We start from the raw sequence: 55,968 nt of genomic DNA, 5'->3' as shown, positions 1-55,968 counted from the left end.
CTCGACGACTTCGTCATCACCTTCTTCACCTCGGGCCCCGACACCGTGACCTTCCCGGTCAAGGTCTACTCCATGGTCCGCTTCTCGGTGACGCCCGAGATCAACGCGGCCTCGACCGTCCTGATCCTGATCACCCTGATCCTCACCGCCGTTGCCATGCGGTTCCAAACCTTCGGAGACGAGAGAACGTGACCGATACACCGATCATCTCGATCAGAAACGTGACCAAGCGGTTCGGGTCCTTCGTGGCGCTCGAGGATATTTCCATCGACATCCGCCCGGGAGAGATCTTTGCGCTCCTCGGCCCGTCTGGCTGCGGGAAGTCCACGCTTCTGCGGATCATCGCGGGGTTCGAGACACCCACCGAAGGCGATATCCTGATCGACGGGCAGGACGTGACGGACGTGCCGCCCAACAAGCGGCCCGTGAACATGGTGTTCCAGTCCTACGCGGTATTCCCGCATATGACGGTCGAACAGAACGTGGCCTACGGGCTCAAGATGGACAGGCTGCCGTCGTCAGAAATCGCGCCCAAGGTGGCCGAGGCGCTGGCCCAGGTTCATCTCGACAAGTTCGCCACCCGCATGCCCGATCAGCTTTCGGGCGGGCAGCGGCAGCGCGTGGCACTCGCACGCGCACTTGTGAAGCGACCCCGGGTGCTTCTCCTCGACGAACCCCTCTCGGCCCTCGACGCGAAGCTGCGCGATGCCATGCGGCTCGAGCTTGTGAAGCTGCAGGAAACCGTGGGCGTCAGCTTCGTCATGGTCACGCACGACCAGTCCGAAGCGCTCGCCATGGCCGACCGGGTGGCGGTTCTCAGCAATGGCCGCCTGCGCCAGTTGGCCGATCCGATGACGCTCTACCAGAAACCGGCCGACGCCTTCGTTGCCGATTTCATCGGGCGGGTGAACCTCTTCGACGTCACCGCCCGGAACGGCGCCCATGTCACCGCGGCCTCCATCGGCCAGGTTCCGGTCGATGCGACAGCGCTGCCGGCGGGCGAGGATCTCGTCGTCGCCGTCCGCCCCGAATTCATCACCCTCTCCCCCGGCGCACCGGCGGATGGCTCAGGCAAGCTCAAGGGCGCGCTGGGCGACGTGGCCTATCAGGGCGACAATTCGGTGGTCGAGGTCACGCTGGCGGATGGCCGCTCCGTGCAGGTGCTCGTTACCAGCGGCGAAACCGCGGGTCTTCTGGGGCTCGGCCTCGGCGCGCCGGTCTCGCTTGCGATCGACATGGGGCAGGTCTCTGTCCTGCGCAGGTCAGACCTCTAGCCCTTGAACCCTGCCAGCGCAGGAAGCCAGGTCGCAAGCGGCGGGAACAGGAACACGATCATCAGCCCCAGCAGCATCAGCGCGGCATAGGGCATCGAGCCCCGTATGACCTCCGCCAGCGGCGCCTTGGCGATCCCCTTGATCACGAACAGGTTCATTCCCACCGGCGGCGTGATCAGCGCAAGCTCCAGGTTGATCATCAGAAGGATCCCGTACCAGATCGGGTCGATCCCGAGCGCCAGCATCACCGGAAACACGATGGGCGTCGTGATCAGGATGATCGAAATCGTCTCGAGGAACATGCCGAGGACGAGGATCAGAAGCATCACGACCACGACGAACATCGCGGGCGTCAGCCCCGCCGCCGTCACCTGTTCGACGATCTCGATGGGCAGGCGGATGATCGTGACGGCATGGCCGAACAGCGCCGCGGCCGCGAGGATCATGAACAGCATCGCCGTCGTCCGCACCGTCTCGAAGGCGGTGATCCAAAGGTCCTTAAACCCGAAATTCCGGTAGACCAGCACGCTGATCAGAAGCGCGTAAAGGCACCCGATCGACGCTGCTTCGGTCGCCGTGAAGATGCCGAGGTAGATCCCGCCCAGCACCACCGGCGGCATCAGAAGCGCCCAGATCGATTGCCGCACCCGCGCCCAGACCGCGCCCATCCCCGCGAAGGGCTGGCGCACCACCGTGCCGCCGAAGCCCGCGCTGATCATCGCCCAGACGGCGAAGATCGTGGCCATCATCACGCCGGGGATCAGGCCCGCAAGAAACAGCGCCCCGATCGAGGCCTCTGTCACGATCGCGTAAAGGATCAGGGGCCCCGATGGCGGGATCAGGATGCCCAGCGTTCCCCCGGCCGCGATCACCCCGTAGGAATAGCTGGGGCGATAATTGAACCGCCGCATCTGCGGAATGGCCGTCGACCCGATGGTCAGCGCGGTGGCGACGGAAGATCCCGAAATCGCGGCGAAGATCGTGCACGACAGGATCGTCGCAACTCCAAGCCCCCCGCGCATATGCCCCACCATCGCATTCGCGGCGTCGTAAAGATCCTTCACCACGCCCGCGCGGATCATCACATGGGCCATGAAGGCGAACATCGGGATCGCCGTCAGAAGCCCGTTGTTCAGCTTCGCGAACACCGTGTCGGCGGCGCTGTTCACGTTGCCCTCGGTCAGCATCATGATGATCAGCGACGTCAGGCCAAGGCCCGCGAAAATCGGCATCCCCGTCAGCAGGATGACGATCAGCCCTGCGAGGATCAGGAAGGTCATCATGGGCGGCGCACGCTCAGAAGCGTCACCATCCGCGCCAGGGCGGCCAGGATCAGGATGACCATGCCGATCAGCAGAAACCCTTGCGGAATCCACATCTGCACGCCCAGGTAGCCGTAGGAATAAACCTCGAAATCATAGGAAAACCGCACCATCAGAACGGCGCTGTAAAGAATGGCGCCGGCCACCAACACGACGCCCACCATCCCCCAGATCTCGACAAGCCACTTCGCCCTGGGCCCGGCCCGCTCGGTCAGCAGGTCGACCCCGAAATGCTCGTTCCGAAGTAGAACCTCACCCGCCCCAAGCGCCACCATCGCAACCACGATGAACCCGTTCAACTCGTCGGAAAACGTGATCGGCGTGCCAAGCACATAGCGCATGAACACGCTGTAACTCACCACTCCGAAGACGATCAGCACAAGAAGCGCGGCCACACCGGCGCCCGCAAGCGTCAGCCAGCGCACCCAGCGCTCCACCCCCGAGGTCGGCAGGGTCTCGGGGGTGTCCGTGTCGTCTCCGATCTTCACCTCAGTTGGAGATCTGGTTGACGAGGTCCAGAAGCTTCACGCCGTCTTCCCCGGTCGCATCGCCGAAGGATTTGTCGAAGGCGGGCGCCATCAGGGCCTTCCAGGTGGCCTCTTCCTCGGGCGTCTGGAAATGCACCTTCATCCCGTTATCGGCAAGCTGTTGCGGGGCCGATGCCGCGGCCTCCTCCGACGCGTCGACAGCCCAGGCGGCGGCCTTCGCACCCGCCTCGTCGATCGCGGCCTTCTGCGCGTCGGTCAGCCCGTCATACCAGGCGGGGTTCAGATACCCGTGGAAGAACACGCTGAAGAGCGGCACCACCGTCACGTGATCCTGCACCTCGTAGTATTTCCGCGAATAGGCCGCGGCGATATCGGTCATGCCCGCGTCGATCACCCCTGTCGACAACGCCTCGTAGACCTTGGAGCCCGACATGGCCGAGGGCGCCGCCCCCATCGCCACCAGCCCGGCATCGGCCACCGGGTTCAGGCCGCGGATCTTCACGCCCTCGAAATCCTCAGGCGTGATCAGTGGTGCGCCTTGCGAGGTCATCGCCGTCATCCGCGTGGTGAACAGCCAAACCGCGTTCTTCACACCCTTCTCCAGAAGCTTCTCGTCCAGGAAGGCCGCGGCCTCGCTTCCGGGCCAGGCGGCCAGCGTTTCCAGATCGGTCACCGCATAGGGCTTCAGCGTCACGTTCATCAGGGGCAGGGTGCGGCCCCATTGCGGGTTGATCGAAAAGGCGCATTCGATGTTCCCCTTGGCAACCGAGGCGATGTTCTCGCCGGCCCCCACAAGGCTGTTCGCGCCGAAAACCTGCACGTCGATCTCGTTGTTCGACAGCGTTTCGATCTCGGCCGCCCAGCGGTCGATCACCTGCGCGATGTGATGCGCGGGGGGCAACTGGTGGCTGCACCGCATTTCGGTCGCGGCCTGCGCCACGCTGCCAGTTGCGGCAAGGCCCAGGGCCAGGCTCGCGGAAAGTGCCAGATGTTTCATTGTATCTCCTCCCAGGGATTGGTGTTTTCGTCGTTTCGTATCGTCAGGCCGGCGCGGCCTCCAGCTTCGGTGGCCCCGCCCGCGCAAGCGCGCCATGCAGGGTCTCACCCGGCATCGCCGTGGCCAGGATCTCGCGCACCCCGATCAGGGCGTCGAGGTCGATGCCCGTCTCGACCCCCTTTGTGGCGGCAAGAAAGGCCAGGTCCTCCATCACCACGTTGCCGGTGGCCCCCGGCGCGAAGGGGCAACCGCCAAGCCCGCCCAAAGCGCCATCGAGCACACGGGCGCCCGCGTCCATCGCGGCGGCGGCATTGGCAAGGCCAAGCCCGCGCGTGTCGTGAAGGTGAATGCAGATCGGCACATCGCCCGCCAGCGCGCGCGCGTCGCGGGTCAGGGCGGCCACCGCGTCGGGCCCGCCATAGCCCACTGTGTCCGCAAGGCCGATCAGGTCCACCCCGGCCTCCAGAAGCGCCTCGCAGATCTTCAGAACCTCCGCCTGCGGCACCGCCCCCGATATCGAACAGCCAAACGCCATCGAGATCCCGACGCCGATCAGCGGGCCCCTCTCGGGCCGCTCCTCCACCGCCATCCGCACCAGATCCAGGGCCTCCGCGCGGCTCCGGTTCTGGTTCGCCCGCGAATGGGCCTCGGTCGCCGAAATCACCAGCCCGACCTCGCCCACCGGCGCGTCCAGCGCATCGCGCACCCCCCGCTCATTCAGCGCCAACGCAATCCCGTGAACGCCCTCCACCGCAGCAACGCGCGCCAGATCCGGCACATCGGCGAATTGCGGAAAGCGCGTTGCGGGCAGGAACGATCCGATCTCGAAATGCCGCACCCCGGCGGCATGCTCCCGCCGGATCCAATCTTCCTTCGCCGCCGTATCGGGCCAGGTCTTCACCATCTGCAACCCGTCGCGCAGCCCGACCTCGCGCAGGGTAAGCCGGTCCGCCGGATAGATCTCCGCTGCCCGGCTCATGCCGCCGCCTCCGCCGGCCCGCGCGAGGCCGCGATATCCTCTGCTGAGAGGCCCAATGCCCCAAGCACCGCCTCGGTATCTTCGCCCACGGCCCGCACATCCCCCGCAGGCGCACCCGATAGGTGATCGACCTCGAAGGGCAGGGTGGGCGCGCGAAACGCCTGCCCGTCGGGCATGTGTGAGGTCATCAGCCCGCCGGGGCGCAGCACGTGGGGGTCCTCGAACATGTCGCCGGGCCGCGCGATCGGCGAGAACGGGATGCCATGGGGCTCGAACATCGCGATCAGCTCCTCGGCGGTGAACCTCGCGATTGCCTCGGCAAAGATCGGCACCGTCCAGCTGCGCGCCGCGATCTGCGCCTCGCGTCCCTGAAGGCGCGGGTCGTCGCGGAGGTGCTCAAGGCCCAGAAGCCCGGTGATCGTGTGCCACTGCCCATCCGTCACCGCGCCGATGAACAACTGCCGGTCGGAAGCCGTGTCGAATACGTCATAGACCGGCCAGGCGAAATCCCGCGCCGGCATCGGCGGCGGGTTCACGCCGTCCAGATCGAACTGCACCATGTGCTGCGCGACAAGCAGCAGGCAGTTCTCGAAAAGCCCCACGCGGATCGTCCGCCCTTCGCCGCTCTCCTGGCGTTCTAGCAGGGCGGCAAGCACCGCAAACGCTCCGAAAAGCCCGCCCATGATGTCGTTCGCCGACGAACCCACGCGCAAGGGCCGGCCCGGCGGCCCGGTCATATAGGCCAGCCCGGTCATCATCTGCACCACTTCGTCCAGCGCGGTGCGGTTCTGGTAGGGGCCTTCGAGAAACCCCTTGCAGCCGCTCAGGATCAGCCGGGGATACCGCGCCCGCAGCGCCTCGGGATCAAGCCCCATGCCGTGAAGCGCACTGTCCCTGAAATTCTCCACCAGTACATCGGCACTGCCGAGCAGGCGGTGCAGCGCGTTCTGCCCGGCCTCGGATTTCAGGTCGAGGCAGACGGATTTCTTGCCCCGGTTGAACAGGGGGTGCATCGGCCGCCCCATGCCCTGAAGGTAACGCGTCTTGTCGCCCCCCGGCGGTTCCACCTTGATCACCTCCGCGCCCAGAAGCGACAGAAACATGCCGCAGGCGGGGCCCATGATCATGTGGCTCATCTCGACCACACGAATGTCTTTCAGGGGCGTGAAGGCAGGTTCGGTCACGGCAATCCTCTGGCAGGCGACAAAAGTGATAACTTGTCTTCTGATGCCAAGAAATGACAATGTTTAGAGGATTAGGTTCTAAAATATCGAAAACACGAAGCGCCCACCTTTGAACACCCGTCACCTGACCTGCTTCCTCGCGATCTATGACGAACGCACCATCTCGGCAGCGGCGGAAAAGCTGCGCCTCTCGGTCTCGGCCCTCAGCCACCACCTCAGCAACCTCGAACAGGATCTCGGCGTTCAGCTCTTCACCCGCCAGCGCCGGGGGATGGAGCCGACGGCGGACGGCGAACGCTTCCGCGCCCATGCCCACGCGATCCTCGCCGCCATGAAGGCCGCTGAAAAGGACATGCGCGCCAATCGCGACCGGGTGACAGGTTCTGTCTCGATCTCGATGGCAACCTCCGTGATCCGCGTCGTCGGCTTCGATCTGGTCGACCGGATCAGCCGCGACCATCCCGATCTCAACCTCACCGTGAACGAAAGCCTCTCAAGCACGGTCCTGGGCGATATCGCGTCGGGCCGCGCCGATCTCGGCGTCGCCTTCAACCCGCAGGCCTCCGATCAGCTTCGCGTCACGCCGGTGCTGACGGAAGACATGGTGCTCGTGGGCCAGCCCGCCCTTGTCGGCGACACCGAAGATCCGATCCCCTTCGACGAGGTGCTGACCAATCGCCTGATCCTCCTCGCCCAGGGCCTTTCCGCACAGGCGCTCACCCGCAACAAGCGGCTTCTGAAACGGCTGGAAGACCGTGCCACCCTGCAGGTCAATTCCGTGCAGACGATGAACACCTGCCTCCTCGCCGGGCTCGGCGTCACCGTGGGCACCTACCAGATCTTCTCAGAAGGTATTGCCAAAGGCGCACTTCAGGCCCGGCCCATCGTGGCCCCCCGGCTCGACCGCGAAATGTGCCTCGTGGAACCACGCAACCGCATTCCAAGCTACGCGGTGGAACACACCCGCAACCTCTTGATGGATCTGATCCGGAACAGCGTGCGCGACGGCCGCTGGCGTGCGGATCTGACCGCAGTCGGCTAGTCCCCGGGGCTCTCTTCGTCCTCTGCCGCCTCTTCGTCTTCGGGAAGAAGCGGCAACAGCGCCTTCCGCGCCTCCTGCAGTTTCTGAAGCGCGGTGTGTCGCGCGTTGCAGCTCTTGCAGGCCTCCGCCTCGGCCTCCACGTCCGGCTCTCCCGGCGTCTCCGCCCCGGCTGCGGTGCTAAGAACAAGCGCTATGACAAGGGCCACCCGCATCGCTCAGGCCCGCGCCTCGGGCCGGTCTTCGAGATAGGCACGCAGCGGCGCGGTGCTGTCGCCTTGCCGCTCCGCCTCGCGCGCCAGAAACTCCACCGCCGCCATTTCGTGCTGCGTGAGAAAGGCCAGCACGGCCTTGTCTTCCGCAGGCCCCATAGCCTCGAGCCGCCGGAACGCGTCCACGAATTTCGGATAACTCACTTCCATCTCCGCCAGAAGCGCGGGCCAGTCCTTTCGCTCCATCAGCGCCTCCCGGATCCCGGATTTCTCGAGATCGAGCGCCGGGCGCGGGCTCAGCCCGTATTTCTCGATCAGGGGCTTCGCGGCCTCGGCGGCATGGCCCTCGACGGCGGCCAGAAGGGTAAGCTTCGTCTTCCGGTCGGCATCGTCCGCACGCCGTGCCAGTTCGGCGAAATACGCCTCTCCCTCCACCTCCTCCTCGTAGTAGAGAAGCAGGGTTTCGAGGTATTCCGGTGTCGGGCTCATATTCACTCCGCCGCCGGTCTCAACCCGCCGGGCGCATCACGCCCAACATCCACCCGGTCGTGGCGCAGCGGCACGTCGATATCCACCTCGCGCTCAAGCTCCTGGGCATAGCGGTGGCCGGCATAGACGGCGGCGGCGATGATCGCCGGGGCGTCGCAATCGCCGATCCGGGTTAGCGTGAAGGGCAGGGCCCCGCTCTCGCCCCGCGCCTTGAGATCGCGATACAGCGTGTCGTTCGGCCGCCGCGCCGTCACCATCACCACGTTCTCCACAGCATGTGTCGTGTCCTCACCGTCATACATACAGGTCAGCACCGCGTTCGCGCCGTCGAACCGCGCGAGGCTCCGGGCCGTTTCCATGCGAACGCCAAGTCGCAGCAAATGGTTCCGCACCCGCCAGCGTTCCGATGTGTTCCCCGCCCAGCGCGATACGCTGTCTTCCGGGGTCACATAGATCACCTCGCGCCCATCGGCGCACAGCCGCTCGGCGATCACGCCCGCCATGTAATAGCCATCGCCATCGAAGACGAGCGTCGGGCCCTCGGGCAGCCTGCCGTCCATGATGTCATCGGGGGTGAAAAGCTTCGCCGCCGCGTCGCCGCTTGCGACCGCTCGGAACACCTCGCCATCGAACAGATCGGTCCGCCAGCGCGCGCCCGTGGCGATCGCCACATGTCCGGGCGCGACGGCGAGCACATCCTCCACGCCCATCCGGCTTTCGCGGAAGATCTCTACATTCGTCATCTCCGCCAACTGCTGGATGCGGTAATCGCGCACCCGGATATATTCGCTTATACCCGGCAGTGCGGCCTCGCGCGTCACGCGCCCGCCCAGCTCGCGCGTGGCCTCGGCCACCATCACCGAATAGCCCCGCGCGCCCAGCGCCCGCGCGGCCTCCAGCCCCGCAGGCCCCGCGCCCACGATCAGCACGGATGTGTCCGAGGTCTTTTCGGGCATCACTTCCGGGTGCCAGCCCCGCCGCCATTCCTCTCCCATCGTCGGGTTCTGGGTGCAGCGGATCGGCACGCTCAGGCTGTCGCCCGCGTAGCAGATGTTGCAGCCGATGCATTCGCGGATCGCGCCCAGCCGGCCCTCCTCGATCTTCTTCGGCAGGAACGGGTCCGCGATCGAGGGCCGCGCCGCGCCGATGAAATCGGTGATCCCGCGTCTGATCTGGCTCACCATCGTGTCGGGCGAGGTGAAGCGGCCCACGGTGACCACCGGCTTGTCCGTCACCGACTTCACCCAGGCCATGTAAGGCTCAAGCGGTGCCTCCTTGATGAAGCGCGACACCCCCATCTCCACCGAATAATCGGCGATGTTGATATCCCAGAGGTCGGGCAAGTCGGCGAGCATCTCGAACATCTCGCGCCGTTCGCCCAGGATCGGCTCGCCATCCGCGCCGATCTTCTCGTCGGCGGAAAACCTCACGGCGACGGCGCAGCGGTCGCCCACCGCCTCCTTCGTCTCCTCGATCAGTTCGCGCACAAGCCGCACGCGGTTCTCCAGACTTCCGCCATATTCGTCGCCCCGTGTGTTCATCCGCGGGTTCAGGAAGTTCGAGATCACGTAGCCATGGGTCGCGTAGACATAGACGATGTCGAACCCTGCCTCCTTCGCCCTCAGCGCGGCGCGGCGGTGCCAGCGGCGGAAAGTGCGGATATCCGCCTTGTCCATCGCCCGGGTCTGATAGGGGTGGCCCACGAGGTTCGGAAAACTGTCGAGATCCATCGAGGTCAGCCGCGTCATCAGGTTGGCCGTCCGCGCCCCCCCGTACCAGAGTTCCGCACCCGCGAGGCTGCCATGCGCGTGCACCGCATCGGTCATCAGGCTGTGGGCCCGCACGTCGCTGTCATCCCAAAGCGCGGCGGACGGATGCGGCAGGTCGTCCGAACTTGGATGGATCGAATTGTACTCGGTGCAGACGACGGCCCAGCCGCCCTCCGCCTTCGTCCCCCGCATCGCGGCCAGCATGCGCGGCCGCTGCCAGCCCATGCCGGTGCAATGCGGCACCTGATAGAACCGGTTCCTTGCGGTCACCGGGCCGATCCTCACCGGCTCGAAGAGAATGTCGTAACGGGGATCCCGGCTCATGCCTGCGCCATACTCACGCGAACTCCGGCATCTCGAAATGCTTCGGATAGGTCATCGCCAGAAAGGCCCCGATATGGGCCTGCGCCTTCTCGCGTGTGTAGGTCTCGGGATAGGTCAGAAGCTCCAGCCAGACACCGTCGTAAAGCGCTTCGAGGATGTTCACCACCTGCCGGGGCGGGGGGGCCCTGTCATAACCGCCTTCCGTCGCGATTTTCTCGCACAGCTCCACCTCGCGGGCGACGCGTTCGTAATCGATATCCTCGATCAGCTTGCGATAGGTCTTCCGCCGGCCGACCTCGCCATAGAAGGCATACCAGACGGCCAGCTTCTTGCGCGAACTGATGCTCGGGTGAAAATGCGTATCCACGATTGCCAGAAGCTTGTCCTTCGCCGACAGCCCGGCATCCCGGTAGGCCTTCAGCCAATGATCGTGATGCTCCCGCGCGAGGTAAAGAAGTGTTTCCTCGAACAGCCGCTGCTTGCTTTCGAAATGGAAATTCACGATCCCGACCGACAGCCCGGCATCCTCGGTCACGGTCGACATGGTCGTGCCGCCGATTCCGAATTTCGAGATCGAATTGATCGTCGCGTCGATCAGTTGCTGGCGCCGCACGCGCTTGGATTCGGTGCGCCGCGACGCCTTCTTGACCGAATCCTTTTCTCTCAGAGCTTTGTTCACTGTCTTCTCCGAGCCCCGTTCCGGCAGGGGCTCATCCTTGCCATGTTATGCGTCGTCGAGGATCACCACCGAGTCGGGCGACCAGCTCAGCCAGACGGGGGCCTCCGAACTGGTCGATCCGCCACCATCCGCCCGCTGGAAATTCTGAGTGGAGACCGCGACAGGCTCCTCCTTGCCGGGAATGCGGATGTAATGGTGGCTGCGCTCGCCCAGATAGGCGGAATTCGTGATCGTGCCCTCGATCGCCATGCCCGCTTCGGGCTTCGTGCCCGACAGGGTGAATTTCTCTGGCCGCAGCGCCACCTGCACCGTGGTGCCGTCGGGCTTGGTCAGTTGGTCGAGTGCGACGGGGATGGTGCCAAGCCCTTCGGTTTCTACCGCGCCGGTGGCCGCCCCGTTCCGCCGCACGGTGCCCCGGAAGAAGTTCATGTTGCCGATGAAACTCGCAACCTCCCGGGTGCGCGGCGTCTCGTAAAGCCCTGCGGGCGTGTCGACCTGAAGCACCTTGCCCCCCTGCATCACCGCGATCCGGTCCGACAGGGTCAGCGCCTCTTCCTGGTCATGGGTCACGAAGACGAAGGTGATCCCCACCTGCCGCTGCAGGGCCCGAAGCTCAAGCTGCATCTGTTCCCGCAACTGCTTGTCGAGCGCGCCCAGGGGTTCGTCCAGCAACAGAACCTTCGGCCGCAGGATCAGCGCGCGGGCCAGCGCGATCCGCTGCCGCTGCCCGCCCGACAGCTCGTTCGCCTTCCGTTGCCCGTAACCCGGCAGCTTGATGAGGTTGAGCATCTCGTCAACCATCTCCATCCGCTTCGCTTTGGGCAGCTTCTGCTTGCGCAGTCCATAGGCGATGTTGTCGGCCACGTTCAGGTGCGGAAAGATCGCGTAAGACTGGAACACCATGTTCACCGGGCGGTGATGCGGCGGCACGTCCGACATCGGCTGCCCGTCGATGAAGATCTCGCCCGACGTCGTGCTTTCGAACCCCGCCAGCATCCGCAGAAGCGTCGTCTTCCCACAGCCTGACGCGCCGAGAAGCGAAAAGAACTCGCCCTGCGCGATCTCCATCGAAACACTGTCGATCGCCTGGAAGCTGCCGAAATACTTATCCACCTCGCGGATCGAGATAAACGCGTTGGATCTTGTCATTACGCCGCCTCCAGCGGGTCTCTGTTCAGCCCGACCCGCCCGATCCGCTGCGCGGTGAAGACCAGCACGAAGGATACGATCAGGATCAGCGACGACAGGGCCAGGATCGACGGGAATTCCTGCGGAAACCTCAGCTGTCCCCAGATGTACATGGGCAATGTCGGGTCTGTTCCGGTCAGGAAGAACGCCATGATGAACTCGTCGAACGAGATGGTGAAGGTCAGAAGAAGGCTCGCGATCACGCCGGGAAGGACCATCGGGAAGGTCACGCGCCAGAACGTCCACCACCCGTTCTCGCCAAGGTCGGCAGAGGCCTCTTCCATCGACGGGTCGAACCCTTCGAACCGGGGCAGAAGCGTCGCCACGGCGAAGGGCATGCAGACGATCAGGTGCCCGAGGCTCACGGTGTAAAGCGACAGGGGCACACCGAGCCGACTCATCAGCACCAGAAGCGCCACGCCGAAGATGATCCCCGGAATGACCAGCGGCATCATGATGAACGTCACCAGCGCCGATTTCCCGGGCATCCGGTAACGCGTGATCGCCCGCGCCGTGATCACCCCCAGGATGGTCGAGATCACCGAAACCACCGCCCCGACCTTCACGCTGTTCCACAGCGCGTTCCAGACGGACGGCCGCTCCCAAAGCTCGTAATACCATTGCAGGGTGAACCCCTGCAGCGGGAACCGCACATAAAGGGAATCGTTTAGGCTGAAGAGCGGGATGAACAGGACCGGCACGTAAAGTACGATCAGGAAGATCACCGCATAGATCTGCAGCGGCCGGTTCGGGCGCCGGATATAGGTGCCGCTCATGCGATCTTCTCCTGCACCTTGCGGGTGACGAACAGGAAGACAAGCGCGATCGCCGCGATCCACAGCATCAGCATGATCGACAGCGTCGCCCCCATCGGCCAGTTGTTCACCGCCCCGAACTGGATCTGAATGAAGTTGCCGATCATCTTCCCGTCCGGCCCGCCAAGAAGGGCGGGAGTGATGTAATCACCCGTTGTCGGGATGAAAATCAGGAAGGTCGCCGCGATCACGCCGGGCATCGACAGGGGCAGGGTGATGCGGAAGAACCGCGCCATCGGCCCGTCGCCCAGGTCCGTCGCGGCTTCGAGAAGCGATTTGTCGATCTTCTCGAGGCTCACGTAAAGCGGCAGAATCGCGAAGGCGGCCCAGGCATGGGCCAGCGTGATGATGACGGCGGTCTGGGAATAGAGCAGGAATTCAAGCGGCGCCTCGATCCACCCGATCGCCATGAAGCCCGAGTTGATGACGCCTTCATACCCGAGGATCACCTTCCACGCGAAGACCCGCAGAAGATAGCTCGTCCAGAACGGCAGCGTCATCAGGATGATCCAGAGGATCTTGTTCCGGTGCACGTGGAAGGCCACGTAATAGGCCATCGGGTAGCACAGAACGACCGTCGCCACCGTCGCTACCCCCGAGATCCAGAACGACCGCTGCAGAAGCGCGCCGAAGATCGGCTCGGTCCAGATCCGTTCGTAATTCGCCGTGGTCATGGTGGTGTCGAAGCCGAACCCGTCCCGGGTCCAGAAACTCATCACCACGAGGATCGCGAGGGGGATGATGATGCCGATGGTCAGGATCACCAGCGTGGGCGACATCAGCGTATAGCCGCGCAGCGTCTCGTTCCGGTAGAACAGCGCCGCAAGCCCGCGTCGCGGCGCGGGGTCGCCGTCGCTTTCGATCTGTCCGGATGACAGGGATGTCTCGGCCATCGGCCCCTCGCGCCAGATAAGGGTCGAACCGGCCCGCTGCCTTTTGGCGCGCGGGCCGGAAGGATCAGATCAGAAGCCGGCTTTGATCTGTTCGAAGAGCTCGTTCATCCGGGTCTCCCACTCCTGCGACATCGGTCGCTGGAAGTGGCCGGCCTGAAGGATCTCGATCGGGTTCTTGCTCAGCCCGAGGCTGGCAAGCGTCGCTTCGTCGAACTGGTCGAAGGATTTCGCGTTCGAGTGGCCATAGCCATAGTCGCTGATCATGAACTTGCCCGACTCCACGCTCAGAAGGGAATCGATCACGTCATAGGCCCGGTCGATATTCGGCGCGTCCTTGTGGATCATCAGGCCGCACACCCAGGTCAGCGCGCCTTCCTTGGGCTTGGCGAACGCCACCGGCACGCCCTCTGCCTGCAGAAGCGTGGCAGAGCTGTTCCAGGTCATCGCCGCAACCATCTCGCCCGAGGCAAGCGCCTGTTCCAGCGTCGTGGTGTCGTCGGTATAGGTCCGGATCAGCGGGCGCTGCTCGCGCATCACGGCGGCGATCTTCTCGAACGCCTCGTCGGTGTCGAGATCGTCGAAATCGACCCCGGCCTTGATCGCGCCGCACCACCAGGCATCCCCGCCCGAGGCCAGCGACCCAAGCCGCCCGGCATAGCGCTGATCCCACAGCATGTCCCAGCTTTCCTCGCCCTCGACCTCGAACAGGTCGGTGCGGTAGGTGACCGAGGTCTGCCCCCAGTCGAACGGCGCCAGCCACACACCGCCATCGGTCTGGTTGCCCGGCAGGTCGACAAGTGCGGGCATCACATCGGCCCAGTTCGACAGGCGCGAGGTGTCGATCGGCTGGAACAGGCCGGACTGGATCCAGCGCGTCAGGCCCGCGTTGCAGGGATGCGAGACATCGACGACGAACCCGCCGCGCATCTTCGTCAGCGCTTCTTCCGAGCCGCCGAAAATCGAGAAGTTGGGCAGAACGCCGTGCTTTTCCTGGTAGGGCACGAAGAGCTCGGGAATGTCGTATCCGCCCCAGGTGAAGTACGTGGCCTCGCCATCGGCCGCCATCGCGCGCTTCGTGGCTGCCGGCATCGTCGCCATACCCACGCCCGCGGCGAGAAGCCCTTTCGTGAACTTGCGCCGGCTGAGTTTCCCCTCGCGCACGGCACCCAGTTGATCGAGAACATCCATGTGAGTTCAGTCTCCCTGTTACAATTGGCCCCACGTTCACGCGCGGCGCCGTTTTTCGGCCTGCCTCCCTTTTCGCCTCCGTCAGCTGGTCGGCTGAGCGCTTGACATCGTGTCGGGCGGCCGCCATTCCACTGAATGATCATTCAATCATTGATCTGGGCCACAGAGTGAGTCAAGCATTTTACCGGCCCGGCGCCCGCTCCGCCGGCAGCCGCTCAATATTCGGGCAGGGCCTTGGCGCAGTTGGAAAAGGAGACGCGTGGTGACCGCCATTTCAGGCATCATCCGCTTCGAGACGGACGGCCCCGACGGGCTGCAACCGATAGAGCTCGACCCGGACGATTTCGAAACCATGCCCGAGGCCCAGAACCTCCATGTCTATTTCGAAGATCCCGATCTCGGCATGAGCGTCGGCGTCTGGGATACGACGCCCATGCAGGAACGCTTCGGGCCCTACCCGGGCGACGAATTCATCCTCGTCCTCGATGGCAGTTTCGACATGATGGATACGGTCGACGGAAGCGGCGTGAACGTGCCCTGCCGCAAGGGTCAAAGCGTGATCTTCCGCAACGGAGTCCCCGTCAGTTGGAAGCAGCACGACTATCTTAGGAAGTTATACATCACCTACACCGATCCCCGGGCCGAGATGCCGGCAGGGCTCACCGCCGAAGGCGGCATTCAGGCGCTCGATCCCGATATGACGCTCACCGATGCCGACCGCACGTGCGAACCTGGCGCCATCCAGCGCGACCGCATCCTCTTCCGCAACGATCACGGCAATTTCGAAGTCGGCCTCTGGGATACTGAGCCGATCGACACCGAGTTGAGCCCCTTCCCCTGGCACGAATTCTGCCAGGTTCTCGACGGCGAGGTAACGATCACCGAAGCGGGCGGCCGCGCGCAGACCTTCACGACGGGCGATGTCTTCTTCGTTCCGGCGGGCACCGTCTGTGCCTGGAAGGTGCCGCGCTACCTGCGCAAGTACTACGCCGCGCTCAACCCTGCGATCCGGCCGGGAGGCTGACCGATTGGGCCCCGCCTCACCCGCCGCACCGTCCTCGCCGGCATGACCGTCTCGGGAGGCGCGCCGGTACTGGCCGCCGATCTGCCGGCCAATCCCGACGTGGTGATCGTCGGGGCAGGGGCCGCGGGCCTCGCGGCCGGGCGCGAACTGCGCCGGCGCGGGGTCTCCTTCGTGATCGTCGAGGCCGCAAACCGCGTGGGCGGCCGCGCCTGGACGGAAAGCGAAAGCTTCGGGGCGCCGGTCGACCACGGCTGCTCCTGGATCTCGGGCTCCGACAAGAACGTTTTCACCGCCTTCGGCCGCGAGGCGGGCTTCACACTGGTCGACCACTCCAATGCCGACGTCGATCTCTTCGATCTGGACGGTGCGCGGGCGGACGATGCCGATTGGGCCGCGTTCGACCGGGCCTGGGACGCGATCGAACGCGAGTTCGACCGGGCCGGGCGCGCAGGCCGGGATGTGCCTGCCTCCACCATCATGCCCGATGTTCCCTGGGGGGCCACCATCAAGTCCTGGATGGGCGCGATGGATTACGGGGTGAGGTTCGATGAACTCTCGACGGCGGGCCACTGGAACACGATCGACAGCCAGCCAAGCTTCATCGTGCGCGAAGGCCTGGGCGCCCTAGTGGCGACGCTGGCCGACGGCCTGCCCATATCCCTCGGCACCCGTGTCACGTCGGTCGACTGGTCGGGCACGGGCGTCCGTGTCGAAACCACGAAAGGCACGATCGCTGCGAAAGCCTGCCTTCTGACCGTCGCAACCGGCGTACTGAACGCGGACGCCATCGCCTTCACTCCCAAGTTGCCCGACTGGAAACGCGAGGCCGCCGCCAACATCCCCATGGGCCTCCTGATGAAAGTGCCGCTTCTCTTCGACGGCGCCCGTCTCGGGCTCGGCGAAAACAACTGGGTCACCTACCGAATTCCCGAGGATCGCGAGGGCGAGGCCTGCTATTTCGTCGCCTGGCCCTGCGGGCACGACTACCTCTTCGGCAATATCGGCGGCCCATTCGCATGGGAGCTTTATGCCGAAGGGCAGGCGGCTGTTGTCGACTATGCGCTCGAGGCCCTCGTGCGCCTCGTGGGCTCGGACGCGCGGAAGCATTTCGTCAGGGGGTTCACGACCGACTGGGCCGACAACCCGCTGACCTATGGCGCCTATGGCTCCGTCAGGCCGGGCGCCTGGGGCGCGCGCGAGGCGCTGGCAACACCGCTAGCCGACCGGCTGTTCTTCGCGGGCGAGGCGACGGGGGGCGACCGCTGCGCCCTTGTCGACGGCGCCCATGAAAGCGGGCGCAAAACGGCAGTGGCGCTGGCACGCGCCATCTCCTAGCGTTCGGTCCAGAAGGTGAAGACGGGATCATGCACAAGCGCGAAGACGGCACGATGCAACTGGCCCAGCGGCTCGGCCCTGGTTTCGATCGCCTCCCAGGCCGCATCGGCCTGCGCCTGATCGCGAAACGCGATCAGCCCCATCAGGGAATATTCCCGCGCGCTGTCGGTGTCGAAACCGCTTCCGGGTTGCCGCGCCATCAGGGGCCCGCCCGATACGGCAAGATCCTGGGCGAGCAGATGCGCGATGAACGCCTCCCACGCGGCATCGAACCGCGCCCGCGTCACCCCGGGCTTCAGGTCGAACTGGTTCAGAAGCTGCGGCACCGGCAAGGCCCCTCGTTCCCGTGGATCACAGGCCAAGCCTATGCGCGCGGCGGCGAATGGCAAGCGGCAGAGGTCCTCCCATGATCGTCAACGAACGTCCGGTGATCGCCAACAGCCTCTGGACGGCAACGGCGAACCAGCCCGCCCCGCGCCCCGCGGTGGAGGGCGAGGTGCGCGCCGATGTCGCCGTGATCGGTGCGGGCTTCACCGGCCTCTCCGCCGCGCTTCATCTGGCCGAGGCGGGTGTTTCGGTGGCCGCGGCCGATGCCCAGCACCCGGGCTGGGGCGCCTCGGGCCGGAACGGCGGCCAGATCAATGTCGGGCTGAAGGATGGGCCCGCAGGCATCAGGGCGAAGTTCGGCGAAGACTGGGGCGGTCGCATGATCCGCATGGCCGGCGAGGCGGGCGATCTGGTGTTCGATCTGATCGCCCGCCACAATATCGCCTGCGAGGCCACGCGCCCCGGCTGGCTGCGTGCCGCGCACACGCCGAAGACGCTGAAAGGCCTCCACGCCCTCGCGGCCGAATGGGACGATCACGGCGGCGGTATGGATGTGCTCTCGCGCGACAGGATGGCGGCACTCACCGGAACCGACGCCTATCAGGGCGGCGTGATCGACCGGCGGGGCGGGGTGCTTCACCCCCTGAACTACGCCCTTGGCCTCGCCGCGGCGGCAGAGGCCCAGGGCGCCCGGCTCTTCGGCGACAGCCCCGCCACGGCGATCGAGGCCCACGGTACCGGCTACCGCGTCACCACGCCGAACGGCGCAATCCTCGCTGAAAAGGTTCTGATCTGCACCAACGCCTATTCCGGCGATCTCGACCGGCCGCTTGCGAAATCCGTGCTGCCCGTCCGGTCCGTCCAGGTCGCCACCGCGCCCCTGTCCGACAATCTCGCCGCCTCGATCCTGCCCGAGGGCAACGCGCTTTCCGACACAAGGCGGCTTCTGCTTTACTTCCGGAAGGATGCGCAGGGCCGCTTCCTCATGGGCGGGCGCGGCACCTACAACGACGCCTCCACCGAACGCCAGATCGCCCGGCTGAAACGTGTCTCGACCGAACTCTTCCCCCAGCTCGAAGGCGTCGAGTGGCCCTATGCCTGGGGCGGTTTCGTCGCGCTCACGTGCGATCACTACCCGCATCTGCATCAGCTTGCGCCGGGGATCATGACGGGGCTCGGCTACAACGGCCGCGGCGTCGCGATCGCCACTGCGATGGGGCGCGTCCTGGCGCGCTGGGCGGGCGGCGCGGCTCCGGACGATCTCGACTTCCCGGTAACCGCGCTGAAACCCCTGCCGTTCGCCTTTGCCCGCGAACTCGCGGTCGAGGCGGAAATCATCCGTCTCAAGTTCCTCGACCGGCTGGGGCTCTAGGCCAGGTCGGGCAAAAGCCGCTCAAGGCATTGCCGCGTGGCCAGCCGCGCCGCCTCGCGGTCGAACGTGTCGGGCGAGACGTGCAGCCGAAGCCAGTAGCCGTCGGTCAGCGTATCCATCCACTCCGCCATCTGTGCCGCCTCTAACGCGTCGGCCTCGGGCATCAGCCCGCGCCACACTGCCGCCACGGCGTCCGACCGGCGGTCGTCGAAGGCTTCGGCGATCACGGCGTAATCCTCGGTGAACCGAAGCTCCCCCCAGAACGCGAACCAGAGCGGCAGAACATCGGGCCCCGAGGCCTCGACGCTGAAATCTGCATCGACCAGCGCCCAGAGCCGCTTTTTCGGATCAGGCCCGGCGGCGTCGAGGGCCCCGGCCCAATGCACCTCGTAGCTTTCGTAAAGGTCCTGCAAGACGGCAGTCAGAAGCCCGCCCTTCGACTTGAAATAGAAGACTGCGACGCCCTGGCTCAGCCCCGCCTCGGTGGCCACGGTCGCCAGCGTCGTCCGCGCCAGCCCGTTCTTCAGGATCGACCGGCGCGCGGCATCCAGAAGCTGCCTGCGGCGGCGATCGGCGTTTTCCTTGCGTTCCTTGCGTGGGCGCTTCTCTGCCACTTCGGTCATCGGGCCTCTCGCCTGAGCATATCGCGCTCGAAAAAGTTTATTTGAGCGCTCAAATAAATTTACAACGCCTCGCCGACCGTGTAAAGCCGGTTGAAAGGGGAAACTCTCTTGTCCGAGAATCGCAGATATGACGTCATCGTGGCCGGCGCGGGCCATAACGGGCTCACCGCCGCGGCCTATCTTGCGCGGGCGGCGCTCAAGGTGGTCGTCGTCGAGAAGAACGATTGGATCGGCGGCGCGGCGGTCAGCCGCTCGCTCCACGAAGGCTGGACATACTCGAACTGCTCCTATGTCTGCTCGCTTCTCCGGCGCGAGGTCGCCCGCGATCTCGACCTGCCGAAATACGGGCTTCAGGTCATCCCCTACGAAGGCGGCGGAAGCTTCACGCGCGGTGGCGATTACTTCGCCTATTACTCCGATCACAACGCGCTCCGCCGCGAAATGGCGCGGCACTCGCCCCGCGACGCCGACGCCTATCACCGCTATTCCCAGGCGATCATGCGGCAGTGCCGGTTCATCCGGCCCTTCCTCTTGCGCGACGCGCCCGATCCCGCCTCGATCCGGCCCCGCGACCTCGGCGAACTGGGCTATCTCGTCAAGAAGGCCTGGGGCCTCGGCAAGCGCGAACTGGGCGAGACCCTGCGCTTCTGGACAATGTCGATCGGCGACCTCCTCGATGAGCATTTCGAGAACGATCTCATCAAGGCCCACCTCGCCGGATCCGGGATCATCGGCACCGGGCTTGGCGTCTATTCGCCCGGCACGGCCTATGTGCTTCTGCATCACTACATGGGCGATATCGACGGCGGTATCGGCGCCTGGGGATTCGCGCGCGGCGGCATGGGCGCGATCTCGGCGGCCATCGCGGCGGCGCTGAAGGATCACGGCGGCACGATCCACACAGGCTCCGGCGTCTCCGAAATCCTCACCCGCGACGGCCGCGTCACTGGCGTCGCGCTCGAGGACGGAACGGAGTTCCACGCCCCCGTCGTCGCCTCCAACATGGACGTCAAGCGCACCTTCCTGAAACACGTGGCCCCGAACGCGCTGCCCGACGAGTTCCGCCGCGCGGTGGAGCGGTTCAAGATCCGCGGCTCCTCGGCCAAGCTCAACATCGCGCTCGATCGCTTCCCCGCCTTCCCCGCCGCGCCCGACCATGCCAGCTTCATCCGCGGCGACATGCACGTTTCCGAAAGCCTGTGGGAGCTTGAGCGCGCCTATGACGACTGGAAGGTCGGTCGCTGGTCGGAACGGCCCTATATCGACATGCTGATCCCCAGCCAGATCGATCCCACCATGGCGCCCGCCGGGGCGCACATGATGACGGTCTTCGTGCAATACGCGCCCTACGATCTCGAGGTCGGCGGCATCCGCTCCGGCGAAAACTGGACAGAGGATCAACGCAAGGCCATGGCCGAAACCGTCCTCGGCCAGATCGAGGTGGCCTGCCCCGACATCCGCGACCGCATCCTGCACATGGAAGTCCGCTCTCCCCTGGAGCTTGAAAACGAGGTCGGGCTCACGGAAGGCAACATCTTCCAGGGCGAACTCACCTTCGACCAGCTCTTCTTCAACCGCCCGCTGCCGGGGTATTCCCAGTATGACAGCCCGATCCGCGGGCTTTACCTTTGCGGCTCCTCCGCCCATCCGGGCGGGGGCGTGATGGGCGCGCCGGGGGCAAATGCGGCGCGCACGATCCTCCGGCGCGAGGCAAGCGGAAAGAAACTGCGGGGCTACGCCGCATGAGCCGCTTTGATGCCATCGTCATCGGGGCCGGGATCAACGGTCTTGCCGCCGCCGCCACCCTCGCTCGGGCGGGAAAATCCGTCTGCGTGCTGGAACAGGCCGCCGCCCCGGGCGGCATGGCCACGCTCCGCCTCGACGACGGGCCAGAGCTTGCGCCGCTTCTGTGGAACCTCAGCCCCGTGGTCCTGAAAGCCTTCAACATCGATCCCGCGACGCTCGGGCTTGGCGCGCCACTCCCGGCCGTGGCGCTCGATCCCGGGGGCGCGCATATCGTCCTCCGGGGCGGGTGGGCGACCTCCCTTTCGGGCGAAACCCATGCCGATGGCCCCGCCTTCCAGCGCCTCCACGGCCAGCTTGTCACCTACGGCGCGCTTCTCCGCCGCCTGGCCGAGGCCCCGCCCCCGGGCGGCGGCACGCTTCTGTCGCAGCCGGGCCTCGCTCAGCTTCTGCGCCTTTCGCGCCTCGGGCTCGACCTGAAGCGCATGGGCAAGCCCGAGATGCGCCGCTTCCTTCAGGTGCTTCTCTCGAACGCCTACGATCTGATCCTCGACGAGATGCCGGACGGCCCCCTCGCCGGGCTCCTCGCCGCCGACGCGGTGCGGGGCAATGCCACCGGCCCGCGCTCTCCGGGCAGCGTCTTCACGCTCATCTATCGCATGGGCCACGGGGGCGAGGTGCGCCGCCCCGAAGGCGGGATGCCGAACCTCATCCGTCGGCTCGACGAGGCGCTGCAGAAAACCGGCTGCACGATCCGCACCGGAACGCCCGTGGCCCGGATCATTCTGGAGGATGATCGTGTGACCGGCGTCGAAACCAAAGGCGGTGAGATCATCGAGGCCCCCCGCGTCCTCAGCAGCCTCGGCCCGAAATCCGTCCTCGGTCTGACGGGGGCCGAAGCTTTCGATATCGAGGCCGCGCGCCGCATCCGTCATCTGCGCACCCGCGGCACGGTTGCGAAGGTGAACCTCCGCCTGACCGCGCCGCGCGTTCCCGGCCTGCCCGACGATCTGTCCGCCGCGCGCCTCGTCTATGCGCCGTCCGCGGATTACGTCGAGGCCGCCTTCACGCCGTCGAAATACGGAAGCCTGTCCGAGGCCCCGGTGATCGAGGCCACCTGCGTCGCCGCGCCCGATGGCCGCCCCTGGCTTTCGGCCAATGTCCAGTACGCCCCCGCCGATCTCGACGGCGGCTGGGACGATGCGGCCTGCGACCGCCTGCGCCAGATCACGCTCGATACCCTTGCCCGCGCCCTGCCCGACCTTCCGGGCGCGGTGGAAGAGCTTCAGGTCATCCCGCCAACCCGGATCGCGGCGGAAACCGGCGCCGCGGGCGGCCACTGGCACCACGCCGAACTGGCGCTTGATCAGATTTTTGCCCTGCGCCCGGGCAACGGGATGGGCCGTTACGCGATGGGCCCCCGCGGCCTCTATCTCTGCGGCGCCTCCACCCATCCGGGCGGCGACGTGATGGGGCTTGCGGGCCGGAATGCCGCTGCGGCCGTGCTGGAGGGCTGGGTATGAGCATCTTCGCCGATCCGAAACTCGGCCTCGTGCCGGGCCCGGTCCACGACCGGCTTGCCGAACAAAGCCGCGCCATGGCCTGGTACGACTGGGCGGGATACATCGCGCCCTCCGTCCTCGACAGCGTCGAGTTCGAATATTTCGCGCTCCGCAACCAGGCCTCGCTGTTCGATATCTCGCCGATGCACAAGTACCGCGTCACCGGCCCCGGTGCGGTGGCGATGCTGAACCGCATGGTCACCCGCGACATCCGCAAGATCGCGGTGGGCCGGGTGGGCTATACGCTCTGGTGCGACGAGGCGGGCCATGTCATCGACGACGGCACGCTCTTCCGGCTGGGCGAGGATGACTGGCGCCTTTGCTGCCAGGAACCGATGCTCAGCTGGCTCGATGACGCCGCTTGGGGTTTCGACGCGACGATCACCGACGAAAGCCACACCGTCGCCGGCTTCTCCCTGCAAGGCCCCACCTCGTTCGCCATTCTCGAGGCGGCGGGCCTCGCGCTCGCCGATCTCAAACCCTTCGCCTTCGCTACGCCCGAAGACGGGCTTCTCGTCTCGCGCACCGGTTTCACCGGCGATCTGGGCTACGAGCTTTGGTGCGACTGGGACGCGGCCCTCCCGCTCTGGGACAGGATCTGGAAGGCAGGCGCCCATCGGGGCCTCCGCGCCATCGGGTACGAGGCCGTCGATATCGCCCGGCTCGAAGCGGGTTTCCTGACCGCGGGCGTCGATTTCCAGCCGGTTCACGCGACGGAACGCCTGCACCGGGGCCGCACGCCCTTCGAACTGGGGTTCGGCCGCATGGTCGATCTTGGCAAGGGGCATTTCAACGGCCGCCGCGCGCTTCTCGCGGCCCGCGCGGCGCCGCGCAGCCGCCTGCTCCGGCTCGATATCGAAGGCTTCAAGCCTGCCCGCGGCGCGCTGATCTACGACCGGTTCAACCGCGAACTGGGCCACGTCACCTCCGGTGTCTGGTCCCCCACGGCGAAGCGCAACATCGCGCTCGCCCATGTGAAAATGCCCCAGGCCGAGGCGCACCCCGCCCGCCTCTGGGCCGAGATTTACACCCACGAGGAAGGCCGCTGGACGACCCGCATGGCCCGCGCCACACCGATGAAGGCCCCCGCCTTCGCGCCGGCCCGCGCCCGCGCCACGCCGCCCGCCCGTTTCTGATGGAGACAGAGTAATGACCGTCAACGCCAACACCCCCACCGATCAGGAAATCGCCGAATGGGATCGGGATCACCACCTGCACCCGTGGGCCGCGGTCGAAGGGTTCGGAACCGATGAATACATGCGCGTGAACACCGCCGACGGCATCTATCTCTGGGATGCCGAGGGCAAGCGCTACATCGATGGGCCCGGCGGCATGTGGTGCGCCCAGATCGGCTATGGCCGCAAGGAAATGGCCGATGCGATCGCGGCGCAGGTGATGGAAATGCCCTATGCCTCGCCCTGGTCGTTCACGACCGAACCCGCCTCGGTCCTCGCCCGCATGATCGCGGAACGCAGCCCGGGTGACCTGAACACCGTCCATTTCACCACTGGCGGCTCAACCGCCGTCGACACCGCGCTGCGCACGGCCTTCTTCATCAACAACCGCCTCGGGCGGCCGGAAAAGAAGATCGTGATCGGGCGCGAGCGCGGCTACCACGGTTCCACCTTCCTCGCCGCCACCGTCACCGGCAAGGAACGCTTCAAGACGCAGTTCGACAAGGCCGAGGAGCTGGTTCACTTCCTGCCCGACGTGAACCCCTATCACCGCCCCGCGGGCGTCAGCCTCGAGGCGTGGTGCGATGCCAAGGTCGAAGATCTGCAGAAGGCTATCGACGTGATCGGGGCCGACCGGATCGCCGCCTTCATTGCCGAACCGGTTCTCAGTTCCGGTGGTGTGATCGTCCCGCCGCCCGGCTACCACAAGCGCACGCTCGAGATCTGCCGCGCCAACGACATCCTCTACATCTCCGACGAGGTGGTGACGGGCTTCGGCCGCCTCGGCCACTGGTTCGCCTCGGAGGAGGTGTTCGACATCGTGCCCGACATGATCACCTGCGCGAAGGGGCTCACCTCGGGCTACCTGCCGCTCGGCGCCTGCATCATCTCGGACGCGCTCATGCAGCGCGCGGCAGAGGCGGAAGGCGATGACGTGTTCTACAACGGCTACACCTATTCCGGGCATCCGGTCAGCTGTACCGCCGCGATCAAGAATATCGAGATCATGGAACGCGAGGATATCCTGGGCCATGTCCGCAAGGTCACCCCGCTGTTCCAGGGCCGGATGCGCGAGATCAAGGAAAAGTTCGATATCGTGGGCGATGCGCGGGGCGAAGGGCTTCTGGGCTGCATCGAATGCCGCCCGGACCTTGAGAAGGATACCTACAGCGAGAAGCTGAAATTCGGCCAGAAGCTCGACGATGCCTGCGAAAAGATGGGGCTTCTCCTGCGTCCGTTCGGAAACATGGCCGTCTTCTCGCCGCCGCTCATCATCACCGAGGAACAGATCGGCGACATGTTCGACATCATGGAAAAGGGGCTGGAACAGATCAGCCGTGAATATGATGCCTGAGATCGCCCGCCTTTCTGCCGATATCGAAACCGTTGGTGCCCGGCTCATGGCCGATGGCGCGGCGATCGTCGAAAATGCCGTGCCGCCCGATCTGGTCGACGAGGTTCTTGCCGATTTTCGCGGGCCCTTCGATGAACAGGGCCTGAAATTCGCAAATGATTTCAACGGGTACCGCACTAGGCGCCTCGGCGGCATCCTTGCGCTGTCGCGCCGGGCGGCCGATATCCTCGCCCATCCCCTCGTTCTGGGGGTGGCCGACAAGGTGCTTCTGCCCCATTGCGAAAGCTACCGGATCGGCTCGTCCACGGCGATCGAGATCATGCCGGGCGAGGGCGATCAGGTTCTCCACCGCGACGACGATTTCTATCCCGTCCGCGTGCCCGGCATCGAGTGGCAGATCTCGGCCATGGTGGCGCTCACCGAGTTCACGGCGGAAAACGGCGCGACCCGCGTCGTCCCCGGCTCGCAGGACATGCGCGAGATCGAGGGCATCACCGAAGGCGAGGTGGCCCAGGCGGTGATGCCGCGCGGATCGATCCTGTTCTACCTCGGCCGCGCGGTCCACGCGGGCGGGCAGAACAACACCGCCGTGCCCCGCGCGGGGCTGATCACCACCTATTCGCTGGGCTGGCTCCGGCAGGAGGAAAACCAGTACCTGACCGTCCCGCGCGACATCGCCGAAAGCTTTCCCGATCCGGTCCGCCGGCTCATGGGCTACCAGTCCCACGGGTCGTATCTCGGGGTCTACCCGGGCGACCCGGACGGAAACTACTGGAACTCGTGACCGGGCGGGCGCCTATCGCGCGCCGTCCCGGTTCAGCCAGCCCTCCCGCGTGATCCCGAACCAGGCCACATTGTCGCTGGCATAGGCGCGCTTCAGGCCAAGCGGCTTCAGCCCGCATTTCCCGAGCACGGCCTGCGACGCGCTGTTTTCCGGATCGGTCGTGGCGACGACGTCGGTCAGGGCGGTTTCCTCGAACGCAAAGCGCAGGAGCCGCCCGCAGGCCTCGGTCGCAAATCCCTGCCCCCAGGCCTCCGGCACCAGAAGATAGCCGATCTCGATCTGCCCCGGCGGATAGATCCCGGGCCGGACGAGCGACCAGTCGTAATCGTCCTCGTCGATCGGGACCGGCATCAGAAGGCAATCCCCGATCTTCTCGCCGGTATCCCTGCGCCGGATCACCCAGATGCCGATACGGCCCCCCGCGCCCCGCAGGACGGCGTTCGGCATATGCCGGTCGACCTCCGCCACCGTCATCGGCACTTCGGTGATGTAATGCATGACGGCGGGATCACAGAGGACGCGCACCGCGATATCCCGGTCCGCCATCGTGATCGGCGACAGCGTCAGGCGCGGTGTCTCAAGCACCAGATCGCCTGCGCCCAGATGCGGTATCACGCGGGCTTCCGCCCCCGGATGTGATGGGGGCAATGCTCCCCGCTTTCGAGAACGCCCACGAGCTTCGTCCAGATCGCCACCTGGTGATCGATGAACTCCTTCCCGTGCCGATCCGAAAGCGCGGGGCGTTCGGGGCCCTTGAGCCAGGCAAGCTCGCCGGCCGCGACGCCGGCATACCACGGGTTGCGGTTCACGAGTTCCACCTCCTCGAACCCGGCCGCCTTCATCGCCTCGGCATAGGCGCGGGGCGAGGCCATCGCGAATTCCAGCCCCTCTTCGGCGATGTAATCGGCCATCTGGGGCGAGGGCGGGCCGTCGTGGCCGATCAGCCAATCCGACGCCGCGAACCAGCCGCCGGGCTTCAGCACGCGAAACGCATCCGCCGCCATGGCCACCTTGTCGGGGATGTGGATGATCGAATCCTTCGAAAACACGACGTCGAAGGTTTCGTCGTCGAACGGGAAGGGGCCCGGCGTCACCTTCTTGATGGTGATCCGGTCGGCCACGCCTTCGAGTTCGGCCCGGTGCCGCGCGGCCTCGCAGACCGGATCCTCCACATCGATGCCGGTGACATGGGCCGCGCCGTGATCGCGCGTCAGAAGCACCGCGCAGGCCCCCGATCCGCAGCCGATATCCATCACATGCTTGCCCGCGATATCGACGCCTTCGATGACGCGCGCCACCTCTTCCGGGCCGCCGGGAGACAGGAAACCTTCGCCCCAGATATGTTCCAGAAACCCGATGGCCTGCTGGTCGTAAAGTATCTCGTCGGTCATGTCGCGCCCCCTGTTTCACAGGATTGAAACGCGATTCCCGAGGCCGCAACAAGCCCAATCGGTGGGCTGGCGGGGCGAAAGCAGGCGCCTGCCCACTGAATGTGCATTCAATCAATTGATCTGCGCAACGGCACTTGCTACTCGCAGGATACCGCTTCGCAATGGGACAATGCCGATGCCAGATTCGCTGCCAAGACACGCCCAGACCGTCATCATCGGCGGCGGGTCGATCGGAACGAATACCGCCTATCACCTCGCGAAGCTCGGGCACACCGATGTCGTGGTGCTGGAGCAGGGGCAGCTGACTTCGGGCACCACCTGGCACGCGGCGGGGCTGATCGTGGCGGGGCTTCTGAAATCCGAGGCCGAATGCACGATCTACACCCATGGCCGCGATCTTTACGCCAATCTCGAGGCCGAAACGGGGATGCCCACGGGCTTCCGCGAGGTCGGCTATCTTCAGATCGCGACAAACGAGGAACGGGTGCACGAAATGCGGCGCGTGGCGCCCTTCATGCAGCGGTTCGGGATCAACTGCCACGAGGTTTCCGTCAGGGAGGCGCAGGATCTGTTCCCGATCGGCGATTTCTCGAACGTCGTCGGCGCGTTCTACATCCCCGAGGATGGCCGGGCGAACCCGGTCGACGTGACGATGTCGCTTGCCAAGGGCGCGCGGACCCACGGCGTGCGGTTCTTCGAAGGCGTGCGGGTTACCGAGATCACCGCGCAGAACGGCACCGCGACGGGGGTGCGCACCGGCGACGGGCAGGCGATTTCGGCCGAGAACGTGGTGATCTGCGGGGGCATGTGGTCGCGCCAGCTTGGGGAGGCGCATGGCGTGAACCTGCCGCTTCAGGCGGCGGAACATTACTACCTCATTACCGAGGCGATCCCCGGCCTCCCGCGCGATCTTCCGGTGCTCGAGGACCCGTCGACCTATACCTATTACCGCGAGGAGGTGGGTGGGATGATGCTGGGCCTCTTCGAGCCGGGAGCGGCGTCGTGGAAGGTGGACGGCATCCCCGACACCTGGGAATTCGGCGAGATCGACCCGGATTGGGATCGCGTGGGGCCCGATCTTGAAAAGGCCTATTCGCGGGTGCCCGATACGATGAACTACGGGGTGAAGAAGCTGTTCTGCGGGCCGGAAAGCTTCACCCCCGACCTTGCGCCGCTCGTCGGGCCGACGCCCGAGATGCGCAATCTCTGGGTCGCCTGCGGGATGAATTCGCTGGGAATTCTGAATGGTGCGGGGACGGGGATGGTGCTGGCGCACTGGATGGTGGACGGGCTTCCGCCGATCGATGTGACGGGCATCAACGTCAACCGGTTCTCGAAGGAATTCGCGACGCCGGCCTTCCGGCGCGACCGGACGCCGGAGCTTCTGGGCAAGCTGTTCGGCCAGCATTTTCACAACGAAAGCCCCAAGACTGCGCGGAACGTCAAGCGTTCCGTCCTTTACGATCGGCTGAAAGAGGCAGGTGCCTTTTTCAGCGAGGGAAACGGCTGGGAACAGCCTGATTGGTTTGCGCCAACGCCGGATCTGGCGCGGGTCGAGAGCTATTCCTGGTACCGTCAGAACTGGTTCAACTGGCACGCCGAAGAACACCGCGCGGCGCGGGAGGGGGTGGTTTTGATGGATATGACCTCGATGGCGTGTTTCGAGGTTCAGGGGCGGGATGCCTGTGCGATTCTGTCCCGGCTGTCCTGCAACGAAATTAACGGCGCGACCGGGCGGGTGGTGTACACCGCCTGGGTGAACGAGCGGGGCGGGTTCGAGGCGGATCTGACCGTCACGCGGCTGGGGCCGGAGCGGTTCATGGTGATCGTCGGCGAGAACTCCGCCGGGCACACCGAGATGCGGATGCGACGGAATATCCAGCCGGATGAACATGTTACGATCACCGATGTCACGGCGGGCCGGTGCCAGATCAACGTGCACGGCCCGAAATCGCGGGAGCTTCTGAGCCGGGTTTCGGGGGCGGATCTGTCGAACGAGGGCTTTCCGTTCATGACCGCGCGGGAGATCGACGTGGGCTATGCGGTGGTGCTGGCCTACCGGGTGACGTTCATCGGGGAGTTGGGCTGGGAGCTGCATGTGCCGAGCACGCAAGCCGTTCAAACTTATGATCTTTTGATGAGTGCGGGCGTGGATCTGGGGGTGCGGAACGCGGGCATGCAGACGCTGAATTCACTGCGTCTGGAGAAGGCCTATCGCGATTTCGGGATCGATGTGGACAACACCGACAACCCGATCGAGGCGGGGCTTGGCTTTGCCGTGAAGCTGGACAAGCCCGGGGGGTTCATCGGGCGGGACGCGCTGGCCGAGATCAAGGCCCAGGGCGTACCGAAGACGCGGATGCTGCAATTCCTGCTAAAGGATCCCGAGCCTTTGATGCACGGTAACGAGCTGATTTATATGGATAATACGCAAGTCGGATATATTCAGGTGGGCGGCTATGGCCATACGCTTGGGGGCGCGGTCGGGATCGGGTTCGCCGAACTCGACAGGCCGCTGACGGCCGAGATCGTGGAAAGCGGCACCTGGGAGATCGAGATCGCGGGGGAGCGGTTTGCGGCCACCGCCTCGCTCAAGCCGCTTTACGATCCGGGGATGGAGAAGATCAGGTGTTAGCGGCGTACGCAGCGTTACCTCCCAGACAGGGAGAGCACAGGGCGTACACAGCGCGTACACAGGGCGTACACAGCGCAGTGCAGAAATGACCGTACGCTGCGCGAATTAACCATATTCGGGCTCTGAATTTAGTAGCGAGTCGCTACTATCCAGGCCGCGCGCAGCGGGATAGTAGCGACTCGCTATCATTTCGCCGGGGCATTTCGACCCGGTCAGGCCGCCGGGATCAGGGCGCCCGCATCGGGCAGATCGATGGTGCCCGGGTGCCATTCGCGCACGTCGTTCGAGAGGACGGAGGCGCGCAGGCGTTCCATCCGTGCGCGGCGCTCTTCCTCGGGCATGTCGAGGGCGGCGAGGATCATCCGGTCGAGCGATCTGTGCGAGAACGGGTTGGTGCTGACCGCCTCGCCCAGTTCGACGGCGGCGCCCGCGAATTCGGACAGGACGAGCACGCCGTCGCCGTCGACGCGGGAGGCCACGAATTCCTTGCAGACGAGGTTCATCCCGTCCGCCAAGGGCGTGATCCAGGCGACATCCGCCGCGCGGTAATAGGCGACGAGTTCGCTGAACGGGATGGCGCGGGAGATGAGCGCCACCGGCTGCCAGTCGAGGGAGCCGAAGCGGCCGTTGATCCGGCCCGCGACCTGCTCGATCTCGTTCTGGATCTTTTCGTAGGCCGCCATGTTGCGGTTGGCGGAGACCGAGACGTGCATCAGCCTGACCTTGCCGCGCAGATCGGGGTTGGCCTCGATCACGCGCTCGAAGCTTTCGAGCTGTTCGACGCCGCCCTTGGTGTAATCGGTGCGGCCCACGGAGAGGATGAGCTTCGCGTCGCCCATTCCCGCGCGGATCTCGGCGGCGCGGCGTTCGGTTTCCGGATCGCGGGCGCGGGTGTCGATGAAGCCCGTGTCGACGCCGACGGGCGTGACGGAGAGCGCGATCTCACGGCCCTCGAAGGAGAGCACGGCGGGCATCGAGCGTTCGGTGAGCGCGGTACCTTCGGAAATCCACTTCTCGGGCACCTTCACGCGCTCGGTCACGTCGACATCGAAGAGGCTGCGCGCGACGGAGGCGAAGTTCGCGGCGTAGCGCGGGATGTGGAAGCCCACGTCGTCGCAGGCGAGCAAGCTGCGCGCGATTTCCTTCCGCCAGGGCAGGACGTTGAAGATATCCGCCGAGGGGAATGGGGTGTGGTGGAAGAAGGCGATCCGCACATCGGGGCGCATCGAGCGCAGGTAGCCCGGCACGAGCCAGAGGTTGTAATCGTGGATCCAGACCACCGCGCCATGGGCGGCCTCGGCCGCCGCGGCCTCGGCGAAGCGGCGGTTCACGTCGCGGAAATTCTGCCAGTCGACGGGATCGTAATTGTAGCGTTCCTTGAAGGCGTGGAGGATCGGCCAGAACGCTTCCTTCGACGTCACGTGGTAGAATTCGCGCACCTGATCCGCCGAGAGCGGCAGGCGCGAGACCGAGTATTTACCGTAGACGTCGTTGATCTCGATCTTCTGTTCGAAGCCCGGGTTCTGGACGTCATCGGCCAGTTTCCAGGCGATCCACGCGCCATGGGAGACGCGGCCGAAGAAGCTTTTCAGCGTCGGCACGATGCCATTGGGGGAGGCGTTTTCGCGGAGAACGGTTTTGCCGTTCTCCTCGACTTCCTCGTAGGGCTGGCGGTGATAGACGATCACGAGATCGGATGGCATTGGGGGCGTCTCCTCAGCTTGTCGTCAGCATTTCGAAGTGCAGGATGGCTTCGGCGATGCCGGCCACGCCGACGCCCCGTGCCGCGTGCACGTGATCGAGGCCCGAGACCTCATCGAGAAGCGCCTGTTCGGAGCCGCCGACGGCGACCGCGGGCAGGCCGAGCGACAGCATGGAGAGATCGTTCAGGGTGTCGCCCGCCACCAGCGTGCGGCGGTTGTCGATGCCGAGATGGGCGAGGAGGCGCAGGAGCGAGGGCCCCTTGCTGACGCCCTTCGGCAGCACGTCGAAATAGCGGTTGTCGGAAATCAGCGCGTCGAGGCCGAGGCCCGCGACGATATCGAGTGCCTTCTGATCGAAGCGGGCGGGATCCATATCGTAGCTTGCGCGGTAGCGGAAGCCGGTGGACTGGAGCCTGATGCCCTGGACGGGTTTCAGCGCGGCGAGGATCATGCCGCCCGCGTCGCCCCATGCCTCGGCGATTTCGGCCTCGAGCTCTTCGATGGGGGAGAGCAGGTGATCGCGCCCGACTTCGGCGATCGTGGTGCCGACATCGCCCACGACGTAATCGGGGCGCGGGGCGCGGCCCGTCTTTGTCAGCTGGCTGATGAAGCCCGGATCGCGGCCCGTCACGAAGATGAGGCCCACACGCGCACGGTTGTCTTCGATCCAGTCATAGAACTGCGCGCGATCCTCGTCGGACCCGCCGAGGAACGTGCCGTCGAGGTCGGTTGCGAGGACGAGTTCCTTCGTCGCGATATGATCGGTGGAGGTGGGGTGCGGTGTGAAGATTTCGTGGCGGGTCATGAGATCCTTTCAGCAAGATTTGCAATGGCTTGATGGGTGGCGGGATGATCGAGCGAGAGCGCCATGGCGCGCGGCTCGGCTTCGATGGGACGGGCCCAGAGGGCGGCGAAGGCCGTTCCGAGCTCTTCCCCTTCGTGCAGGATGGACCGCACGGTTTCGCAGATCGGCATGGTGATGCCGACCTTTCGCGCGAGATCCGTCACGGTCTTTGCGTTGAATTCGCCTTCTACAACGACGGGCTTTCCTCCGAAGCAGTTTTCCCTTGGGGTTCCTTCACCCAACTGCTGACCGAGCGACATGTTCCGTGATGTCGGGCTCGAGCAGGTGAGGGAGAGGTCGCCGATGCCCGAAAGCCCGGTGACGGTTTCGCGGCGGCCGCCCAGGGCCTCGGCCAGGATCTTCATCTCGTCGAGGCCGCGGGTGATGAGGGCGGCGCGGGTGTTTTCGGCGAAGCCCGCGCCCGTCATCATGCCACAGGCGATGGCGATCACGTTCTTCACCGCGCCGCCGATTTCGACGCCGATGAGATCGTCGGAGACATAGGCGCGGAAGCTTTCGGTCGTCAGCGAGACGGAAAAGCGGGCGGCGGGGCTTTCGTGCGGTGTCAGCCGGTCGGCATAGGCGAAGGGGAAGGCCACGGTGGCCGCCGTCGGGTGGCCGAGCGCGGTTTCGCGGGCGAAGGTGGGGCCCGAGACGCAGCCGATGGGGCGGGAGCCCAGTTCTTCCTCGGCGACCTGGGTCATCAGAAGGCCGGTTTCGGCCTCGATCCCCTTGGCGCAGATGGCGACGGGGATGCCCGGGGCGGCATGGGCGGCGACCTGGCGGGCGACCGCGCGGACGCTGCGGGAGGGAACGACGATCATCGCGGCCTCGGCGCCCCTGAGGGCGTCGGACATCTCGTGCACGGCGAGGAGGTTCGGCGGAAGATCGACGTCGGGGATGAATTTCGCGTTCCGGTGGGTGGCGTTGATGTCGTTCACGACAGCAGCGTCGCGCCCCCAGATACGGGTTTGCACGCCCGCGCGGGCCAGCGTGGCGGCCAGCGCGGTGCCCCAGGAGCCGGCGCCGATGACGGCGACGCTGCGAAAGGGTTTCGCGGAGAAGGGTACGGGATCGCCTGAGACGGGGACGTGCTTCATCGGAACCTCGGGGTCGGGGTGAAAGGGAGGTGTGGGGAGGACGGGCCGCTGGGGCCGGTGATGTCGTTTATAGACCAGTCATGTCGCAAAAGATGCCTTTGTTACCGCAAACTTCAATGCCGCAGATGCAAAAAAGTTCCCTCTGTCGGGCCGTGTGACACGGGTTTTCGGGGGTGATGTGCAAAAAAACATCGAAGCTGCCTTCAAATTAATCGGAATAATGATCGATAAACGACATTTGCGCGTCGTTTTTTGACTATTCCGGTGGAGATGCTATCCTGCTGCAATGCAGCGTCACATCAAAAGGAGCAGCAGATGCGTAAAACGGTGAGAACGGCTATTTTTCCGGTCGCGGGGATGGGCACCCGGTTTCTGCCCGCCACGAAGGCGACCCCGAAGGAGCTTCTGCCGGTCATCGACACGCCGCTGATCCAGTATGCGATCGACGAGGCACAGGCGGCCGGGATCGAGCGGATGGTGTTCGTCAGCCACCCGTCGAAATCCGCCATCGAACGGCATGTGATGGACGACGCGAAGCTGCGCGCGGATCTCAGGGCGCGGGGCAAGCGCGATCTGGCCGACGAGTTGCAGGAGGCGGCGCTTTGCCCGGAGGCGGACGACGCCGTTTTCACGATGCAGCATGAGCCGCTGGGGCTGGGGCACGCGGTTCTGTGCGCCCGGGAGCAGGCGCTGCCGGGGCCGGTTGCGGTGATTTTGCCCGATGATCTGATCCTCGGCAAAGGATGCCTGGGCGAGATGATCGAGGCCTACGCCGCGTCGCAGGCCGGGCACATGGTGGCGACCATGACGGTGCCGCGCGAGGAGGAGACGAAGAAATACGGCATCCTGTCGGTGACAGAGGCCCGGGGGCGGCTTCTGCGGGCCGACGGGATGGTGGAAAAGCCCGATCCCGAGGCCGCGCCGTCGCGCGAGGCCGTGGTCGGGCGGTATATCCTTGGCGAAAGCATCTTCGAGAGCCTTGCGACGCAGGAGCCGGGCGCGGGCGGCGAAATCCAGCTGACCGACGCGATCGCGCGGGGGGCGCAGCGCGAGGGCCTTGCGGGGTTCCGCTTTTCCGGCACGCGGTTCGATTGCGGATCGAAGGCGGGGATGCTGCAGGCGACGCTGCACCTTGCCGCGCAGGACCCCGAGCTTGCGCCGGTTCTGGAAGAGCACGCGGCGATGTGCGTGGCGCCGCGCGCGGCCTGAACGGAGGCGCGCGGCGCTTCCCGGTTGAATCCCGCCGCGCCTTTCGCCATTCCTGCCGGTCATGGCCGATATCACATACGATCCCGACGCCGCCGCCGCGCTTGCCGACTGGTGCAACGCGGCACTGGTTTCCGCTGCCGACAGCTTCGCCGCGGGCAAGAGTATTGCGCGGAGGCTTGGGGCGCATGTCGTCGGGGACGGGGTGGAGTTCGGGTTCTGGGCGCCCGAGCTTCTGGACTGGCACGTGTCGCAGAGCGACATCTTCCTGGAAATCCTGCGCGCGCCCGACGACCTTGATCTGACCGCCTCGCATACGGAGGCCCGGTTCGAGCGGATGCTGTTGCCGGTGGTGCGGAGCGAGGGCTTCGTCTTCTCGGCCGCGCAGGGCGTCAGGGCCGGGCGGCGGGACCGGACGGGGGACTTCTATGCGCTGGTGTGGCGCGATGCGGAGGGGGCGCTGACGCGCGTGCTGGATCCGCTGGCGATGTCGCTGCCCTATGGCGCCTTCGCGCCGGCGGAGGTGTATGACGTGGCCGCGATGCAGGCGGAGCGGCCCGACCGCGCCTATTTCGAGGCGCTGAAGGGCGCGGCGCCGCACAAGTTCGGCCCGCCGACGAGCATCCTGCAGCTTCACATTCCGACCGCGACCGCCGGGGGCACGCTGGCGAGCCTGACGCGCCACATCGAGCGGATCGCGGCGCGGGTGGAAAACGGGCTGGCGCTTGAGCCGGCGGACGAGCTTTTCGTGGGCTACGATGCGGTGCAGCCCCTGCCGGTGGAGCCCACGACCGTGTTCGAGACCGGCCCCGGCTTCTGGGCGGAAGAGGTGCTGGACGGCGATGTGGCGGAGGTGACGCTGACGCGGCCCAGCACGACGAACTGGGGCTATGACGTGGTGATTTCCGGCATGGCGACGGTGAACCCGGTGCTTCTGGAAAGCGGGCGGCCCGACGAGCTGATCGACCTGGCCGCCGCGCTGCACGGGTTTCCGGGCGGGCCGAAGAAGCTGATCCTGGACGTGGTGTTCGGGCATTCGGACAACCAGGGGCTCGACGCGCTGGCGAGCCACTATTTCGCCGGCCCGAACATGTACGGGCAGAACCTCGACTACAAGAACCCGATCGTGCGGGCGATCCTTCTGGAGATGCAGCGAAGGAAGGTGAATTTCGGGGCGGACGGCGTGCGCGTGGACGGGGCGCAGGATTTCAAGTGGTGGGATCCGGCGACGCAGGCGCTGCACCATGACGACGATTACCTGCAGGAGATGTCGGACATCGTGCAGGAGGTTGCGGGCACCGAATACCGCCCGTGGTTCGTGTTCGAGGACGGGCGGCCCTGGCCCGAGGAGGACTGGGAGCTGAGTTCGACCTACCGCGCGGTGATCGAGGCGCAGCGGGATGACGATATCTTCCAGTGGGGGCCGCTGACCTTCGCCCATAACACGCCCTTCATCTACACCTTCTGGGTGTCGAAATACTGGCGCATCCAGGAGATTTTGCGCCACGGGGAGAACTGGATATCCGGGACCGCGAACCACGACACGCTGCGGCGGGGCACGCAGGTGAGCCCGAAGCTGAACATCAACACGCGGCTGGGCGAGACGCGGATGGAGATCCTCGACAAGGCCTATGACAACCCCGCCGTGTCGATGCTGACCTATGCCGTGTTTCCCGGCGTGCCGATGGATTTTCTGAACGCGACGGCGCGGGCCAGCTGGGGCTTCATCCGCAACCAGGACGACCGGTACGGCGTGAAGGTGGTGGCCGAAGAGGCGATCAGCCTGAAATGGCAGGTGGACGAGTACAGCTATTCGACGCCGGGAAGTTTCCGGCGCCTGAAGGCGCTTGGTTTCGAGACGCGGGAGGACCTGGCGCGGTTCTTCGAGTTCCTGCCGGCGCTGGTGGAGGTGACGGAATATCACCTCGATACGATCGCGGCGCTTCTGAACGCGGTGGAGCCCGCGCTGTCGGGCCCGGTGCGGTTCACGGTGGAGAATCTGAAGGAGATCGCGCGGGCGTGGATGGATGACATGCACGAATACTGCAACGTGTCGCATTCCTTCTCGCTGCTCGACCCGGCGCAGACGCGTTTCATGCGGCGCTTGCGGGAGTTCCGGCTGGAGAACCCGTGGCTGACGGGGAATTTCGGAGCGGGCGACGATTTCCGCTATCTCGAACCGATCGACGGGCGGACGGTTTTCGCCGCGCACCGGCAGGGGCCGGACGGCATGGGCGTGTTCACGCTTTGCCATATGGAAGGCAAGCCCACGGGGGTGATCGAGCCCCTGGACCTTCTGCCCGAGGGCGCGCCCCGGGACGGGTGGCGCGTGGCGCTGGCCAGCCCGCTGATCGGAGAGGATTACGAGGGCGGGCCGCTGGCGCTGGAAGATTCGATGGGTGTCGTTTTCGTCCGGAAATGACCGCGCCTGTCGGTTGACCGGCGGGTTGCCCGTTGGTACGGGGCGGTATTCTCAGGGCGGGGTGAAAGTCCCTACCGGCGGTATAGCCCGCGAGCGCCATTTCGATGAGATGGGTCAGCAGATTCGGTGAAACTCCGAAGCCGACGGTGATAGTCCGGATGGGAGAGAATGCAGTGGGTTGGCCCTGAAGGGGGCTGTCCCCTGTCGCTCTGGGATTGCGTCATGACGACAGGAGGACATCTGATGACAAAATCCCACAGGTTCGCATTCATCAAGGCACGCTGGCATGCCGATATCGTGGATCAGGCGCAGGCCGGGTTCGAGGCACGGCTGACGGAACTGGGCGTGGCGTACGAGGTGGATGTGGTTGAGGTGCCCGGCGCGTTCGAGCTTCCGCTGATGGCGAAGCGGCTGGCGCGGACCGGACGGTACGATGCGATCGCGGCGGCGGCGTTTGTCGTGGACGGGGGCATCTACCGGCACGATTTCGTGGCCGGCACGGTGGTGAACGGGTTGATGCAGGTCGGGCTAGAGACCGATGTGCCGGTGCTGTCGGTGTCGCTGACCCCGCATCATTTCCAGGAGACGGAGGCACACCGCGCGTTCTTCCTCGACCACTTCGTGAAGAAGGGGGCCGAGGCGGCGGATGCGGCGCTGCACATGGCCGGGCTTGGCGCTGTGCACGAGGTGGCGGCCTGAGGACAGGGGCCGCCACGGCGGCGGGCGTCAGGACATGATGAGCCCGCCGTCGACGTTGATCGTCTGGCCGGTGATATAGGCGGCGTCGTCGCTGGCGAGGAAGGCGACGAGGCCCGCCACGTCGCTGCCCTTGCCCGCGCGCTTCATCGGGATGTTCCCGACCCAGTCCTGCATCAGTTCGCCGGGGCCGTAATCGCCCAGCATCTGGCCCCAGACGCGATCGTTGTAATCCCACATGTCGGTTTCGATGATGCCGGGGCAGATGGCGTTGACGGTGATCCCGTCGAGCGCCACCTCTTTCGCGAGGCTTTGGGTGAGGCCCATGACGCCGAATTTCGAGGCGGCGTAATGGGGGGTATAGATGAAGCCGTCGCGGGCCTGGCCGGAGGCGGTGTTGATGAGGCGGCCGCCCGAGCCTTGCGCGCGCATGTGGCGGATCGCCTCCTGGCAGCAGAGGAAGACGCCCTTGGTGTTGACGTCCATCGTCGCATCCCATTCGGCTTCGGTCAGATCCTCGACCTTCGCGATGGTGATGATGCCCGCGTTCTGGACGGAGATGTCGATCTGCCCGAAGGCGCGGGCGGCGGTGTCGTAGAGGGCGGCGACCTGCGCCTTGTCGGTAACGTCGCAGCGGAGGCCAAGCGCGCGGTCGGGCGGGCCGAGGCGGGCCGCGGCCTCTTCCACATCCTCCTCGACCGAGGCGATCGCGAGGTTGGCGCCTTCCTCGAAGAAGCGGGTGGCGAGGGCGAAGCCGATCCCCTTGTTGCCGCCGGTGATGACGACGGTCTTGTTTTCAAACCGGTTCACGCTGAAGCCCTCCCTCGGGGTCGTTCTGCGCGGCGTCGGGGACAAGCCGGGCCGCGGTGAATTTGTCGGTGATGAGGAGGTCGATGACGCCGGTGCGGAGCGCGCCTTCGATGGCCTTCGTCTTGGACTGGCCGCCGGCCAGCGCCATGACGCGATCCACGCCCCGGAGGCTTTCGAGCGGCATGCCGATCACCCGGTCGTCGAGCGGGGTTTTCACGAGCGCGCCGTCGGCGTCGAAGAAGCGCAGGCTGATATCGCCGACGCCGCCCGCCTCGGCGATGTCCGCGAGTTCGCGGGAGGAGAAGACGTTGCCGCTGCGCGCGAGCATGGAAGAGGGTTCGACGGCGCCGATGCCGACGATGGCCAGGGTGATCTTGCCGAAGAGATCCATGGTTTCGCGCACGTAGGGATCGCCCAGGAGGACGAGCTTGGCCTCGCGGGACTGGGCGACGCCCGGGGCGCTGAGCAGATGCGCTTCGGCCCCGGTCAGCCGGGCGAGGCGGGTGGTGAGCTGGTTGGCGTGGATCTGGACGGTGGGATCGCCCATGCCGCCCAGCGTCTGGACGATGTGCTTGGCGCGGCCGCCCTTCATCGGGTGGATGTTGTCGACCATCCTGAGGATGGTTTCCGACCAGCTTGAGACGCCGATGATTTCGCCGGGTTGCAGCGTGGCTTCGAGGAAATGGGCCGCCGCCTCGCCGATGCGGGCCATGATCGCGCCGTCGCGGTCTTCGGAGCATTCGACGACGATGGCCTCGCTGACGCCGAAGCGATCGCGGATCGCCGTTTCCAGTTCGGCATAGGTGCCCGAGGGGGCGACGACGGTGGTGCGGACGATTTCCTCGTCCACCGCCTTCTTGAGGATCCGCGAGACGGTGGCCTGGGAGATCCGCAGGTGTTTGGCGATGTCCGCCTGCCGGGCGCCCTCGATATGGTACATCTGCGCGACCCGCGCGATGAGCCTGAGTTCGTTTAGGCGGGACATGCTTGGCCGTCTCTCCGGGGCGGATTCTGTGAATAATTATGCACTAGACTGGCGGGAGGGCGCGCGCAACCGCGCTGCGCCATTCCGCGAGCTTCCGCCGCCGTGCCTCGGCGGGCATCCGGGGTTCGAGGGGGGCGTCGTGGCTGACCAGCCGGGCCAGCGCGTCGAGCCCGTCCCAGACCCCGGTGGCGAGGCCGGCGAGGTGGGCGGCGCCGAGCGCCGAGGCTTCGGAATTGCGGCAGGGGGTGACGGGGTGGTCGAGGAAATCGGCGACCATCTGCATCAGGAAGGGGTTGCGGCTGGCGCCACCGTCGACGGAGAGGCGCCCGATGGTGCCCGCCGCCTCGGCCATGATGGCGAAGACGTCGTTGACCTGAAGCGCCATGCTTTCGGCGGCGGCGCGGGCGACATGGGCGGGGCCCGAGGCGAAGGAGAGGCCCGCGACGAGCCCGCGTGCCTCGGAATTCCAGTGCGGCGAGCCGAGCCCGACATGGGCGGGGACGAGCGAGACGCCTTCGGTCGTGTCGACCGTCTGGGCGAGATCGATCAGGGCATCGACGCTGTCGAGCCCCAGAAGTTCCGCCGTCCAGGGGAAGACCGAGGCGCTGGTGAGGATGTTGCCTTCGAAGGCGAAGGTGGAGGTGCCGTCCAGCGACCAGGCGATGGTGGTGGTGATGCCCGGAGGCGGGGGTACGTAGCGGGCGACCGTTGTCATCACCGACGATCCCGTGCCGAAGGTGGCCTTGCCGTCGCCCGGCGTGAAGGCGCCGTGGCTGAAGAGGGCGGCGTGGGAATCGCCGATGGCCGAGGCGATGGGAATGCCGTCGGGCAGGGGGGCCGCGTCGCGGGTGGTGCCGAAGACATGCGCGGAATCGTGCACCTCGGGCAGCATCGCCGGGTCGAGCCCGAAGAGGGCGCAGAGCGTATCGTCCCAGCGGCCCTCGGCGAGGTTGAAGAGCTGGGTGCGGGCGGCGTTGGAGCGGTCGGTGGCGTGGCGCGCGCCGCCGGTGAACTTCCAGATCAGCCAGCTGTCGACCGTGCCGATGCAGATATCGCGGTGGCGCTGGGCGCGGCCGAGAAGCCAGGCGGCCTTGGTGGGCGGGAAGAGCGGATCGATCGGCAGGCCGGTGCGGGCGATGACCCCGGCCTCGTGGCCCGCATCGCGGAGGCGGGCGCAGTCGGGCGCGGTGCGGCGGCATTGCCAGGTGATGACGGGGCCGAGGGGATCGCCCGTCGCACGATCCCAGATCAGGACGGATTCGCGCTGGTTCGAGATGCCGAGGGCCAGGATTTCGGTGCCGGGTGCGGCGGCGAGGCAATCGCGCACCGCCGCGCGGGTGGCCGCCCAGATCGCATCTGCATCCTGTTCGACCCAGCCCGGCTGGGGGTGGGAGGTGGGGACCGGGGCCGATCCGCTGGCGATGATCGCGCCGTCCTGCCTGACCAGTACCGCCTTCGAGTTGGTGGTGCCTTCGTCAACGGCGAGAACGGCGCGGTCCGGCATGGATCATCCCTTGCGCTTGAGAAGCGCGGTTGCGCTGGCGGCGATGGCGTCGGGCGACATGCCGAAATCGTCGAGCAGCTGGTTGGCCGACCCGGTATGGGCGAAGACGCCCGGCACGCCAAGCCGCGTCATGGGGACGGGGCAGGTTTCGACCACGACCTCGGCCACCGCGCTGCCGAGCCCGCCGAAGGTGGTGTGTTCCTCGCAGGTTAGGATCGCGCCGGTTTCGCGGCAGGCGGCTTCGATCGCGGCGGTGTCGATCGGGCGGACGGTGGCCATGTTGAGGACGCGGGCCGCGATGCCCTTGGCCGACAGGAGCGTGGCCGCCATCAGGGCGCGGTGGGTGAGAACGCCGTTTGCGATGATCGTGAGATCGGTGCCCTCGTGCAGGGTGTCGGCCCGGCCCAGTTCGAAGACGTGATCTTCGGGGAAGAGATCGGGCACGCCGACGCGGCTGAGCCGGAGGAAGCAGCCGCCCACATAATCGGCCGCCCAGGCGACCGCCGCGGCGGTTTCGATCCGGTCGGCGGGGGCGATGACGGGGACGTTGGGGAGGGCGCGGATCCAGGCGAAATCCTCGATCGAGTGATGGGTGGCGCCCAGTTCGCCGTAGGCCATGCCGGAGCTGATGCCCACGAGTTTGACGTTGGTTTCGGAATAGGCGACGTCGGCCTTGATCTGTTCGAGCGCGCGGCCCGTCAGGAAGGGCGAGGCGGCGCAGACATAGGGCACCTTGCCGCCATTGGCGAGGCCGGCGCCGACGCCGACCATGTTCTGTTCGGCGATGCCCACGTTGATGAGCCTTTCGGGGAACTTGTCGCGGAAGCCCGAAAGCTTCGACGATCCCACCGAGTCGTTGCAGACCGCGACGATATCGCGGTTGGTTTCGCCCATCGCCTCGAGCGTGGCGACGAAGGCGTCGCGGCAGTCGTGGAGTTTTGCCGTCTCAAAGGGCGCGTTCATTCGGCGGCCTCCGTCAGTTCGGACATGGCCTTTTTGTACTGGTCTTCGTTCGGCACCTTGTGGTGCCAGGCGACGTTGTCGGACATGAAGGAAATGCCGTGGCCCTTGTTGGTGTGGGCGACGATGCATTTCGGTTTGCCGGGCACGGCGGCATCCTTCGAGATGGCGCGGCAGATCTGGGCGTGGTCGTGGCCGTCGATTTCCTCGACATGCCAGCCGAAGGCCTCGAGCTTCGGCGCGAAGGGGGCGAGATCGTTGGTTTCGGCCAGGCGCGCGCCCTGCTGGAGGCGGTTGTGGTCGATGATGAGGGTGAGGTTGTCGAGCCCGAACTGGGCGGCGGCCATGATCGCCTCCCAGTTGGAGCCTTCCTGCATCTCGCCGTCGCCGGTGATGACGAAGGTGCGCCAGGGCCGGGTGTCGAGCTTTGCCGCCGTGGCCATGCCGACGCCCACGGGAAGCCCGTGGCCGAGGGGGCCGGTGTTGGTTTCGACGCCGGGGACGTAGACGCGATTCGGGTGGCCATTGAGGCGCGAGCGGTGGCCGAGGAAGGTGGAGATCTCGTCTTTCGGGATGAAACCGCGCTCGGAGAGCACGATGTAAAGCGCCAGCGCGGTGTGCCCCTTGCTGAGCACGAGCCGGTCGCGTTCGGGATCGAGCGGGGCCGCGGGATCGACCGAAAGTTCGTGGAAATAGAGGCAGGTGAGCAGGTCGATCACCGACATTTCGCCGCCGATATGGCCTGCGCCGGCCTCGAAGACCGCCTGCAGATCCCGCCGGCGGATCCGGTTTGCGATGCTGCGAAGTTCGTCGGGAGTCATCGTCGCTCCTGCATAAATATTCGCGCAATAAAAAACATACAGGCGAATGGAATGTCAAGCCGGACTCTCGCGCATGTGCGCTGCAGCGGAGAAGTTATGCGTTGCTGGGCGCTGCTTCCTGAGTTCCGGTTGACAGGCCAGAATTGCTCAGCTAAGCATTTTCCATCGTATGTGAATAAATATGCGACCAAGGCGCGACGGGAGGGAGAATGGCCGACGCATCGCAACCACGATCTGGCCTTGGCGTTCTGAAGGACGCCTTTTCGCTGAGTGGTGCGACGGGCCCCCTGATCGGGCTTTTGCTGTTATGCGCCTTTCTGTCGATCGCGACCGATTCCTTCCTGTCGATCCGGAATTTCCTGAACATCCTCGACCAGATCACCGTGCTGGGCATCCTGGCGGTCGGCATGACCTTCGTCATCCTGATCGGCGGGATCGACCTGTCGGTGGGATCGGTGCTGGCGCTGTCGATGATGATCCTCGGCTATCTGAACGTGGAGGCCGGGCTGCCGATGAGCGTGGCGATCACCGGGGCGCTTCTGGCCTCGGCGCTGGCGGGGGCGGTGTCGGGGTTCATGATAACGGTCTTCGCCGTGCCCGCCTTCATCGCGACCCTTGCGATGATGTCGATCGCGCGGGGGCTGGCGAGCATGATCACCAACGGGTCGCAGATCATCGGCTTTCCGGCCTGGTTCAACATGGGGGCGATCATCCGTTATGGCGGGTTTCTGACCATGACCGTGGCGGTGATGCTGATCGTCTTCGTCGCCGCCTGGCTGTTTCAGCGCTACCGGCAGGAGGGCCGCGCCCTGTACGCGATCGGCGGCAATCCGGAGGTGGCGCGGCTTGCGGGGATCAACGTCAGCCGCATGACCATCATGGTCTACACCGCCTGCGCCGCGCTGTCGGGGCTGGGCGGCGTGTTGCTGGCCGCGCGGCTGGATGCCGTGCAGCCGACGATCGGGATCGCTTACGAGCTCGATGCCATCGCGGCGGTCGTGATCGGGGGCACGAGCCTGTCGGGGGGCACCGGCGGCATCGTCGGCACCCTGATCGGCGTTCTGATCATCGGGGTTCTGAGGAACGGGCTGAACCTTCTGTCGGTCTCGCCCTTCCTGCAGGCCGTCATCATCGGGCTGGTGATCGTGCTGGCCGTGGCGGCGGAGACGTTCAAGCGGGCGAGCCGCTGACACAAAACGCCCGCGGGGGATGATCCCCCGGGGCGCATATCGAATGGCTCGCCTTTGTCGAGCGCAACCGGTCCCACAGGGAATGAGGGGCCAACCAATGAGGAGGAAAGTTTGATGAAATCCGCGATCAAGACGATGCTGGCGGCGACTGCCCTGACGGCAGTGGCAGCCTCGGCATCCGCCGAGAGCCATGTGGGCGTGGGGATCGAGAAGATCGGCCTCGCCGTGCCGAACCTGCAGGCCGACTTCTTCAACCAGATCAAGCTGGGCGTCGAGAACTATGCCGCGTCGCTGGGGATCGAGGTGATCACCGTGGACGCCAAGGGCGACACCGCCACCCAGGTGAGCCAGGTGCAGGACCTGATCACCCAGGGTATCGACGCCTTCATCTATATCCCTGCCGGGGCTGCCGCCGCCGCCGTTCCGACCCGCCTTGCGCGCCAGGAAGGCATTCCGGTGATCAACGTCGACCGCGAGCCCGAGGGCGAGCCCGGCGATACCGTGATCTACGGCGAGAACGTGATGTCGTCCTACGAAGTGTGCTCGTCGATCATCGAGCGCGCGGGCGGCGAAGGCAAAATGGTGATCATCCACGGCCAGAAGGGCACGACGCCCGAGGTGCAGCGCTTCGAAGGCTGCAAGATGGCGATCGACGAGAACCCCGGGGTTGAGCTTGTCGCCCAGCAGTGGACGCAGATGTGGTCGCCCGACGAAGGCTTTTCGATCGGTCAGAACATGCTGCAGGCCCATCCCGACCTGAAGATGATCTTCGGCCAGGCCGATGGCATCGCCATGGGTGCCGCGAAGGCCGTGCAGGCCGCGGGCCTTGACGATCAGATCGTCGTCGGCGGGTATGACGGCGACGTGGCCGCGCTGGAATCGCTCGCCCGCTGCGACACGCCCTTCGTCGTGACCGCAACGCAGAGCACGCAGGCGATGGGTGTGCTGGCCGTGAATTCGGCGATTGCCGTGTCGAAGGGTGCTTCCGTGCCCGCGCGGCAGATCCCGAACGCGGTCTTGACCGATTGCGACAACGCGCAGCAGTTCGTCGAGAAGCACCCCTGATCCGAACCCCGGACGTCGCGCCATGACCGATACCGCGCCGATCCTGACCTTGCGGAACATCTGCAAGTCGTTCGGGCCCATCGAGGTTCTGCACAATGTGGACCTCGATGTGCATGCGGGGGAAGTCGTGGCGCTTCTGGGCGAGAACGGTGCCGGGAAGTCGACGCTGTCGAACATCATTTCCGGCGCGGTTCTTCCCAGTTCCGGCGAGATGACGTGGCTGGGCGCGCCCTATGCGCCCGCCACCCCCAAGGAGGCGATCGATGCCGGGGTGGGGATGATCCAGCAGGAGCTTCTTCTGCTGCCGCACCTGTCGATCGCGGAGAACATGTTCGTCGGACGCTATCCGACGCGGGCGGGCGGGGTGGACCGCCGCGAGATGCAGCGCCGCGCGCTTCAGGGGATGGAGCGGCTGGGGCTGAAGCTGCCGCCCGGGCGGCTGGTGGGCGGGCTGTCCACCGCGAGCCAGCAGCTGATCGAGATCGCCAAGGCGCTGACCCATGACGCGAAGCTTCTGATCCTCGACGAGCCGACCGCGGCGCTGGGCGGCGAGGAAACCCAGCTTCTGTTCCGCCAGATCGAGCGGCTGAAATCGGAAGGGGTGGGGATCATCTACATTTCCCACCGGCTGGAAGAGATCAAGCAGATCGCCGACCGGATCATCGTGCTGCGGGACGGGGCACGGGTGCAGGAATTCGACACCGCCGACCTGCCGGTGCGCACCATCGTGGAGGCGATGGTGGGGCGCAGCATGGACCAGCTTTTCCCGCCCTTGCCGGTGCCATCGGAGGAGATCGTGCTGGAGGTGAAGGGCCTCGGCGCGCGCCTGGGCGCGTTTTCGGATGTGAGTTTCAGCGTGCGGAAGGGCGAGATCTTCGGGATCTCGGGCCTTGTGGGCGCGGGGCGGACGGAGCTTGTGCGCGCGATCGCCGGGGCCGATCCGATCGCCGCGGGGACGGTGCATCTGAACGGCCGGGACGTGACGCCGCGGTCGCCGGGCGATGCGATCCGGAACGGGATCATCCTGGTGCCGGAGGACCGGAAGCTGCAGGGCGTGATCCTGCCGCACAGCATCCAGGAGAATATCGGCTATTCGAATTTCGAATCCGTCGGGCGCGCGGGCTGGGTGTCGAAGCGGAAGATGCGGAGTTTCGCGGACGAGAACATCCGGCGCTTCGGCGTGAAGGGCCGCGGCCATCAGAACGCCAACGAGATGTCGGGCGGCAACCAGCAGAAGGTGGTGATCGCCAAATGGCTGGCGCGGAACCCGAGCGTTGTTCTTCTGGACGAGCCGACGCGGGGGATCGACGTGGGCGCGCGATCGTCGATCTACGAGATCATTCATGGGCTTGCCGAGGCCGGGGTGCCGGTGATCGTCGTGAGTTCCGACCTCGAGGAGGTTCTGGGCGTGTCGAACCGCATCCTCGTGATGGCGGCGGGGCGGCAGGCCGGTATTCTCGACCATAGCGAGGCCAACGACGTTTCGGTGATGGAACTGGCGACGGCCTGAGGCGCAAGACAAAGAAGGACGATCAGATGACCGAGATCACGCTTAACGCCCCCGCCCTGTTCGACCTGTCGGGCCGTGTCGCCCTCGTGACGGGGGCGGGGAGCGGCATCGGGCAGCGCATCGCGCTTGGGCTGGCGCAATGCGGGGCGGATGTTGCCTGCCTCGACCGGCGCACCGATGGCGGGCTGGCCGACACGAAGGCGATGATCGAGGGCGCGGGGCGGAAGGTTCTGACGATTTCCGCCGATGTGACCGACCGCGCCGCGCTGGACGCAGCGGTGGCGGAGGCGGAAGGGGTGCTTGGCCCCCTCGGGATCGCGGTGAACGCCGCCGGGATCGCCAATGCGAACCCCGCCGAGGAGATGGAGGAAGAGCAGTACCAGACGATGATGGACATCAACATGAAGGGTGTCTTCTTTTCCTGCCAGGCCGAGGCGAACGCGATGCTGAAGCACGGCAAGGGATCGATCATCAACATCGCGTCGATGTCGGGGGTGATCGTGAACCGGGGGCTGAGCCAGGTGCATTACAACGCCTCGAAGGCCGGTGTGATCCACATGTCGAAATCGATGGCGATGGAATGGGTGGGTCGCGGCGTGCGCGTGAACTCGATCTCGCCCGGCTATACCGCGACGCCGATGAACACGCGGCCCGAGATGGTGCACCAGACCAAGGAATTCGAAAGCCAGACGCCGATGCAGCGGATGGCGAGCGTGGACGAGATGGTGGGGCCGGCGGTGTTCCTGGCCTCGGACGCCTCGTCGTTCTGCACCGGGGTGGATTTGCTGGTGGACGGCGGCTTCTGCTGCTGGTGAGCGGCCGGCGCGTCAGGCGCCGGCCGGTTCGGGCGCGCGGCTGTCGCGTTCGCCCTTCCGATCCTCGCGCGGCGGGCGGCCGAACTTGCGGGCGTAGTCGCGGCTGAACTGGGCGGGGCTTTCATAGCCCACGTCGAAGGCCACGGCGGACATCGGCGCCTCGGTTTCGAGGATCAGGCGGCGCGCTTCCAGGAGGCGGATATCCTTCTGGTACCGGCCCGGGGAGAGGCCCGTCACCGCCTTGAAATGGGCGTGGAAGGACGACTTGCTCATGCCCGCCTGCGCGGCCAGCGCGCCGACCGAGAGCGGCCGGTCGATGGCGCCGCGGATCGAGCGGATCGCCCGGGTGAGGTGGTTCGAGGGATCGTCGCGTTTCAGGAAGCGGCGCAGGATCGCGCCCTGCGGCGAGACGAGGAGACGGGCGTGCACCTCTTCCAGCAGGATCGGGCCGAGGAGCGGGAGCGCGGCGCCGTCGCGGACCATCGCGAGAAGGCGGTGGAGGGCGCCCCGCAGATCGGGGTCGGCGGGGTGGCCCATCAGCGCGCCCGGGGGCGCGGGGCCGTCGTCGAAATCCGGCATCCTGTCATAGAAGCCCCGGAGGAGGGCGAGGTCGATGGGGAGGACGAGGGCGAGATAGGGGATGTCGGGGGACGCCTCGGTGATGCGCGAGAGGACGGGGAGGTCATGGCTGACCAGAACCGCGTGGCCCGCCGGGCAGTGGACGCAGAGGGCGCCCGCCCCGACCGATTTCGCGCCCTGGAGGATCAGGCAGAGGAGCGGGCGGTAGAGCGTGCCCTCGATCGCCGAGGGATGGCTGCGGCGAAGGAGCACGGCGTCGCCCAGCCCCAGAGGCGTGCTGCCATCGGCGGGGGCGAGATCGGTGGCCAGTTCGATGAGCGGGTCTGGCATGGGCCGGTTTCCTTCGGGGTGATACGGGCATAGCAGGGTATTTCGCGAGTTTTGCCAATTTTCTTGTCTGTTGGAGGATTTGGCAAGGATTGGGGAGGATTGAACAAGATAGGTGGCCTGTCGGCCGCTAGGGTTCGGAGGATCGGGATATACAGGCCCCCTGGGCCGTTCGGAACAAGCGAAAGGGCGTATCATGACCAATCCGACCGCAGCCGGGACAACCGATGCGAAGGGCCTGCCGATGGTGGGCTTCAGCACCTACCTGATCGACGATGCCGACGCCGCCGGCGCGGTGGCCGCCGCGATCGAGGCGGGGTATCGCCATATCGATACCGCCGCGGGGTATTTCAACGAGGCGGGCGTGGGCGAGGGGATCCGGGCCGGGATGGCCGCGCAGGGGCTGGGCCGGGGCGACATCTTTGTGACCACGAAGCTCTGGCCCGGGAACCCCGCCTGGGGGGATGCGCCGAAGGGCTATGACGAAACCCTCGCGGCCTTCGAGGCGTCGCGGACGGCGCTGGGGCTCGATCATGTGGATCTGTACCTGATCCACGCGCCGTCGGGCGGCGCGGAGCGGGTGAACGAGTGGCGCGCGCTTCTTGACCTGAAGGCCGAAGGCAAGGCGCGGGCGATCGGGGTGAGCAACTACACCGAGGCCCATATCGAAGAGATCCGGGCCGCGGGGCTGCCCCTGCCCGAATACAACCAGATCGAACTGCACCCCTGGACGCAGAAGCCCGCGCTTCTGGGGTATATGGCCGGGAACGGCATTCTGCCCATTGCCTACAGTTCGCTTGTGCCCCTGTCGGACTGGCGGGCCGCGCCGGGGCAGGCCAGCGCGAAGACCGACGAGATGCGGGCGGCGGGGGCGGACGAGGCCTCTCCCTTCAAGGCGATGGCGGGGAAATACGGGGTGAGCGAGGCGCAGGTTCTGTTGCGCTGGGCCGTGCAGCGGGGTTTTCCGGTGCTGCCGAAGAGCCTGAACCCCGAACGGATGCGGCAGAACATCGACCTGTTCGGGTTCGAGATCGACGCGGGCGACATGGCGCTGATCGCGACGATGGACCGGGGCGACGGGGTGGCCTGGGCGACGCGCGTTTCATGGGGTAAGGCGCGGGATTGATCGCGATCAAGGCGCCGCTGTCCCCGCGGGCGCAGGATCGGCTGGTGGGCCCGGCAGGGGTTCGACGCGCCGCGAAGGGAACAGCGATATGGCAGAGGCCGGGGACGCCGACTGGGATGTGATCGTCATCGGATCGGGCATCGGTGGGATGGCCGCGGCGGCCGCGCTGTCGAAGCTGGGGCATAGGGTGCTTCTTCTGGAGCAGTACCAGACGCTGGGCGGCCTGACGCACAGCTTTTCCATGGAGGGGTTTCAGTGGGACGCGGGCATTCATTACCTGAATTGCGTCGCGCCGGATGACCGCGAACGGGATATCCTGAACTGGCTGTCGGAGACGCCGATCGAATTCACGTCGGTGGGGGCGGTTTACGACATGCTGCATATCGGCGATGCGCCGCCCCTGGCGCTGTCGCGGCCCTACGAGGCGCAGGAGCGCGACCTGAAGGACCGGTTTCCCGATGAGGCCGAGGCGATCGAGGCCTGGATCGCTGCGCTGCGGGAGGGCCGGGAGGCGATGATGAAGATCACGCTGACCCGGGCGCTGCCCGATATCGTCGGCGCGGCGGTGAAGTGGTGGCACGGGCGCGCCATCGAGCGCTGGTGCGGGCGGACGACGCAGGAGGTGATCGACGAGATCACCGACAACCCCGCGCTGGCCGCGGCCTTCGCCGCGCAGTGGTTCGACCATGGCGGGCGGCCCAGCAAGGCGAGCTTCGCGATGCATGCGCTGATCTATGGATCCTACCTTGAAAGCGGGGCGTGGTATCCGGAGGGCGGCGGGGCGGCCTTTGCGGCGCATATCCTGCCGACGATCACCGGGGCCGGGGGCGCGGCGCGGGCCGGCACCCGGGTTGAGACGCTTCTGATCGAGGAGGGCCGGGCCGTGGGGGTGCGGACGGCGGAGGGCGCGGAGATCCGCGCCGGTGCCGTGATCTCGGATATCGGGGCGCGGGAGACGGTGAACCGGCTTCTGCCCGAAGGCAGCGGGTACGAGGACTGGGCCGCCGCGATCAACGCGCTGCCGCATTCGGTGGCGCATTTCAGCCTGTTCCTGGGGTTCGAGGGCGATATCGAGGCGGCGGGGGCGACGCGGGCGAACCACTGGATCTATCCCGGGGGCGCGGTCGATGTCGTCTGGACGGATGCGCCCGACAGCCCGCCGCCCGGGATGTTCGTGTCCTTCGCCTCGCTGAAGGATGCCGCGCACGATCCGGGGCCCGCGCGGAAATACGCGGGCGAGCTGGTGGCCTGGACCGACTGGTCGGCGGTTGAGCGCTGGGCGGATCTGGAGCCGGGGGCGCGGGGCGAGAGCTATGCGGCCTCCAAGGAGAAGGTGGAGGCGGTGCTCTTCGCCCAGTTCGAGGCGCAGTTTCCGGAGCTGGCGAAGCTGGTGGTGTTCCGCAACCTTTCGACACCGCTTTCCACGACCGCGATCACGGGGCATCACCATGGCGCGTTCTACGGGATCGATGTGACGCCCGAGCGGGTGTTCAGCACGGCCTTGCAGGCGAAGACGCCGGTGCCGGGGCTTTATCTCGGCGGGCAGGATGTGATGAGCCCGGGGATACCCGGGGCGCTTTGGGGCGGGATCTTTGCGGCGTCGGGTGTCGACCCGATGGTGTTTCGTGCGCTGCCCTGACGGGCGTTACTGGCCGAAGACGTGGCGCGCGGCCTCGGCGCGGTTCTTGACGCCGAGCTTGCGGTAGGCCGATTTCGAGTATTCGGCGACGGTATGGGGCGAGAGGTTCAGTTCCTTCGCGGTTTCCTTGCGCGAGGCGCCGTTGCAGATGAGCGTCAGGATTTCGCGTTCACGCGGGCTGAGCCCGCCCATGAGGTGGCCCGGATCCTTCGCAAGTTCGCCGAGCCGCCGGTGGACGAGGAAGCAGAAGGCCTGAACGTCGGACATCAGCGGGGCGAACCTGTCTTCGAAAGCGTCGCGGCTGAGCCCGCAGCCGATGTTGAAGCCGCCGAAGCGGGGGGATCCTTCGAGGTGCATCGGGAGGCCGAAGCCGCTGCGGAACCCGACTTTTTCGGCCCCGCGGATGAAGCGCTGGGCGCTGTCGGGCAGGTAACCGTAATCGGGCAGGTAGGCGATCCCGGTGCGGGTGGGTTCGTAGCTGTGGCAGCAATAATCGAGAAACGGATCCTGCCCCGGATCGGTGGCGGTGTAGAGCTGGGGGATGTTGGTGCGAAGTTCGAGGTTCGTCCGTTCCGCATTGGTCATGATGTAGATGACGTGGGGCAGGCCGGCCGCGCGAAAGGCCCCCAACGCGAAGGCCCAGACTGCGTCGGCGCTGTTTTGGCTTTCCAGTGCCGCCGCCTTTTCGATCAGCATTCAGGATCCCCCCATTTGGAGGGATAGCGTTGGGGGTCTTTGAATGCAAGTCTCTGTAATTGCACACTTTTTAAGTAGATCAGGGAAATCCAATGGATGAGTTTCAGTTCAAGTCACCAGCGGCTGCGACGGTTTCGACCGAGGTGGGGAGCGGTCAGCCGGATGCGGGGGACATTCAGATCATGGTTCTGATGATCGAGGGCGTCTGGGGAACGAATGGTGTGGCCTATGACGGCACCGGCATCGGCATCGAGCCGACTTTCGAGTTTGCCGATGACGTGGTGGAGTTTCCGAGTTTCTTCGAGGATCCGTCTTTCGGATAAAAGGATTTCAGCACGAAAGCCTTTGCGGCGCGGGCAAGACCCGCGCCGTTTCCGTTGCGGGGCAGGGGGCGTTTCACAGAGCCTGTTCGCATCGCGTGCCTTGCCAATCCGGCAGGCGGATCATGGGCTTAGGCGGTCATACCCCCCCAAATGGGGGGATTTTCGTTGCAGGCGGTATCGGGTGCACTGAGGTCTGTAAAAGTTGTGGGGGAATCTATGTTTCGACTTTTATCGATTGCGCTGGCGGCGCTTTTGCCAGTCACATCGGCGTTCGGTGCGACCCTGAGTTCCTCAGGGATTGCCGAGTTGGATGTCAATGGCACGCTCTATGATGTCACCTTCGTCGATGGGTCTTGCAACACGGTCTATGACTGTGCGAGCGGCACCGATTTCGATCTGAACGAGGCGGATGCCGAAGCCGCTATTCAGGCGATCGCCACGTTGTTCCTGTTGCCGGAGAATGAAGCCTTCAACATGGATCCGTCGCTGACCGACGGGTGCCTGACGGCAGAGTACTGCGTGATTTTCGTGCCCTATGGGTACAATCCGGCAAACAACAGTTTCCTAACCTGGAACTTCGGGAACTTCTACCCGGCATCAAACGCCATTTTCTCGTCGCCCTACAGTGCGAGTTTCGATGGGGAACAGGAAGTCTTTGCGCGGTTCACACCGAGCGATGTGTCGCCTCCCGAGGTCCCTCTGCCCGCGCCCGCACTTCTGCTTCTGAGCGGTTTTTGCGTTCTGGCTGCGGCCAGACGCCGGAAGACAGCCGAAGCGTGATGTGACAGCGCGCCTGTCCCCGGACGGTTCGTGGGAAAGCCGTCCGGGGACAGGGGCAGTTGATTTGGCTGGTGAGCGCGAGGCCCCGGCCCCGGCGGATTTCAGGGGGCCTCGCTTTCCATGGTCAGCGTCACGCGGTCGCCCGCGAACCAGGTGCGGCCGTATTCCACCGGCACACCATCTGCATCGACGTTGAGCCCGGTCGTGCGCAGGAGCGGGTCGCCTTCGGCGATCCGGAGATGCAGGGCCTGCGCGGCATCGGCCCGGACTGCCGTCAGCCGGGTGGAGACGCGGGTGAAATCGGCGACGCCAATGCGGGCCAGCGCCTCTGTCACGCTGGAGGTTTCGTTCAGGCGCGCGTCGATGCCGGGCAGGCGATCCAGCGGAAAGACGCTTTCGAAGACCGCGATGGGCACGCCATCGGCCAGCGACAGCCCGTGATAGGCGCAGACCGGATCGCCGGGGGCAGAGTGGAGCGCGCGGGCCTCGCCCCTCGTCGCCCCGCGGCGTTCGAGATCGAGCAGGCGCTTTTCGGGCCTGCGGCCCGCCGCGATCACGTTTTCATGGAACCGGACGCGCGCCCCGATCGGGTAGTCGGTGGGCGTGTCGATGACGAAGGCGCCTGATCCGCGCCGGGTGCGGACGAGCCCCTTTTCGACGAGGCCCGACAGCGCGTGGCGGACGGTGTGGCGGTTGACCCCGAAGCGCGCGGCCAATGCGGCCTCGGTCGGAAGCTTGTCGCCGGGGCCGTAGCGGCCTTCGGCGATGTCGCTGGTCAGGGCCTGGGCGATGGCCTGCCAGATCGGGGTGCGGGGGGCGGCGGATCGTCGTGCGTCATTCACTTTTCACAAAACTCCGCTGTCCCGTCCTGGGGGATTCCGGTATGATGTGTCTAGTTGTATAGTAATCCGGAAAGTTGTCGAGATGGAAGAGGGCGCAGAGGCCGGGGGCGTGCGGAAAGCCTGGATGGGGGTGATGGCGCAAGCGGCGGGGGGCCGGGTGGCCGCGCTGCTGGACGCCGCGATGGCGCGGCCTGCCTTCGAGTGGCTCAGGGCGCCCGAGGTGGGCAGCGTGATGGTGCGCGGCCGGGCCGGGGGCACCGGCGCGCCGTTCAACCTGGGCGAGGTGACGGTGACGCGCTGTGCCCTGCGGCTGGCATCGGGCGCGGTGGGCCATGCCTATGTTCAGGGCCGCCGGAAGGCCGATGCGGAGGCCGCGGCACTTGTCGATGCGCTGATGCAGACGGAGGCGGCGGAGGATTTGCGCCGCGCCGTGATTGAGCCGCTGGTCGCCGAGGCGGCGGCGCGGCGCAGGGCGCGTGCCGGGAAGGCGGCGGCCACGAAGGTGGAGTTCTTCACGATGGTGCGGGGCGAGGACGCATGAGGGAGGCCGCGATGCTTGAGGGCGGGTTCGCCGCACCGGCGACGGATGCCGCCCGCGCGTTTCGGGCGGTGATGGAGGCGATGGCGCGCCCCGGGACGATCCACGAGGTGACGGGGGCTGCCCCGCCCGCGCCCCTTTCGGTGGCTGCCGGTGTTGCGTTGCTGACGCTTTGCGATAGCGACACGCCGCTTCATCTTGCCGGGCCCGCCGATACCGACGCGGTGCGGGCCTGGATCGCGTTTCACACAGGCGCGCCGCTGACCGGCCCGGGCGATGCGATGTTCGCGCTGGGGCGCTGGGCGGATCTGGGACCGCTGTCGGCCTATCCGGCCGGGACGCCAGATTATCCCGACCGGTCTGCGACGCTGATCGTCGAGAGCGATCGGCTCGAGGCGCGGGGCGCGCGGCTGAGCGGCCCCGGCATTCGCGAAAGCGCGGTGCTGTCCTTGCCCGAGACCGGGGCGTTCCGGGCGAATGCGGCGCTTTATCCGATGGGCCTTGATTTCCTGTTTACCTGTGGCGGGCGCATTGCGGCGCTGCCCAGATCGACGCGGGTGGATTAGCATGTATGTGGCGGTGAAGGGCGGCGAACGCGCCATCGAGAACGCCCATGCCTGGCTGGCCGAGGAGCGGCGGGGCGATCGGGCCGTGGCCGAGCTTTCGATCGCGCAGATCCGCGAGCAGCTGAGCCTTGCCGTGAACCGGGTGATGGCGGAGGGATCGCTGTATGACGCCGATCTGGCCGCGCTGGCGATCAAGCAGGCGCGGGGCGACCTGATCGAGGCGATCTTTCTGATCCGCGCCTATCGGACGACGCTGCCGCGTTTCGGGGCGTCGGTGCCTGTCGAGACCGGGCGGATGGCCTGCGACCGGCGCATTTCGGCGACCTTCAAGGACCTGCCGGGCGGGCAGATCCTGGGGCCGACCTTCGATTACACCCACCGGCTTCTGGATTTCAAACTGGCCGCGGAGGGGGAGGTGCCCGACGCGCCGGTGCGCGACGCGCCCGGGGGCGACGTGCCCCACGTGACAGGTTTCCTGAACCGCGAGGGCCTGATCGAGGAGGCGCCGCGCGAGGATGGCGCGCCGCCGGACCTGACGCGCGAGCCCCTTGCGATGCCCGCCGATCGGGCGCTGCGGCTTCAGGCGCTGGCGCGGGCGGACGAGGGGTTTGCCCTGTCGCTCGCCTATTCGACGCAGCGCGGCTACGGGCGGACCCACGCTTTCGTGGGCGAGCTTCGGATCGGGGCCGTCAGCGTCGAGGTGGAGATTCCAGAACTCGGGTTTGCCGTCGAGATCGGCGAGATCACCCTGACGGA

General features: G+C 66.1%; 54 protein-coding genes and 1 riboswitch (2 of these 55 running past the window's edge). Of the genes, 26 read left to right on the top strand and 28 right to left on the bottom strand.

Translation table 11 applies throughout. From position 1 onward, the window contains the following. Window positions 1-192, top strand: partial view of an ABC transporter permease gene (locus RXV90_RS09690; RefSeq protein WP_316648414.1) — the final stretch only. Its footprint begins 657 nt before the window's first position; only the last 192 of its 849 coding nucleotides appear in the window; the start codon falls outside the window, past its left edge; its stop codon occupies window positions 190-192. Next, the gene (locus RXV90_RS09685) at window positions 189-1,274 is read left to right on the top strand and encodes an ABC transporter ATP-binding protein (protein ID WP_316648412.1); all 1,086 of its coding nucleotides are present in this window, start codon (window positions 189-191) and stop codon (window positions 1,272-1,274) included. The genes RXV90_RS09690 and RXV90_RS09685 overlap by 4 nt, the downstream gene beginning before the upstream one ends. Here RXV90_RS09685 and RXV90_RS09680 read toward each other — a convergent pair. The 5 genes from RXV90_RS09680 to RXV90_RS09660 are packed head-to-tail and all read right to left on the bottom strand — an operon-like array spanning window position 1,271 to window position 6,244. After that, window positions 1,271-2,557 carry a TRAP transporter large permease gene (locus RXV90_RS09680; RefSeq protein ID WP_316648411.1) on the bottom strand — a complete coding sequence of 429 codons (1,287 nt, stop codon included), beginning with the start codon at window positions 2,555-2,557 and terminating at the stop codon, window positions 1,271-1,273. The two genes, RXV90_RS09685 and RXV90_RS09680, sit on opposite strands and share 4 nt — an antisense overlap. After that, window positions 2,554-3,084 carry a TRAP transporter small permease gene (locus RXV90_RS09675; protein WP_316648410.1) on the bottom strand — a complete coding sequence of 177 codons (531 nt, stop codon included), beginning with the start codon at window positions 3,082-3,084 and terminating at the stop codon, window positions 2,554-2,556. The genes RXV90_RS09680 and RXV90_RS09675 overlap by 4 nt, the downstream gene beginning before the upstream one ends. 1 nt (window position 3,085) lies before the next feature. Beyond that, entirely contained in the window at window positions 3,086-4,081 is a 996-nt protein-coding gene (gene dctP / locus RXV90_RS09670) for a TRAP transporter substrate-binding protein DctP (RefSeq protein WP_316648409.1), read from the bottom strand. 43 nt (window positions 4,082-4,124) lie between these two features. Further along, window positions 4,125-5,060, bottom strand: a complete 936-nt coding sequence (locus RXV90_RS09665) for a beta/alpha barrel domain-containing protein (protein WP_316648408.1) — start codon at window positions 5,058-5,060, stop codon at window positions 4,125-4,127. Then, window positions 5,057-6,244: a CaiB/BaiF CoA transferase family protein gene (locus tag RXV90_RS09660; RefSeq protein WP_316648407.1), complete on the bottom strand. Its 1,188-nt coding sequence runs from the start codon at window positions 6,242-6,244 to the stop codon at window positions 5,057-5,059. Before RXV90_RS09660 ends, RXV90_RS09665 begins: the two co-directional genes overlap by 4 nt. Window positions 6,245-6,353: 109 nt before the next feature. On the opposite strand from RXV90_RS09660, the gene RXV90_RS09655 reads away from it, so the two are divergent. Continuing rightward, on the top strand, window positions 6,354-7,286 hold the full coding sequence (locus RXV90_RS09655) for a LysR family transcriptional regulator (RefSeq protein ID WP_316648406.1): 933 nt from the start codon (window positions 6,354-6,356) through the stop codon (window positions 7,284-7,286). Here the strand turns inward: RXV90_RS09655 and RXV90_RS09650 are convergent. The 8 genes from RXV90_RS09650 to RXV90_RS09615 form a co-directional block, all read right to left on the bottom strand. Next, window positions 7,283-7,492, bottom strand: coding sequence for a hypothetical protein (locus RXV90_RS09650; protein WP_316648405.1), 210 nt, complete (start codon window positions 7,490-7,492; stop codon window positions 7,283-7,285). The two genes, RXV90_RS09655 and RXV90_RS09650, sit on opposite strands and share 4 nt — an antisense overlap. A gap of 9 nt (window positions 7,493-7,501) precedes the next feature. After that, on the bottom strand, window positions 7,502-7,984 hold the full coding sequence (locus tag RXV90_RS09645; RefSeq protein WP_316648404.1) for a hypothetical protein: 483 nt from the start codon (window positions 7,982-7,984) through the stop codon (window positions 7,502-7,504). Between the two features lie 2 nt (window positions 7,985-7,986). Further along, entirely contained in the window at window positions 7,987-10,077 is a 2,091-nt protein-coding gene (locus RXV90_RS09640; protein WP_316648403.1) for an oxidoreductase, read from the bottom strand. A gap of 13 nt (window positions 10,078-10,090) precedes the next feature. Then, window positions 10,091-10,756, bottom strand: coding sequence for a TetR/AcrR family transcriptional regulator (locus tag RXV90_RS09635; RefSeq protein ID WP_316648402.1), 666 nt, complete (start codon window positions 10,754-10,756; stop codon window positions 10,091-10,093). 45 nt (window positions 10,757-10,801) lie between these two features. Beyond that, a complete protein-coding gene (locus tag RXV90_RS09630) occupies window positions 10,802-11,905 on the bottom strand; it encodes an ABC transporter ATP-binding protein (RefSeq protein WP_316648401.1) in 1,104 nt (367 codons plus the stop codon). Then, complete coding sequence (locus RXV90_RS09625) at window positions 11,905-12,720, bottom strand: ABC transporter permease (protein ID WP_316648400.1); 816 nt, start codon at window positions 12,718-12,720, stop codon at window positions 11,905-11,907. Before RXV90_RS09625 ends, RXV90_RS09630 begins: the two co-directional genes overlap by 1 nt. After that, complete coding sequence (locus RXV90_RS09620; protein WP_316648399.1) at window positions 12,717-13,652, bottom strand: ABC transporter permease; 936 nt, start codon at window positions 13,650-13,652, stop codon at window positions 12,717-12,719. The genes RXV90_RS09625 and RXV90_RS09620 overlap by 4 nt, the downstream gene beginning before the upstream one ends. 69 nt (window positions 13,653-13,721) lie before the next feature. Then, entirely contained in the window at window positions 13,722-14,840 is a 1,119-nt protein-coding gene (locus RXV90_RS09615; RefSeq protein ID WP_316648398.1) for an ABC transporter substrate-binding protein, read from the bottom strand. Between the two features lie 262 nt (window positions 14,841-15,102). Between RXV90_RS09615 and RXV90_RS09610 the strand changes: the two genes are divergently transcribed. Beyond that, window positions 15,103-15,864, top strand: a complete 762-nt coding sequence (locus RXV90_RS09610; RefSeq protein WP_316648397.1) for a cupin domain-containing protein — start codon at window positions 15,103-15,105, stop codon at window positions 15,862-15,864. A 42-nt stretch (window positions 15,865-15,906) separates the two neighbouring features. After that, window positions 15,907-17,199, top strand: a complete 1,293-nt coding sequence (locus RXV90_RS09605; RefSeq protein ID WP_316648396.1) for a flavin monoamine oxidase family protein — start codon at window positions 15,907-15,909, stop codon at window positions 17,197-17,199. Here RXV90_RS09605 and RXV90_RS09600 read toward each other — a convergent pair. Continuing rightward, window positions 17,196-17,525: a DUF6614 family protein gene (locus tag RXV90_RS09600; protein WP_316648395.1), complete on the bottom strand. Its 330-nt coding sequence runs from the start codon at window positions 17,523-17,525 to the stop codon at window positions 17,196-17,198. The genes RXV90_RS09605 and RXV90_RS09600 overlap by 4 nt on opposite strands. Window positions 17,526-17,605: 80 nt before the next feature. Between RXV90_RS09600 and RXV90_RS09595 the strand changes: the two genes are divergently transcribed. After that, entirely contained in the window at window positions 17,606-18,898 is a 1,293-nt protein-coding gene (locus RXV90_RS09595; RefSeq protein WP_316648394.1) for an NAD(P)/FAD-dependent oxidoreductase, read from the top strand. Here RXV90_RS09595 and RXV90_RS09590 read toward each other — a convergent pair. Next, window positions 18,895-19,521 carry a TetR family transcriptional regulator C-terminal domain-containing protein gene (locus RXV90_RS09590; protein ID WP_316648393.1) on the bottom strand — a complete coding sequence of 209 codons (627 nt, stop codon included), beginning with the start codon at window positions 19,519-19,521 and terminating at the stop codon, window positions 18,895-18,897. The two genes, RXV90_RS09595 and RXV90_RS09590, sit on opposite strands and share 4 nt — an antisense overlap. A 108-nt stretch (window positions 19,522-19,629) precedes the next feature. Here RXV90_RS09590 and RXV90_RS09585 point away from each other — a divergent pair, with 108 nt between their 5' ends. The 5 genes from RXV90_RS09585 to RXV90_RS09565 are packed head-to-tail and all read left to right on the top strand — an operon-like array spanning window position 19,630 to window position 26,139. Further along, window positions 19,630-21,267, top strand: a complete 1,638-nt coding sequence (locus tag RXV90_RS09585; RefSeq protein ID WP_316648392.1) for a phytoene desaturase family protein — start codon at window positions 19,630-19,632, stop codon at window positions 21,265-21,267. Further along, window positions 21,264-22,787 (top strand): phytoene desaturase family protein, encoded by a 1,524-nt coding sequence (locus RXV90_RS09580; protein WP_316648391.1) that lies wholly within the window; start codon window positions 21,264-21,266, stop codon window positions 22,785-22,787. The genes RXV90_RS09585 and RXV90_RS09580 overlap by 4 nt, the downstream gene beginning before the upstream one ends. Beyond that, a complete protein-coding gene (locus tag RXV90_RS09575) occupies window positions 22,784-23,962 on the top strand; it encodes an aminomethyltransferase family protein (RefSeq protein ID WP_316648390.1) in 1,179 nt (392 codons plus the stop codon). The genes RXV90_RS09580 and RXV90_RS09575 overlap by 4 nt, the downstream gene beginning before the upstream one ends. Window positions 23,963-23,975: 13 nt before the next feature. Next, window positions 23,976-25,355 (top strand): aminotransferase, encoded by a 1,380-nt coding sequence (locus tag RXV90_RS09570; protein ID WP_316648389.1) that lies wholly within the window; start codon window positions 23,976-23,978, stop codon window positions 25,353-25,355. Continuing rightward, on the top strand, window positions 25,348-26,139 hold the full coding sequence (locus RXV90_RS09565) for a phytanoyl-CoA dioxygenase family protein (RefSeq protein ID WP_316648388.1): 792 nt from the start codon (window positions 25,348-25,350) through the stop codon (window positions 26,137-26,139). Before RXV90_RS09570 ends, RXV90_RS09565 begins: the two co-directional genes overlap by 8 nt. Window positions 26,140-26,151: 12 nt before the next feature. Here the strand turns inward: RXV90_RS09565 and RXV90_RS09560 are convergent, their stop codons facing one another. Both RXV90_RS09560 and RXV90_RS09555 read right to left on the bottom strand, forming a co-directional pair. Beyond that, window positions 26,152-26,754: a GNAT family N-acetyltransferase gene (locus tag RXV90_RS09560; RefSeq protein ID WP_316648387.1), complete on the bottom strand. Its 603-nt coding sequence runs from the start codon at window positions 26,752-26,754 to the stop codon at window positions 26,152-26,154. Beyond that, on the bottom strand, window positions 26,751-27,530 hold the full coding sequence (locus RXV90_RS09555) for a methyltransferase domain-containing protein (protein ID WP_316648386.1): 780 nt from the start codon (window positions 27,528-27,530) through the stop codon (window positions 26,751-26,753). The genes RXV90_RS09560 and RXV90_RS09555 overlap by 4 nt, the downstream gene beginning before the upstream one ends. A 175-nt stretch (window positions 27,531-27,705) precedes the next feature. Between RXV90_RS09555 and RXV90_RS09550 the strand changes: the two genes are divergently transcribed. After that, on the top strand, window positions 27,706-30,165 hold the full coding sequence (locus RXV90_RS09550) for a GcvT family protein (RefSeq protein ID WP_316648385.1): 2,460 nt from the start codon (window positions 27,706-27,708) through the stop codon (window positions 30,163-30,165). 212 nt (window positions 30,166-30,377) lie between these two features. Here RXV90_RS09550 and ggpS read toward each other — a convergent pair whose 3' ends face one another. Genes ggpS through RXV90_RS09535 form a run of 3 tightly spaced genes read right to left on the bottom strand, consistent with a single transcriptional unit; the run spans window position 30,378 to window position 33,812 of the window. After that, a complete protein-coding gene (gene ggpS, locus RXV90_RS09545) occupies window positions 30,378-31,868 on the bottom strand; it encodes a glucosylglycerol-phosphate synthase (protein ID WP_316648384.1) in 1,491 nt (496 codons plus the stop codon). 13 nt (window positions 31,869-31,881) lie between these two features. Then, window positions 31,882-32,673 (bottom strand): HAD-IIB family hydrolase, encoded by a 792-nt coding sequence (locus tag RXV90_RS09540; protein ID WP_316648382.1) that lies wholly within the window; start codon window positions 32,671-32,673, stop codon window positions 31,882-31,884. Next, window positions 32,670-33,812, bottom strand: coding sequence for an NAD(P)H-dependent glycerol-3-phosphate dehydrogenase (locus RXV90_RS09535; RefSeq protein ID WP_316648380.1), 1,143 nt, complete (start codon window positions 33,810-33,812; stop codon window positions 32,670-32,672). Before RXV90_RS09535 ends, RXV90_RS09540 begins: the two co-directional genes overlap by 4 nt. Window positions 33,813-34,127: 315 nt before the next feature. Here RXV90_RS09535 and RXV90_RS09530 point away from each other — a divergent pair, with 315 nt between their 5' ends. The 3 genes from RXV90_RS09530 to RXV90_RS09520 all read left to right on the top strand — a co-directional run bounded on the left by RXV90_RS09530 (window position 34,128) and on the right by RXV90_RS09520 (window position 38,139). Beyond that, on the top strand, window positions 34,128-35,021 hold the full coding sequence (locus RXV90_RS09530) for a UTP--glucose-1-phosphate uridylyltransferase (protein ID WP_316648379.1): 894 nt from the start codon (window positions 34,128-34,130) through the stop codon (window positions 35,019-35,021). 61 nt (window positions 35,022-35,082) lie between these two features. Next, entirely contained in the window at window positions 35,083-37,440 is a 2,358-nt protein-coding gene (gene gghA / locus RXV90_RS09525; RefSeq protein ID WP_316648378.1) for a glucosylglycerol hydrolase, read from the top strand. A gap of 43 nt (window positions 37,441-37,483) precedes the next feature. Next, window positions 37,484-37,614: riboswitch (FMN riboswitch) on the top strand. Between the two features lie 69 nt (window positions 37,615-37,683). Then, a complete protein-coding gene (locus RXV90_RS09520) occupies window positions 37,684-38,139 on the top strand; it encodes a 6,7-dimethyl-8-ribityllumazine synthase (protein WP_316648377.1) in 456 nt (151 codons plus the stop codon). A 27-nt stretch (window positions 38,140-38,166) separates the two neighbouring features. Here the strand turns inward: RXV90_RS09520 and RXV90_RS09515 are convergent, their stop codons facing one another. Genes RXV90_RS09515 through RXV90_RS09495 form a run of 5 tightly spaced genes read right to left on the bottom strand, consistent with a single transcriptional unit; the run spans window position 38,167 to window position 43,216 of the window. Then, complete coding sequence (locus RXV90_RS09515; protein ID WP_316648376.1) at window positions 38,167-38,946, bottom strand: glucose 1-dehydrogenase; 780 nt, start codon at window positions 38,944-38,946, stop codon at window positions 38,167-38,169. Beyond that, window positions 38,933-39,931, bottom strand: a complete 999-nt coding sequence (locus RXV90_RS09510; protein WP_316648374.1) for a sugar-binding transcriptional regulator — start codon at window positions 39,929-39,931, stop codon at window positions 38,933-38,935. Before RXV90_RS09510 ends, RXV90_RS09515 begins: the two co-directional genes overlap by 14 nt. A gap of 43 nt (window positions 39,932-39,974) precedes the next feature. Beyond that, the gene (locus RXV90_RS09505) at window positions 39,975-41,435 is read right to left on the bottom strand and encodes an FGGY family carbohydrate kinase (RefSeq protein WP_316648372.1); all 1,461 of its coding nucleotides are present in this window, start codon (window positions 41,433-41,435) and stop codon (window positions 39,975-39,977) included. A gap of 3 nt (window positions 41,436-41,438) precedes the next feature. Further along, window positions 41,439-42,398, bottom strand: a complete 960-nt coding sequence (locus RXV90_RS09500) for a transketolase family protein (protein WP_316648371.1) — start codon at window positions 42,396-42,398, stop codon at window positions 41,439-41,441. After that, on the bottom strand, window positions 42,395-43,216 hold the full coding sequence (locus tag RXV90_RS09495) for a transketolase (RefSeq protein ID WP_316648370.1): 822 nt from the start codon (window positions 43,214-43,216) through the stop codon (window positions 42,395-42,397). The genes RXV90_RS09500 and RXV90_RS09495 overlap by 4 nt, the downstream gene beginning before the upstream one ends. A 209-nt stretch (window positions 43,217-43,425) precedes the next feature. Between RXV90_RS09495 and RXV90_RS09490 the strand changes: the two genes are divergently transcribed. The 4 genes from RXV90_RS09490 to RXV90_RS09475 all read left to right on the top strand — a co-directional run bounded on the left by RXV90_RS09490 (window position 43,426) and on the right by RXV90_RS09475 (window position 47,796). After that, complete coding sequence (locus RXV90_RS09490; protein ID WP_316648369.1) at window positions 43,426-44,406, top strand: ABC transporter permease; 981 nt, start codon at window positions 43,426-43,428, stop codon at window positions 44,404-44,406. A 114-nt stretch (window positions 44,407-44,520) separates the two neighbouring features. Beyond that, window positions 44,521-45,471: a substrate-binding domain-containing protein gene (locus RXV90_RS09485; protein WP_316648368.1), complete on the top strand. Its 951-nt coding sequence runs from the start codon at window positions 44,521-44,523 to the stop codon at window positions 45,469-45,471. A gap of 22 nt (window positions 45,472-45,493) precedes the next feature. Further along, window positions 45,494-46,981 (top strand): sugar ABC transporter ATP-binding protein, encoded by a 1,488-nt coding sequence (locus tag RXV90_RS09480; protein ID WP_316648367.1) that lies wholly within the window; start codon window positions 45,494-45,496, stop codon window positions 46,979-46,981. Between the two features lie 26 nt (window positions 46,982-47,007). Next, the gene (locus tag RXV90_RS09475) at window positions 47,008-47,796 is read left to right on the top strand and encodes an SDR family oxidoreductase (RefSeq protein WP_316648366.1); all 789 of its coding nucleotides are present in this window, start codon (window positions 47,008-47,010) and stop codon (window positions 47,794-47,796) included. Window positions 47,797-47,808: 12 nt separating this feature from the next. On the opposite strand, the gene RXV90_RS09470 is transcribed toward RXV90_RS09475, so the two are convergent. Beyond that, the gene (locus RXV90_RS09470; RefSeq protein WP_316648365.1) at window positions 47,809-48,705 is read right to left on the bottom strand and encodes an AraC family transcriptional regulator; all 897 of its coding nucleotides are present in this window, start codon (window positions 48,703-48,705) and stop codon (window positions 47,809-47,811) included. Window positions 48,706-48,898: 193 nt separating this feature from the next. Here RXV90_RS09470 and RXV90_RS09465 point away from each other — a divergent pair, with 193 nt between their 5' ends. After that, window positions 48,899-49,828: an aldo/keto reductase gene (locus RXV90_RS09465; protein ID WP_316648364.1), complete on the top strand. Its 930-nt coding sequence runs from the start codon at window positions 48,899-48,901 to the stop codon at window positions 49,826-49,828. An 88-nt stretch (window positions 49,829-49,916) separates the two neighbouring features. After that, window positions 49,917-51,467 (top strand): phytoene desaturase family protein, encoded by a 1,551-nt coding sequence (locus RXV90_RS09460; RefSeq protein WP_316648363.1) that lies wholly within the window; start codon window positions 49,917-49,919, stop codon window positions 51,465-51,467. Window positions 51,468-51,473: 6 nt separating this feature from the next. Here the strand turns inward: RXV90_RS09460 and RXV90_RS09455 are convergent, their stop codons facing one another. Next, entirely contained in the window at window positions 51,474-52,163 is a 690-nt protein-coding gene (locus tag RXV90_RS09455) for a helix-turn-helix transcriptional regulator (protein ID WP_316648362.1), read from the bottom strand. A gap of 92 nt (window positions 52,164-52,255) precedes the next feature. Between RXV90_RS09455 and RXV90_RS09450 the strand changes: the two genes are divergently transcribed. Continuing rightward, on the top strand, window positions 52,256-52,486 hold the full coding sequence (locus RXV90_RS09450) for a hypothetical protein (RefSeq protein ID WP_316648361.1): 231 nt from the start codon (window positions 52,256-52,258) through the stop codon (window positions 52,484-52,486). Between the two features lie 216 nt (window positions 52,487-52,702). After that, entirely contained in the window at window positions 52,703-53,266 is a 564-nt protein-coding gene (locus RXV90_RS09445) for a VPLPA-CTERM sorting domain-containing protein (protein WP_316648360.1), read from the top strand. A gap of 101 nt (window positions 53,267-53,367) precedes the next feature. Here the strand turns inward: RXV90_RS09445 and phnF are convergent, their stop codons facing one another. Next, window positions 53,368-54,108, bottom strand: a complete 741-nt coding sequence (phnF, locus tag RXV90_RS09440) for a phosphonate metabolism transcriptional regulator PhnF (RefSeq protein WP_316648359.1) — start codon at window positions 54,106-54,108, stop codon at window positions 53,368-53,370. A gap of 82 nt (window positions 54,109-54,190) precedes the next feature. Here phnF and phnG point away from each other — a divergent pair, with 82 nt between their 5' ends. The 3 genes in view from phnG to RXV90_RS09425 are tightly spaced (at most 1 nt apart) and all read left to right on the top strand, a layout consistent with a single transcriptional unit that may run on beyond the window. Further along, entirely contained in the window at window positions 54,191-54,649 is a 459-nt protein-coding gene (phnG, locus tag RXV90_RS09435; RefSeq protein ID WP_316648358.1) for a phosphonate C-P lyase system protein PhnG, read from the top strand. Then, complete coding sequence (gene phnH / locus RXV90_RS09430) at window positions 54,646-55,212, top strand: phosphonate C-P lyase system protein PhnH (RefSeq protein ID WP_316648357.1); 567 nt, start codon at window positions 54,646-54,648, stop codon at window positions 55,210-55,212. The genes phnG and phnH overlap by 4 nt, the downstream gene beginning before the upstream one ends. A gap of 1 nt (window position 55,213) precedes the next feature. Continuing rightward, window positions 55,214-55,968 carry the 5' portion of a carbon-phosphorus lyase complex subunit PhnI gene (locus tag RXV90_RS09425; protein ID WP_316648356.1) on the top strand. Its footprint extends 358 nt past the window's final position, so only the first 755 of its 1,113 coding nucleotides appear in the window; the start codon lies at window positions 55,214-55,216; its stop codon lies off the right edge, out of view.

The sequence above is a fragment of the Ovoidimarina sediminis genome (genome assembly GCF_032586175.1).
Classification (GTDB): domain Bacteria; phylum Pseudomonadota; class Alphaproteobacteria; order Rhodobacterales; family Rhodobacteraceae; genus Ovoidimarina; species Ovoidimarina sediminis.
The sequence above is the reverse complement of the archived record's forward strand: the minus strand, read 5'-3'. Positions and strand labels throughout refer to the sequence as shown.

What these genes read in the sequence shown, in the direction of transcription:
- RXV90_RS09645 (WP_316648404.1), bottom strand. Translation starts at nt 7,984, where the DNA reads ATGAGCCCGACACCGGAATACCTCGAAACCCTGCTTCTCTACTACGAG.
- RXV90_RS09465 (WP_316648364.1), top strand. Translation starts at nt 48,899, where the DNA reads ATGACCAATCCGACCGCAGCCGGGACAACCGATGCGAAGGGCCTGCCG.
- RXV90_RS09640 (WP_316648403.1), bottom strand. Translation starts at nt 10,077, where the DNA reads ATGAGCCGGGATCCCCGTTACGACATTCTCTTCGAGCCGGTGAGGATC.
- RXV90_RS09495 (WP_316648370.1), bottom strand. Translation starts at nt 43,216, where the DNA reads ATGACTCCCGACGAACTTCGCAGCATCGCAAACCGGATCCGCCGGCGG.
- RXV90_RS09565 (WP_316648388.1), top strand. Translation starts at nt 25,348, where the DNA reads ATGCCTGAGATCGCCCGCCTTTCTGCCGATATCGAAACCGTTGGTGCC.
- phnG (WP_316648358.1), top strand. Translation starts at nt 54,191, where the DNA reads ATGGAAGAGGGCGCAGAGGCCGGGGGCGTGCGGAAAGCCTGGATGGGG.
- RXV90_RS09620 (WP_316648399.1), bottom strand. Translation starts at nt 13,652, where the DNA reads ATGGCCGAGACATCCCTGTCATCCGGACAGATCGAAAGCGACGGCGAC.
- dctP (WP_316648409.1), bottom strand. Translation starts at nt 4,081, where the DNA reads ATGAAACATCTGGCACTTTCCGCGAGCCTGGCCCTGGGCCTTGCCGCA.
- RXV90_RS09480 (WP_316648367.1), top strand. Translation starts at nt 45,494, where the DNA reads ATGACCGATACCGCGCCGATCCTGACCTTGCGGAACATCTGCAAGTCG.
- RXV90_RS09510 (WP_316648374.1), bottom strand. Translation starts at nt 39,931, where the DNA reads ATGTCCCGCCTAAACGAACTCAGGCTCATCGCGCGGGTCGCGCAGATG.
- gghA (WP_316648378.1), top strand. Translation starts at nt 35,083, where the DNA reads ATGGCCGATATCACATACGATCCCGACGCCGCCGCCGCGCTTGCCGAC.
- phnH (WP_316648357.1), top strand. Translation starts at nt 54,646, where the DNA reads ATGAGGGAGGCCGCGATGCTTGAGGGCGGGTTCGCCGCACCGGCGACG.
- RXV90_RS09590 (WP_316648393.1), bottom strand. Translation starts at nt 19,521, where the DNA reads ATGACCGAAGTGGCAGAGAAGCGCCCACGCAAGGAACGCAAGGAAAAC.
- RXV90_RS09665 (WP_316648408.1), bottom strand. Translation starts at nt 5,060, where the DNA reads ATGAGCCGGGCAGCGGAGATCTATCCGGCGGACCGGCTTACCCTGCGC.
- RXV90_RS09450 (WP_316648361.1), top strand. Translation starts at nt 52,256, where the DNA reads ATGGATGAGTTTCAGTTCAAGTCACCAGCGGCTGCGACGGTTTCGACC.
- RXV90_RS09630 (WP_316648401.1), bottom strand. Translation starts at nt 11,905, where the DNA reads ATGACAAGATCCAACGCGTTTATCTCGATCCGCGAGGTGGATAAGTAT.
- RXV90_RS09535 (WP_316648380.1), bottom strand. Translation starts at nt 33,812, where the DNA reads ATGAAGCACGTCCCCGTCTCAGGCGATCCCGTACCCTTCTCCGCGAAA.
- RXV90_RS09570 (WP_316648389.1), top strand. Translation starts at nt 23,976, where the DNA reads ATGACCGTCAACGCCAACACCCCCACCGATCAGGAAATCGCCGAATGG.
- RXV90_RS09475 (WP_316648366.1), top strand. Translation starts at nt 47,008, where the DNA reads ATGACCGAGATCACGCTTAACGCCCCCGCCCTGTTCGACCTGTCGGGC.
- RXV90_RS09555 (WP_316648386.1), bottom strand. Translation starts at nt 27,530, where the DNA reads ATGACCGACGAGATACTTTACGACCAGCAGGCCATCGGGTTTCTGGAA.
- RXV90_RS09445 (WP_316648360.1), top strand. Translation starts at nt 52,703, where the DNA reads ATGTTTCGACTTTTATCGATTGCGCTGGCGGCGCTTTTGCCAGTCACA.
- RXV90_RS09580 (WP_316648391.1), top strand. Translation starts at nt 21,264, where the DNA reads ATGAGCCGCTTTGATGCCATCGTCATCGGGGCCGGGATCAACGGTCTT.
- RXV90_RS09530 (WP_316648379.1), top strand. Translation starts at nt 34,128, where the DNA reads ATGCGTAAAACGGTGAGAACGGCTATTTTTCCGGTCGCGGGGATGGGC.
- RXV90_RS09595 (WP_316648394.1), top strand. Translation starts at nt 17,606, where the DNA reads ATGATCGTCAACGAACGTCCGGTGATCGCCAACAGCCTCTGGACGGCA.
- RXV90_RS09680 (WP_316648411.1), bottom strand. Translation starts at nt 2,557, where the DNA reads ATGATGACCTTCCTGATCCTCGCAGGGCTGATCGTCATCCTGCTGACG.
- RXV90_RS09615 (WP_316648398.1), bottom strand. Translation starts at nt 14,840, where the DNA reads ATGGATGTTCTCGATCAACTGGGTGCCGTGCGCGAGGGGAAACTCAGC.
- RXV90_RS09625 (WP_316648400.1), bottom strand. Translation starts at nt 12,720, where the DNA reads ATGAGCGGCACCTATATCCGGCGCCCGAACCGGCCGCTGCAGATCTAT.
- RXV90_RS09485 (WP_316648368.1), top strand. Translation starts at nt 44,521, where the DNA reads ATGAAATCCGCGATCAAGACGATGCTGGCGGCGACTGCCCTGACGGCA.
- RXV90_RS09520 (WP_316648377.1), top strand. Translation starts at nt 37,684, where the DNA reads ATGACAAAATCCCACAGGTTCGCATTCATCAAGGCACGCTGGCATGCC.
- RXV90_RS09575 (WP_316648390.1), top strand. Translation starts at nt 22,784, where the DNA reads ATGAGCATCTTCGCCGATCCGAAACTCGGCCTCGTGCCGGGCCCGGTC.
- RXV90_RS09605 (WP_316648396.1), top strand. Translation starts at nt 15,907, where the DNA reads ATGACCGTCTCGGGAGGCGCGCCGGTACTGGCCGCCGATCTGCCGGCC.
- RXV90_RS09540 (WP_316648382.1), bottom strand. Translation starts at nt 32,673, where the DNA reads ATGACCCGCCACGAAATCTTCACACCGCACCCCACCTCCACCGATCAT.
- RXV90_RS09500 (WP_316648371.1), bottom strand. Translation starts at nt 42,398, where the DNA reads ATGAACGCGCCCTTTGAGACGGCAAAACTCCACGACTGCCGCGACGCC.
- RXV90_RS09460 (WP_316648363.1), top strand. Translation starts at nt 49,917, where the DNA reads ATGGCAGAGGCCGGGGACGCCGACTGGGATGTGATCGTCATCGGATCG.
- ggpS (WP_316648384.1), bottom strand. Translation starts at nt 31,868, where the DNA reads ATGCCATCCGATCTCGTGATCGTCTATCACCGCCAGCCCTACGAGGAA.
- RXV90_RS09490 (WP_316648369.1), top strand. Translation starts at nt 43,426, where the DNA reads ATGGCCGACGCATCGCAACCACGATCTGGCCTTGGCGTTCTGAAGGAC.
- RXV90_RS09455 (WP_316648362.1), bottom strand. Translation starts at nt 52,163, where the DNA reads ATGCTGATCGAAAAGGCGGCGGCACTGGAAAGCCAAAACAGCGCCGAC.
- RXV90_RS09505 (WP_316648372.1), bottom strand. Translation starts at nt 41,435, where the DNA reads ATGCCGGACCGCGCCGTTCTCGCCGTTGACGAAGGCACCACCAACTCG.
- RXV90_RS09470 (WP_316648365.1), bottom strand. Translation starts at nt 48,705, where the DNA reads ATGCCAGACCCGCTCATCGAACTGGCCACCGATCTCGCCCCCGCCGAT.
- RXV90_RS09550 (WP_316648385.1), top strand. Translation starts at nt 27,706, where the DNA reads ATGCCAGATTCGCTGCCAAGACACGCCCAGACCGTCATCATCGGCGGC.